Here is a 57,671-nt window from a genome sequence, read left to right as displayed (position 1 = left end):
AAACTTCCGGGCTAATCCGTTCTAGCCCACGAAGAAATTTAGGAGTTTGCTCAATGCCTACACCCTCAGAATTGTGAGAGAAGAATTCCTGATATTCCTGACGGTTGAAAGTAGCGCGATGGATTGTAGCTAGAGTAGCTCCGATTGAAGTTGCGATCGCAGATGGAAAAATATTCTCCTTTATGTGGAATTCAGCTAAATCACAATAGTCATTGAGGTAGTTGAAAACAATGATTGAATGCTGTGTATCAAAATGGAGTGCTTCCGAAAGCATTGGACGAATGTAGTTAAGCTGTGAGAAACGTTGTAAAAACTCTTGAATTCGCCATTCGTTCAAAAACTCGCCAGCCGTTTGTCCTTCTTGAGCGTGACGCTCTTGTTTAACGAGGAATTTATGACCATCCGATAAACTCACCAATAAGTTAAAGTTTTTAGCAACCTTTTGCTCGATCTGGCTCAAGTCTGGCTCTTTATGAGAACATACCTCCTGTCTAAATAAGTAATCGAAAACATTTTGAGAGCTTAATAAAAATGTCATAGTCAAATTTTCCTTAAACTTTGCTTGATAATGCTCATTGCTTAGGTTCGCTTTTTTCGGAGGCTTTTTTAGTTTCTGCTTGCTTATACCGTTTCTTTGTGAAGCTGCATATATATTACCCCCCGGCTACGCCGTCCCCCCAAGGCATCGGGGGGACTACAGGGGGGTGTTTTTATGTGTATCTTCATACAGAATTGGTATTAGGTAAATAATAGTTAATCAAAAAAATCATCAAAGCTTTGCTGGAAAAGGTTTTAAAAACCTAAGTAATTTAGATATTTAAACCTTTTCCAAAAGACTTTAACCTGATTTTTTCAGTTTACAAAAAGGATGTAAAACCCTCTCTGCGATCGTGAAATTTCTTAACCTCTTTAGAAACTGCAATAGATACACCCACTGCCCCAGATACGGCAAGGATACTAGCAGCAATTGCAGGGGTTGCTCCCCCATGAGTTAAATCAAACTCATCGTTATTTATCTCATTGAGATAACTTTCTTCATCTGAAAGCAGATCAAACCCTGGCACACTGAGATTGCTAATACGAATAGTTGACATGGTACACTCCTTTGAATATTTACATGGATTCATTGATTCAATTGTTGATTAGCTCTATTACTACAGTTGTAGATAGCATTCAAAAGCCAACAAACTGCTTGCAATTTGCTTATTTAGCAGATACAAATGGTTGCTTTAAAGCACTACAAGCATTAGTTAGTTTAATAACTACAGCTGTCTTACTAGTTTTTAGGCATTGGTATAGCCAATAACACCACCTACGACAAGTCCTGCGGCCGCAGCACACGCACCTGATGATTCGAGAGCTAAAACACCTGCATAGATCAAAGGCGAAAAGCCACCAGAAAGGTGGTCAAATTCGCTATCAGTCAAATCTCTCATGTAGCCTTCAGAATCATAAAATAGATCGGAACCAACAGGATGCAAATCGGAAATATTGATCGTAGCCATTGTTTTTCCTCTTAAATGAAATTGCTTTAAATGGAATTGCTGTAACCTGCTTTGTTACAGGTTAGTAAGCTTCTCCTGCACCAAAATATAAAGTTGCAAGAACGATGGTTCCCACAACAATCAAACCCACTAAACCACCCTTAATAGCGCCAATCTCGCTATCAACTAAATCATCCATATAGCCTTCAGAATCAGAAAATAGATCGGAGCCAGTAGGACGCAAATCAGAAATGTTGATAGTAGCCATTGAATTTTTCCTCTTAGATGAAGTTGTTTTTAATTGGATTAGCTGTGTATTGCTTAATCACATTTAAATTTTCGGAGATTCAATCAATAATTTCAAGACTTAAAAAGTCATTGTTTATGCATAAATCAATGACTTATGTTTTAAGTATTAAAATATTTAATATTCAAAAATCAAAGTACTTTTCTCTGAAAAATTACAGTGCAGTAACGCGTCACTACTCTGAATTAGGCAATTTGAAACTAAAGCGATGTTTTTTGTTCTATATAGTGGTGTTTTTACCCTGTCACACCACCAAAGCCTGAAAAACCACACTTGTGACTGTTTCACAGATTATTGTAAAACTTTGTAACGAGTTGTGGAATTCCCGGAGTTTTGATTCAGAGAAGTAACAGAGGTTCTCAAGGATTATCCAGATTAATTTCTATCTAGGCATTGCAAGTTATACCAGGAGGAATTGCTGTGGACAAGCAAGGTCTATATTTAACAGCGTTTCAGCGCAAGCTTTTATTGAAAAATCTAGAAGCAGATTTACGCCCAGAGTACCGCCGTCGCATTGAAATTATGTTGTTGGCAGATGCAGGCCAATCTCAGACTCAAATCTGTGAAGCGTTAGGATGCTCTCAGGAGACGGCACGGCACTGGATTACGATCGCCCAAACAGGTCAAGCTCATCATTGGAGCGATCGCCCAATGGGTCGTCCCAAAGCTGTGAATGAGCAATATCTGGCTCGTTTGCAAGAACTAGCAAGCCATAGTCCGCGTGAGTATGGCTATTCATTTGAGCGGTGGACAGGCCAATGGTTAAGCAAGCATCTGGCAAAAGAACTGGGAATTAAGGTTAGCAGTTGCCACATTAACCGCTTGCTCAAAGAGATGGGACTTTCAACTCGACAGACACGCAAAACTGCCGAGAAAGAAATTAATAACACAAAAAATCCTCGGATTACTATAAACAACCTGCTACCAAATGCAGAGCCTGATTTTCGGTGGTCATTGAATTTCGCTACAACAAGTAACTAATTCTGCCATTAAACTCCCAACAAATCATGGTTCAGAACAAAACAGAATTTTCCACTCAACAGCTTGCCCAAACTCTGGGTCAGACTCTTTCAGAACAGGAATTTTCAGACTGCATCAAACAAATTGAAATTCTCCAGCCTAGTGCAGGCAAACTGTTCTGGCAAACAGCAGATGCAAACGTAGGTATTTATCTAATTTTGGCAGGTAAAGTCAGATTGCTCGATCGCACCGATAATTTAATCGCTTCTGTAGGTGCGGGAACATCATTTGCTCAACTAACGCTATTTCCAGAGGAGGAATTTCAACCTTACACTGCTAGGGCTTCGGTAAATCTCAAAGTTTGCTATATTTCAGGAAATTGTTTGCGATCGCTCATCCGCAAGTATCCCTCTATTGGGCAGCATCTTCACCGTCAAGCTGTACTTTGGGATTTACTGCTGTTATGTCGCCAAAATGCGGCGCTGAATAATGCTGCTTACGAAGGTGTAGTGCAAATACAACCATTGCTAGAGCAGCACAATCTCCAAATTAACAAACTTCCATCTTCTTTACTCAAAGACCAACAACTTTGGATACTGCGTCGCGGCGAACTACTGCACACATCAGGACTCAAACTCACTGCTGGCAATATTTACACCTTATCTCAGTTACCCAAAGAACGTGGTTGGCAAGTAACTCAACCAACGCAACTATACAGCCTCAGCTGTTCGCATTGGGAAACAGCACAGCAATATGTGCCACAACTGGCTGAACTCGATGCTAACCCATCAGCCAATAACCACCCAGTAGCAGCGTCTGAGCCTGTTATATTTCCTCAATTTACTGTTGAGCCAAAAAACCAGTTTCAGAAAAAAATTAATAAAGCCTACTTCCCTAGCCCAACTGTAAAAATCGGTCATTTATGGCAACGCATTACTCGACGCTATCCTTTTTTTGAACAACAAAGTGCATCTGATTGCGGTGCGGCTTGCTTAGTGATGGTTGGTCTTTACTGGGGTAAGCGTTTTAGCGTCAATCGGCTGCGAGACATTGCCAACGTCGATCGGGATGGATCATCGCTGCGAGGTTTAGCAGCAGCAGCAGAAAGCATCGGGTTTTCGACTCGACCTGTAAAAGCCAGCCTTGATAAACTTGCCCAGCAAAGTTTGCCTGCGATTGTGCATTGGGAAGGCAAACATTATATTGTCGTCTACGAAGTCAGAGGCGATCGCGTTATCGTTGGAGATCCTGCTATTGGTCAGCGTACCCTCACTTATGCAGAATTTAAAGCAGGTTGGACTGGCTATACTTTATTACTCCAACCCACAGCCTTACTCAAAGAGACAAAAGAAGCTAGTACTGCTTTCTGGCAGTTTTTTGAATTAACTAAACCTCACTGGCTGGTGTTGTTGGAAGTATTTATTGCTTCCATCCTCATTCAAATTTTTGGCCTGATTACACCCCTATTTACGCAATTATTGTTAGACCGAGTAGTTGTGCAGCGCAGTGACCTAACATTAACGGCTGTAGGCATCGGCTTGGTAATCTTTAGCCTTTTTAGAGTTGCCATAACTGGACTGCGGCAATACCTTCTAGACCACACAGCTAACCGAGTCGATCTAGCCTTGATTGTGGGTTTTATTAGTCATACCTTCCGTTTACCTCTGAACTATTTCGAGTCCCGTTACGTTGGTGATATTATTTCCCGCGTGCAGGAAAATCGCAAAATTCAACGTTTTTTAACTGGTGAAGCCCTATCTATCTTCCTCGATTTACTAACAGTATTTGTCTATGTAGGATTGATGTTTTGGTATAGTTGGAAGATGGCATTAATGACCTTAGTAATTGTGCCACCATTCGTATTATTGGCGCTGATTGCTACACCTTTCTTACAGCGTGTTTCCCGCGAGATTTTTGGGGCACATAATGAAGAAACTGGGTATTTGATTCAGTCTCTCACTGGTATCCGCACGATTAAGTCTATGGCTGTTGAGCAAACAGTCCGCTGGCATTGGGAAGAACTTTTTGGTAAATCAGTGAAAAAAACTTTTTCTGGGCAGGTAATTGGCAATACACTGCAAATATTTAGCTCCGGTATTGAAGCTGTAGTCACCACAGTTTTACTGTGGTTTGGGGCATGGCAAGTGATTCAGAATGAACTCACAATTGGGCAACTGATTGCTTTTAATATGTTGCTGGGTAATGTTATTAATCCCTTCCAAAGGCTGATTTTGCTATGGAATGAATTGCAAGAGGTGCTAATTGCCGTTGAACGCATCAATGATGTGATTGACGCTGAACCAGAAGAAGATTTACAACACCAGTCTCATCAATCTTTACCGCCAATTCGCGGTTATATTTGCTTTGACAAAGTTACTTTTCGTTATCATCCAGAAAGTGATAGAAACACCTTAGAAAACATCAGTTTTGAGGTGCAACCAGGGCAAACGATCGCACTTGTAGGGCGCAGTGGTTCGGGAAAAACGACCATTTCCAAGTTAGTATTGGGGCTGTATCCTCCCACAGAAGGGAAAATTTTGATTGACGGCTATGATATTACTAGTTTGTCATTGCGATCGCTCCGTTCTCAAATTGGTGTCGTTGACCAAGATACTTTTCTCTTTGGTGGTACGATTCGGGAAAATATTAGTTTAGGTTATCCCGAAGCAACTTTAGAAGAGGTCATAGAAGCAGCGCAACAAGCGGGAGCGCATGAATTTATTAAAGAATTACCGATGGGCTATGAAACACAAATCGGTGAGGGAGGAGGAACCCTGTCTGGTGGACAAAGACAACGGCTAGCGATCGCTCGCGCCCTTGTCGGAAATCCCCAACTGCTGATTTTAGATGAAGCCACCAGCAGTCTTGACGCTGAATCTGAACGTATCATCCAGACTAACCTCAACAAAATTCTTCAAGATAGAACAACACTAGTAATTGCTCATCGCCTTTCAACAGTACGCAATGCTGACAAAATTTTGGTGCTAGATAGAGGTCTTTTGGTTGAATGTGGAACTCACGATCAATTAATGGCTAAACGCGGTCACTACTTTTACCTGAATCAACAGCAACTTACCATAGCAGTTTGAACTAAAAGCCTCTTCATTTTTCGTTCTTTAGCTTTGCTAGAAACCAGAAAAATCCAATATTTGAAATCCAAAACTGTATTACCAATTATGCCAAATGAATTTACTACCCAAGAGCAGTTCAGTCAGAACGGTCACTACCCTAATAATCAACTAGACTTGAAAGAATCCAAAAAAACACTATCATCACAAGAGCGAAAATCCTATGCACCTTTGGGTGAAGACTGGTCTTCTTTAACAAAAGAACTGATTGATACCTTACCACGGATTTGGACACGCGGCTTGTTGTATTGGCTAGTAATATTTGCTGCGATCGTCTTACCTTGGGCAATGCTATCCAAAGTAGACGAAACAGGTAGCGCCAGAGGACGACTTGAACCCCAAGGGAGAACTGTGAGATTAGATGCACCTGTTACCGGAAAAGTTACAGCCATTAAGGTAAAAGAAGGCCAAACTGTACTTTTAGGGCAAACTTTACTGGAATTAGAATCAGAATTAACTCGTACTGAACTGCAACAAACTCAGGCAAAACTTGAGGGTCAACAAAATCGAGTTAATCAGCTTCAGCTATTAAAAAATCAACTGGAAATGTCTTTACGCACTCAGCAATTGCAAAATCAAGCTCAAGAATCTGAGCAAGTTGCTCAACTTGACCAAATACATCAAAAATTTAATTCCAGCAAACAAGTATATGCTCTAGAAGTTGGTCGCATTAAGCTAGCTAAAAATGAGGTACAACGTTATCGATATCTTTTACAAAAGGGCGCTATTTCCAAAAGTAAATTAGAAGAAATAGAAGGTACAATGTTTGAACGCCAAAGACTTTTAGAACAAGCTCAATCAGATATTCAACAGGCTAATACCGAGATTGCTAAACAGCAAAGCACCAATCAACGTATTAGACGCACAGGTGAACTTGCCGTTTTGGATAGTCAGAAACAACTTAAAGAACTCCAAGCTCAAGTTGTAGATTTACAATCAGAAATTTCTCAAACTAAAAAGCAAATTCATTCTTTACAATTTCAATTACAACAGCAAACACTCCGCGCTCCGATTGCTGGCACGATTTTTCAGTTGTCTATCAATAACGCCGGGACAGTCGTACAACCAGGGCAGATGATTACTCAGATTGCACCTAATGGAGTACCTCTAATATTCAGAGCACAGATGCCTAGTCAAGAAAGTGGCTTTCTGCGTGTAGGAATGCCAGTTAAACTTAAATTTGATGCTTATCCTTTCCAAGATTATGGAGTGATAGAAGGCAAACTCCACTGGATTTCACCAGACTCCAAAGTTGTGGAAACTGCTCAAGGTAACATAGAAAATTTTGAATTAGAAATTGCAGTGCCGCAGACTTATATTCAAAGTGGAAACAAACGTATTGCTTTAACGCCTGGTCAAACAGCAACTGCTGAGGTAATTGTTCGGCAGCGCCGTATTGTTGATTTTGTGTTAGACCCGTTTAAAAAGTTGCAAAAAGGTGGTTTGAAACTCTAAAAATCAAGAACTATCAAAAAGTTTATCTTTTCTATTTCATTTCCATCGCTAAGAAGTTTTACTATGTTAGAAGTGGCAACTGTTTCTCTCGAAGAAATTATCAACCAAGTCAAGATTTCATGTCAAATTCCTTCTGTGATTGAAGGTATTCTTACTCGCAAGATTATTTCATATACGGCACAAGAAGTTAATATTAAAGTGGAGCCAGAAGAACTACAGCAAGCGGCAGATAACTTGCGTTTGATGAACAATTTGACTGGTGCTGATGCTACTTGGTCATGGCTACAGAGACACAGTTTATCTCTAGACGAGTTTGAAGAATTAGTTTATTACACAGTAATTTCCTCAAAATTAGCTCAATATCTGTTTGTAGATAAAGTTGAATCTTTTTTTGTAGAACATCAGATTGATTATGCCCAGATAGTTATGTATGAAGTCGTTTTAGATGATTTTGATTTGGCTATGGAACTGTTTTACGCATTGGGTGAAGGTGAGATAAGTTTTCATGAAATTGCTCATCAATATATTCAAGATACAGAACTACGCAGAAAAGGAGGATATCGAGGGATATTAAGCCGTGCAGATTTGAAACCAGAAATTTCTGCTGCTGTCTTTGCGGCAACTCCACCGCAAGTTGTCAAACCAATATTGACATCCATTGGGGCACATCTAATTTTGGTTGAGGAAATTATTGAGCCACAATTGGACGAGATGTTGCGCTTAAAAATTCTCTCAAACTTGTTTTCTGAATGGCTAAAGCGTAAAATTTTGGATCTAAATTTTACCCTATAATTGGTAAGCTTGCAGTATTTTATCCTAAAAAGCTTATAATAGCTGTATTACAAAAGTTCTGGATTAGCACAGTAGAATATGACATTGAAAAACACTTTTGGTGAATATAGTTTTGTCACCAAACTAGACGTTACTAATCTCGAAGCTAGTGCCGAGTGGTACAAATCCAAGCTTGGGTTAGTTCCTGAAGAAAAATATGACACACCTAGCTGGAGACAGTTTAGTTTTCCTGATATTCCACGCTTTGCAATCGGATTGAACTTGAGTAACTCAGTTGAACCAGGTAATACTGTCAGTACCTTTGTTGTCAATGATATAGTTACTGCTCGTCAAAGCCTGACTGAAAAAGGAGTCTCAGTTGGGCCAATTACAGATGTTGGTCATGGAGTGCAATTATCCACTTTCAAGGATATTGACGGAAATTTGTTAGGGCTTAGGCAAAATCCGCAGTCTTAACCTGGATTTACACCTAAATCGGGGAATTAGGCAGGGATATGATTTCATTTGCAATTTAACCTAACTGTCTTAGTGGGGATCAGCCTAAAAAAGCTTGTAAAACGAATCTTGACCCAAGATTTCCTACCAACTCCCCACTTATGACTCCAATAGTCCACATCAGCAGAACTTTTGGCAGTAAGAGAGAAAATCGATTGGCTACGCTTTGCTTTAAGAGCGATCGCTTCGCTACTTTCTCCATCCCCAGATTTCCTTTTTCTCCTACTTGCCAATTCATTGGAATTATTTAGCAGAGCATTAAGTTAACGTGAGTTCGACACTGTCTCCCTAAAAGGGCGATTGGCTTCAAATGTTTTATGTGTAGAACGATACAGCCGTCTGTCCCTCAATTTTGCCAGTGCCTTCCCCGCTTCAAAAATGCCCGTTCCACTTTCCTCTCTAGGAGTAGGCGATCGCCATTATATACCCGATCCAATACTGCTCTCGTCCGGGAATATAATAGGCATCACTCGATTTTCAAGACAAGAGGAATGCGATCGACGCCAGGGGCGATCGCTAGTCTTGAACCTGGGGGAAGTGCTTTCACCGTTGCACCTGCGGGGTAGGACTCGCACCTACATGGTCATTCAGTTGTCAAGGTGAGCAGTCCGTTGCGGAGGTTCTCTTTGTTGTAGGAACTGCGAACCCGGAGGGTTGAGAATCTTGCGGATAATCCTTTAACACCTTGCGGGGTATAGTTTCTAGCCAACGAATCCCACTTCTACATAGCCTTCCGTTCCATTAACCCGAATTCTCTGTCCGTCTTCGATCAGCTTGGTAGCATTTTCTACTCCAACAACTGCACTTATACCATATTCACGTGCGATAACTGCTCCATGTGTCATCAGTCCACCAACTTCGGTGACTAGGCCTTTTATGGATACAAACAATGGTGTCCAGCTAGGGTCAGTAAAGGAGGTGACTAATATATCTCCATCTTCTAGCTCGGCATCTTCCATGTTTAAGATGACACGCGCTCGTCCCTCTATAACTCCGGAGGAAACAGGTAGACCTACAATAGCTTCGGCAGGGAGATTTTCTCGTTTGTACCGACCTGCAATAATTTCACCATCAGACGTGATAACACGGGGGGGAGTTAGTTTTTCATATAATTTGTACTCATCTTTTCGTTTGCCGATCATCTGGTAATCAAGTTTATTTGTGCGTATGACTGAGCGAAGTTCTTCAAAAGTGAGATAGTATATATCTTCTTTTTCATGAATAACGCCCGCTTGTATGAGTTGTTCGGCTTCTTTGAGTAAAGCTTTCTTATAAACGAAGTAGCGATTAATCATGCCGTATTTTGGATATTCACGATAACCGATGAAATTCCGAATTAGACCGATCGTTCGTTTTGTCTCTTCGGCCTTTTGTTCGCCATCCGGTAATTGCTTCAATCGATCTAATAACTCTTGTTCTTTTTTCAAAGCTGACTGTCGTCCTTGCTCAAATTTCCGCTTGCTAGCATTAGGCTCAAAGTTTTTGATATTACTGAGAATCATGGGGATAAGTGTAGTTGGTTTTTCACTCCAACGAGTTTTAGTAATATCGATTTCTCCGGCACATCGCATTCCGTATTTGTTGAGATAAGCATAGATAGCGTCTTGGGTTTCCTTTCCCCCATTAAACTTAACCAGTTCATCCAAAAAGCTATCATCTTTTATATGTTGTAAATAATCAATTACTTCAGGATAAGGACGAATTACATCTGCGACATCCAATAGTTCCAGACCCATAGATGAAGTAATATTGTTGGGTACAGATTGAGAAAGCGTGTCTGCTACGTTTTTTTCATCTAACCACTCCTGCATTTTTTCATTGATCCATGATGAAGCATTCATAGCAGTCATAATCACACCAAAACTTTGTGGATCGGATAAACTCTTCTTTAATTTCTGGGTGTCTTCTTGAATAAAATCAATTAGATCCAATCCTGATTTCCTTTGGATGTGATGTTTTAAATCGTCTATCGATACTTGATTACTCTTAATTAAATCAGAAACGATTGTCGGATCGTATTCGTTTAGTGTTTTAAAATCCGCAGGCGATGGAGATTTATTGCTTTTACCGGGACTTAGTTCTTTTTGATCGTCTGGTAATGATTCAATGAAATCTCCTCGCTCTATGATAGTCATCAGTGCGTCTTTTATGAGCGGTTCGGATTTTCCCAACACATCTACTACAATTTTTCTTCTAACAGGTGAAGCCAGATCGGGTGTGATATCAACAAACAACCTTCCACCAGCTTTATACATGGGTCGAGCAGCTATTAATTGAAATAAAGACAATCCCAATGGTTTAATGGGGTCGGTCATCATTTGTTGATGACCAACAGATACATAAACGTGATTTTCGCGATCGCTCGCTTCCGGGATCGGATATAAAGTCGTGATGGGGCGACTTTGGACAATATAAAATGTATCATCAACCAAACACCATTCGATGTCCTGGGGGCGGCCGAAATGTTCTTCAATCTTCCTACCGATGCGCTCAAGCTGCAAAATCTGCTCATCCGTCAGCGCTTGCCTATTCTGTTTGTGTTGTTCAATTTCCTGTAATTTCGTACCGCCATCTTTTAAGGCATAAATAGCCAGTTTCTTGGTGGATATCTTCTTATCAATAACCTGACCGTTACAAACTTTATAGATATCAGCATTCACCAGACCTCTGACCAAAGCTTCACCAAGTCCGAAGCTGGCATCAATGGATAACACCTTCCGATTAGAAGTGACGGGATCGGCAGTAAACAAAATTCCTGCCACCTGCGGTAATACCATCTTCTGAACAACCACAGACAGGTAAACTTTACGGTGGTCGAAGCCGTTTTGAAGGCGGTAAATTACTGCTCTCTCGGTAAATAGCGATGCCCAGCACTTGCTGATATGCTGATAGATTGCCTCCTTTGAGACAATGTTCAAATACGTATCCTGCTGGCCTGCAAAAGAGGCTGTCGGTAAATCCTCAGCAGTTGCGCTGGATCGTACTGCATAGGCATTTTTTTCATCAAACCTGGAGAGGAGGCGGGCGATCTCTTCATTAATATCTTGAGGAATGGTTATACCTTCAATGAAAGAGCGAATCTCACCGCTAAGTTCACCAATTTTATGCCGGTCTTCCATCAATAGATGCGATAACTGTTCGAGTAATTCATTAATCGATGGCATTTCCCCAATGATTCTTTTAAAAGCTTCAGTAGAAATACAAAAGCCATCCGGTACGTGGATTCCCTCAATCCTGGATAGTTCCCCCAGGTTAGCAGCTTTGCCCCCAACAACCTTGAGTTTTGTTTTATCAATATCTTGAAAACAAAGCACAAATGAACTCATCAGTTTCTTTCCTTTGGCAATTCATACTTTGGTAATTTTAACTGCATCACAACCGATCGACTCTCGACGGTCGGTGTACATGGGCGTCGGCAAAAGTCACAATCCTATTCTTACTTCAGAGATACGCATCTCAGTTATAGTTTTCATACCCTAAAGGGGTAATTTGGCTAAGACAATGGCAAAGTTTACTGTTGGCGACTATTTATTGCTTCGTCTGGAGCAAATTGGCATCAAGCATATCTTTGGGGTTGCTGGAGACTACAATATGGAATTTCTCGACTATATTGTTAACCACAATGGCATCGAGTTAATTTCTACTTGCAACGAACTTAACGCATCCTATGCTGCCGATGGTTATGGTCGGCTTAATGGTGTTGCGGCATTAGTAACTACGTTTGGTGTTGGTGAACTCAGTGCTATTAATGGTATCGCTGGCGCTTATGCTGAACACGTTCCTGTTGTAGCAATTACCGGTGCTCCTGCAACTAAAATTCAAGCTCTTGGTTCACTTGTCCATCATACGCTTGGTACTGGTGATTTTTCAATATTTGCCCGAATGTATCAACAGGTAACGGTGGCTCAAGCATATTTAACAAATGAAAATGCAACAACGGAAATTGACAGAGTTTTAGGTATCTGTTTGCTGAAGAAATTACCTGTTTATATTTCCATACCGATGGATGTTGCTCTAGCTGAGGTGTCTGCACCGTCTGATTTCTTTATACCCCCTGTATTTCAGAGCGATGGCGCTACAATAGCAGAAATAATTGATGTCTGTGTAAACATACTGGAAAAAGCTTCCCAACCGGTGATTCTTGCTGATATTGGTGTAGCTCGCTATCATTTGCATGAACAATTGCGAGAATTGCTAACAGCTACTGGATACCCTTATGCGACGATGAACATGGGAAAAGGATTGCTAGAAGAAACCCACCCCCAATTCATCGGCATATATAATGGTGCTGCCAGTGAGGAATCTGTCAGAAAACGTATTGAGCAGGCAGATTGTGTTTTAACTATCGGTGCTTTGATGACTGATTTCAACACAGGTAAGTTTTCTGCCAAACTCGATCCCAGCCAAACTATTGAAGTGCATGGGGAGTATGTAAAAGTTAAACATGCTTTATACAACAATGTCGCTATGGCAGATGTGCTTTCTGCTTTAAGCCAACGGTTGCAGCACCGCGATCCTCAAACGCTGAATTTCAAATCAGCAAGAGAAAATTTAGATGCTGGTTTTATAGAGCCTATCGTTGGCGGCTCTTCGGCACCGATTACGCAGCAGCATTTTTGGCATAGATTTGCTCATTTTCTCCAAGAAGATGACATTATCGTTGCTGAGACTGGAACTTGTTTGTTTGGCGCTTCTATCGTTCCTTTGCCAAAAGGAGCTACTTTTGTTGGGCAAGTACTTTGGGGATCGATTGGTTACTCTGTTGGTTCATTACTTGGTTGTGCCATCGCCGCACCACAACGTCGCTCTATCCTACTGGTTGGTGACGGGTCTTTCCAAATGACTGCACAAGAACTTTCAACCATCTTACGCTATAATCTAAAACCGATTATTTTTTTGATTAACAATGATGGATATACTATAGAGCGTGATATTCACGGTGAACGTATGCCATATAACGACATTCAACCTTGGAATTATCATCAGCTCCCTAAGGTTTTCGCTGGCAATGCCTGGGCAATTAAAGTTAGTACCGAATCGCAGTTAGACAAAGCATTAGAAACAGCTCAACAAAACCGTGACCAACTTGCTTTTATTGAGGTTGTAATGGATAAAATGGACAGCCCAGAGGTTCTGTTGAAGATGTTGCAGCAATAAAGCAACATACTGCCTCATCAATTACTCAGTACCTTAACGATCGATCGGCGTTGCGGTGTGATGTTGGAGTTTGAAGACGCTTGCCAAAACTTGTTTGCTCAACTGGTGACAGATGCGCCCCAGTGGACTGAATGGATGGCATGAAAAAGTTGGGTACAGAAAGCGATCGCTAAAAGGTCAGTTCCTCCCAAGCAAAAAGAACTAACTCTTATCCAGCATCAAGGGATTATTAACTATGGGGGCGGGGCTGTCTTTGAGCCTTACCAAAATTCTAGTCGCACACCAACGTCAGATAGCATATCGAGAACTCGTATTGGTACATTGTTTGAGTTAGTAAAAAATAGACTTCTTGACTTCTTGGCATTGTGGGGAAAAGTTTTTTCTTGTTCAACGAGAAAGCTTTGGTAAAGAGTTGGGTAATTCATGCTTCAGAATGCTGACTATTCTTGCTGCTTGTTTATCCCAACATAAGGATACCTCTAAACCCGCTTGTCAATAGCGTTTGAGATGCGCTTACCCTGCTATGTTAGTCTACTAAAAGTTGGCAAGCATTTGTTCGATTTCTGTATCCATTAACTCATTAACTTCAGCTAAAATTTGTTCTAGAGCATCACTTTCTACTTGTTCAAGTTTGTGAGTCTGTACCAATTCGCTTATTTGAGCGATTGTCGAGCATTCAAATAAACTACGCAACGGTAACTCTATCAAGAAGGCTTCGTTGATCTGATTTACAAGTTGCATAGCTAAGAGCGAATTGCCTCCCAATTCAAAGAAATTATCGTGGATACCGACTTGTTTTAAGTTTAGAACTTCAGCCCAGATAGAAGCTAGTAACTCCTCGATAGGGTTGCGGGGTGAAACCATATTCACTTCAATATTGTTGATTAACACACCCAAGCGATTTAGAGTAAGACGATCGATTTTACCATTAGGGGTAAGCGGTATGGTTTCTATTTGGAAGAAAGTAGAGGGTAACATGTACTCAGGCAATTTTTGCTTGAGGAAGCGATGCAGTTCCCTACTATCTACATTTTGCTCTTGATGAAAAACAATATATGCTTGCAATCGCTGATTATTTAATTGGTCATCGCTGGCTATAACTACACACTCTCTGACTTGTGGATGTTGACTCAGCGCTGCTTCGATTTCTCCCAACTCAATACGGAAACCGTGAATTTTCAGTTGGTTATCAATTCGACCGATAAATTCAATAGTACCATCGCTTCTGTGTCGAGCTAAATCTCCTGTTTTGTACAAACGGGCTGTCGGTTCATTACTAAAGGGGTTGAAAATAAACTTTTCGACTGTTAATTCTGGACGGTTAAGATAACCTCGTGCCAAACCATTACCACCAATATGCAATTCACCTGCAACACCGATAGGCACTGGTTGCAAATGATGGTCGAGAATATAAATTTGAGTATTAGCTATGGGATGACCAATAAACAGTGAAGAAGCTGTTTGATGTTCTAAACTCACTTGGGAATCATAGACTGTAGCTGTAATTGTAGCTTCAGTAGGGCCGTAAGCGTTTCGCCAACTAACGTTGCTACCTACTTGCTGTTGCCAAGTAATAAACCGCTCTAATGGGACTCTTTCGCTACCAAGAACCAATAAACGTACATTTTCTGCCCAGCTGATATGGGGCATTTGGGAAACCCACTCTTGCCAGTATACTACTGGCAGGTTTAGGACAGTCAATTCTTGTTTTTTGACAAATTGCACAAAATCTGCGATCGCAAACATTTTCTTTGGTCGTAGTACCAAAGTTGCTCCACTCAACCAAGTAGGAAATATTTCCTCGGCAGCTACATCAAAGCTAAAGCTTGCAAATTGTAGGACGCGATCGCTCACTTTTAGTTCATAATTTTTAGCTATAGCGTAGTTATGGTTTACTAAGGCTTGGTGCGGAATTAGTACCCCTTTCGATTTGCCAGTAGAACCAGAAGTATAAATCACATAGGCTAAATTTGTCGGCTCAACAACACTAACAGGATTCGTGATTGATTGACGAGAAATCGCTTGCCAATCCGTATCCAATAGTACTAGTTTTGCAGAGTGTGGAGGCAGTTGACTCTCTAATTCAGCACTTGTCAGTAGCACTGAGGCTTGAGAATCACCTAGCATATGAGCCAAGCGTTCTTGAGGATAAGCCGGGTCTAGGGGTACGTAAGCACCACCAGCTTTGAGAACACCCAGCATCGCTACTAACATTTCTACAGAATGTTCAACGCAAATGCCTACAAGCACTTCTGGTTTTACACCTAAACTTTGTAGGAAATGCGCTAACTGGTTAGCACGCTGATTTAGCTCTCGGTAGGTCAGTTTTTCTTCAGCAAATTCTACTGCTACAGCATTCGGAGTTAATTGTGCTTGTTGTGCAAATATTTGATGAATACATTTATCTTGGGGATAGTCGGTTTGAGTGTTATTCCACTCAACCAGTATTTGATGGCGTTCGGTTGCTGTTAATAAGGATAATTGCAAGAGCGATGTTTGGGGGCTGGCAATAATCGCCATCAATAAGGTTTGGTAATGTCCAAGTATGCGGTCGATAGTGGCAGCATCAAACAAGTCTGCATTATAATCACATTCCAACAGTAACTCGTTTTCAATCTCAGTCACATTCAAGCCTAGATCGTAGTCAGCAAAACTTATAGATTGAGGTAACAAGCTACTTGACAAATTATACATTTGGGGAATGTCTACGGGGCGCTCCAGGTTAAAGGTGGCGTTCACCAAAGGAGATATGCTGCTACTAGCCTTTACTCCCAGTTTGTCAATTAATTTAGCGAAAGGATAATCTTGATGCTCATAGGCATCCAACAACAAACTTTTGCAAGTTTTGAGATGTTCGACGAATGTCACATCGCCGACAATTTGACCGCGTATCGGTAGCAGATGGCTGCAATAACCAACTAGTCGCTCACTACCTTCAAGAGAGCGTCCAGCAGCAGCAATACCAATGGTAATGTCGTCTTGGTTGGTTAAGCGATAGAGTAAGACAGTATATGCAGACAGCAGCATCATAAATAAGGTACAACCGTTTTGCTTGCTGAATTGTTTGATGGCACCACTTAAGCTACTGTCAAGCTGTAACTGTTGTCTGCCACCTTGATAAGTTTTGATTAGTGGGCGAGGACGGTCAGTGGGCAAGTCTAAAACTGGAACTGGGCTGGCAAACTTCTGTAACCAATAAGATTCATGAGCTTTCATCTCGTCTGTTTCACAGTATTGACGATGCCAGTCAAGATATGAACTATATTGCATCGGTGGTTCTAGCCGGCAAACATCACCCTGACAAGTTGCTGAATACAATGCAATCATTTCTTGCAAGATAACGCTGATTGACCAGCCATCAGTAATAATGTGATGGGCGCTAACAACTAATATATGCAATTGGTCTTTTAATTTCAAAATCCGAACGCGGAATAAAGGCCCGTTGGTGAGGTCAAAAGATTCGCGGTTTTCATTTTGCAACCACTGGGCTAGTTGAAAGTTGCCATCTTCTACATTTGAAAAGTCAATTACAGGAACGTCTATTTGCAGTGATGGTAATATTTCTTGAAAATCGCCTTGACTGCTGATAGTTGTACGTAGAGCCTCATTACGTTGTATCACTTGCTGCACTGCTTGACGCATGGCTGCTAGATGAAGTGTACCCCGTAATTGAATATTGAGGGAAATGTTGTAAGCTAAAGACCCATTGTCACCAATTTGAGCTAAAAACCAAAGCTGCTTTTGGGCATCACTCAGGGGAATTTTGAATGCTGGTTTTAGTTCTAATTCACTTTTAATTTGGGTTTCCAAATCTACAGAATTTCTCAATTTGTCTGATGTGTTATGTGTCTGCTTTTGGACTATCGATAATTTTAGCTTTTTGGGAAAAAAACCTGCTGTGCGTAATTCTTGTACACTATCTTGGACTGATTTAATTACATAATTTACATCTTCATCTGTGTGTGCAGTAGATAGAAAACAGGTGCGTCCTTCCCAAATATAAACGCCTTTTGCAATTAAAGAGTAATACAGCAAATCCATTTCTAAAGGCTGATATAGATAGCTAGAATTGCCCGATAAAGTAAAGCGAAAAAGCGAGCTAAAATGCACTATTTGGACAGGGATATTTTCTTGTTCAAAGTAAGTATTGAGTGTTGCGGCTAACTGTGATGTGCGTTGATTCAATCGCTCTTGGAGGATAGCTCCTTCAGCTTTGAGGTGTAGGAGTGTGGCTCGTGTTGCTGCCATCGTCAAAGGATGTTTGGAGAAAGTACCAGCAAAAAATGTCGTTTCCACTTCTGGATAAGATTCATCTCCATAGTTCCACATACCACCGTCAATTTTGTCCATATAAGCTGCTTTTCCAGCTATTACCCCGATTGGCATTCCCCCACCAATTAACTTGCCATAGATGACAATATCTGCATCAACACCAGACCATGCTTGCGCTCCACGGGGATGAACGCGGAAACCTGTGATTACTTCATCGAAAATCAAGGTGATATCTAGTTGTTGTGTTACCTCTCGCAACTGTTGCAGAAATTCTTTAGGTTGTAAATCGGGTTTGCGGCTTTGTACAGGCTCAACTAAAACTGCTGCTAATTCATGAGCATTGGCTTTGATAATATCAAGCGATTCAGAAGCCCCATAAGTCAGAAGCAAAACATCATCAACCATATTTTGCAGCACCCCTGGAACCATTGGGTGTGCTGGTAATTTTCCATCCTCAGATGTTTGTGGTATGGCTAAGGTGCCATCAAAATGACCGTGATAAGCGCCTTTAAAAATAGCAATTTTGGCACGACCTGTAGCTGCACGGGCTATACGCATCGCTGTCATCGCCGCTTCTGTACCTGAATTACAGAAAGTGACTCGTTCCATTCCTGTCATTTCGCAGATTAAAGTTGCTACCTCACCAGCAAGTTTAGATTGGGGGCCGATTTGCGTCCCTTGCTTGAGTTGATTTTCTAGAGCTTCTGTAATAAAGGGAACATCATGACCAAAAAGATGTACGCCAAAACCCATAGAAATATCTATGTATTTATTGCCATCAATATCCCAAATTTTTGAACCTTGAGAACGATCGCCAACAATAGGATAGAGGATTTCTTTAGTTTCGGGACGAAATCCGACAGAAGCCCTTCTGTCGGCGAGGACAGGGCGATAGGTTTGCGATCGCTGTTTGGATTTCGCTGTACGTTTGGTATAACGGGCGATCAGAGAATCTAAATATTGTTGTTGTTGTGGGGTGAGGATTTTGGCTGACGATTGTTCAACTCGCCAAAAAGAAGAGGGAAAATCTTTTTTTGCGGTTGATTTGTGTAATTCTACTGGGTTATGAACAAATTTCGCTTCTTTATGTGGGCTAGAGGAAGAATTTAAATTTGTTGATGAGCTTGAATTACGCAAGATTTCCAACTGTTGGGACATCAATTCAAACTGCTGCCGAAGAACGATTTCTACTAATGTTTCGGATGTCGTTTCTGAGGCTTGAGAGAGTGATATTTCGGGTTGTTCTTGAATTTGAGATTTCATAGGTTCTTGTTGTATACTCTCATCAATATAATTTGCTAACGCATTCAGGTTTGTTAGTTCTTCAAATAACTGACGAATCGTAATTTTAATTCCAAAAGTATTTTCAATTTGACGAATGGCATCAATTAGCACTATTGAATCAGCACCCATGTCTAAAAAATGAGCATGAACATCAATATCTTCTGGATCGGATTTGAGTAAATTTGCAATAATTGTACGTAGTTCTGTTAATAATTTTTGGCATTTATGGGGTTGACTGGTAACTTGAAAATAAGAATTATCACTGTTAAGAGTATATGTGTTCATGAGTTTTTATCAATTGCTTGGTTGGAATTTCATCTGATTAGTTTTTTCAGGGGCTATATATAAAAGGAAGAAGAGAAGAAATAAATGTGTACCTAGCTTCGCAAAAATAAAATGAGTCCTATATATCGCCTATGTTTTCATAGGGGTAAGTCAATTAATTTATGCAATCACTGACTTACCGTTCTATTTTTCGCTAAATTTGGGCTTATCTTGACCGTATTCCATTCTGGAATGGCAAGAATTTGTCTGTAGACAAATTATGACTACGCAAAACTTCTAATTGCTCAGACATAATCTGTAGTTGTTGTTTGAGCATTTTTTCTACCAATGCTTGAGATGGTATTCTTCTAGCATCACCATTAAAAGCAACAGGTTTAGAACCATTGCTATTGAGATTTCCTGCTGTACTGTCAACCGAATTTTGCGATTGAACCCAGTAACGTTTTCTTTGAAACGCATAAGTAGGAACTGGAAGTACCTGATGCGAATAATCGCTTTCAAATCCCGTCCAGTCAATATCTACTCCTCGCAGATACAATACTGATACACTTTCCAATAATGTTTGCCAATTATCTCGCTTTGCAGTCAAAGAAGGCAACCAAACCGAATCTTCGCTTTGCTGACAACGTTTACCCAGACTAGAAAGAACTGGTTTAGCACCAATTTCTATGAATAATTCGTAACCTTCTGCCAATAAAGTATTCAACCCTGCCATAAATCTTACAGCTTGGCGCGTATGGCATCGCCAGTATTTGGCATCAGGTACTTGTCCTGCTGGTAGAAAATTCCCGGTGACATTGGAAACTAAAGGAATCAGTGGTGCTTGAAATTTGACTTGGCTTGTTACTTGTTCAAAAGCATCAAGCATTTCATCCATTAAAGGAGAATGGAAAGCATGAGATACATTCAAGCGTCGAGTCTCAATTCCTTGGGCTGTGAATTGGGCGATCGCTGCCTCAACTTTGGCGATCGCACCAGAGATGGTGATATTATTAGGAGCATTAACCGCAGATATGGTAAGTTCTGTGTAAGATTCAATCACAGCTTGCACTTGCGCTTCATTGGCAAACACCGCAGCCATCGCACCGATTGACTTGATTTCTTGCATCAAGCGCGATCGTTCGGTAACTAGCTTCAGTCCTACTTCCAAACTAAATACTCCAGCAATGCAAGCAGCCACATATTCACCGAAACTGTGACCAATTACTGCTGTTGGTTCCACACCCCAAGACTTCCATAATTGCGCCAAAGCGTACTCTACAGCAAATATAGCTGGTTGGGTATAGGCAGTTTCATCGATGCAGCTACTTTCATCAGAATACAAAACCGACAGCAGAGGTTTATCTAAATGTAACCGCAAAATTTGATCGCATTGGTCGATACAAGCGCGGAAGGTCGGTTGAGTTTCGTAAAGTTGGCGACCCATATTTAGATATTGGGAACCCTGACCTGTGAATAAAAAAGCGATTTTGGGATGCTTTTTGCCGCTAATTTTACCGTTTTCTAACTGAGATGTTTTTTTACCAGCCGTGTAAGCACCAAGTCCCGTTTGTAATTGGATATTAGATTGAGCGATCGCAACTAGGCGATGCTCGAAATGAGAACGTCCGGTATTAGCCGTAAAACAAATATCTGCTAATGACGCATCAGGGTTATTACCAAGATAATTTTCATAATCTCGTGCTAAATCGTGCAAAGCATTTTCACTTTTAGCAGAGAGTGTGAAAAGATGCATCTGCCGTTCATCGCGGTCTGTTTGTTTTTGAAGAGGTGCTTCTTCTAAAATTACATGGGCATTAGTACCACCAAAACCAAAAGAAGATACACCAGCCAAGCGCCGTTTATCGTCTCGATGCCAAGGTACACATACAGTGGGGATGGATAACGTTCCAGCCAAAGAAATGTGGGGGTTAACTTGTTTGAGGTGCAGATGGGGTGGAATTTCCTCGCGATCTAGCGATAGTACAGTTTTAATTAAACCAGCGATTCCCGCTGCTGCTTCTAAATGTCCAATGTTGGTTTTGACCGAACCAATCACACAGGGATTTTCCGGCGATCGCCCTGGCGTCAGTACAGCTTTTAGAGAATTGATTTCGATAGGATCGCCTAAAAAGGTTCCAGTACCGTGGGCTTCAATGTAACCGATTTCATCAGGTGAAACACCTGCATTTTGCATCGCTTGCCGAATCACTGCTTGTTGGGCTAGGCCGTTGGGTGCTGTCAGTCCGTTGCTGCGTCCGTCTTGATTAATTGCCGAACCTTTAATCACTGCCAGGATATTATCACCATCCCGGCGCGCATCGCTAAGACGCTTGAGAACTACTACACCACAACCTTCTCCCCGGACATAACCATCAGCATCGGCATCAAAAGTTTTACAACGACCATCACTAGCCATCATCCCGGCTTGGGAAAATGTAATCGTCAATTGTGGGGTGAGAATTAAGTTTACACCAGCAGCTAAGGCCAGTTCGCATTCTCCCTGACGCAGACTTTGACAAGCTTGGTGAACTGCAACTAAAGATGAAGAACAAGCTGTATCTACTGCCAAACTCGGCCCGCGCAAATCTAACAAATAGGAAATACGGTTAGCGGCGATGCTAAAAGCGTTACCTGTACCCGTGTAAGCATCTAATCCAGTAATTTGTTTGGATTGCAACTGAGAGTAATCAAAATTACTAATCCCGACAAAGACACCTGTATTGGTTCCTGCTAATTTATCTGGTGGATAAGCTGCATTTTCCAGCGCTTCCCAGCTAACTTCTAGTAATAATCTCTGTTGTGGGTCGAGAGATTCTGCTTCGCGTGGGGAAATGCCAAAAAATTGCGCGTCAAATTGGTCTACTTGCTCTAAAAAGCCACCCCAACGAGTATTCATTTTGCCTGGTGTTGCACGGTTTGGATCGTAGAAAGTATCGATATTCCATCGCTGTTTAGGTACTTCACTAATGGCATCAACACCATTACGGAGTAATTGCCAAAAAGCTTCTGGGTTATTAGCACCAGGGTAACGGCAACCAATACCAACGATCGCGATGGCTCCGCCTGCCGTTGGCGTTCGCGTTAGCGTCTCTGAAAGAGAAGCCTCTCGTAGAGAAGGCATCGCATTATTTTCTGTTTGCTGCTGCGCTATGATCTTCGGTTGTGACACTCCATCACCTAAATATTGTGCCAAAACAGCGATAGAAGGGTAATCATATAACAGCGTCGGTGAAAGTTCCCGTCCTAACCATTCTTGTAATTCTCCAGAAATTCTCACGGCTGCCAAGGAACCCAGACCGTATTGTGCCAGCGGTTCGTCAATATTAATTTCCTGGGGAGATTGCAATTGTTCAGTAACTTTTGCAACTAACCAAGCTGCGATCGCTTCGGTGTTTACTGTTTGTTCTACTTGTGGTGCAATTGCTTCTTGCGTCTTGTTGGGAGCATCAGCACTCCACTGGGCGACTACATCAAGAGTACCAGCTTCTAACTCAGTTCGGCAGGTACTGCGTCGCACTTTGCCGGAAGAAGTTTTGGGCAAACTGTTTGTTTTAATTAAGACAATGGCATGAATTGGCAAGTCATGGTGTTCGGCTACAGCTTTACGAATTGCTGCTATGACTTCATCAGCGTTGAGTTTGCGGAGATGAGAGCGTTCGACTTCTTGGACTATGACCAACCTTTCTGAGTTATTGATTTCGACTGCAAAAGCTGCACCACTAGCAGGACGTAGTGCCGGATGACAATTTTCCACGGTGAATTCAATATCTTGCGGATAATGGTTGCGACCCATGATAATAATTAAATCTTTGAGACGGCCAGTGATAAACAACTCACCATCCTGTAAACAGCCTAAATCTCCAGTCCGCAAAAAAGGGCCAGTTGTATTGTCTGCAAGATACGCATGAAAAGTATTTTTTGTTTGTTCGGGATTATTCCAGTAACCTTGAGCAACGCTAGGCCCTGATACCCAAACTTCTCCCACCTGTCCATCTGCACAAGGCATAAATGATTCGGGATTTACAACCAATACTTTTTGGTCTGGGCTACTTTTACCGCAACCAACAATCGCTTTGCCGCCAGCTTCAGCAGTAGTATCTATGACTTGGTTTTGTGACAAAGCTGTGGTTTGAATATGACGAACAATTGGAACTTCAGATGTTAAACCCCCAGATACAATTAAAGTCGTTTCCGCCATCCCATAACAAGGATAGAAAGCTTCTTGACGGAAACCGCAAGGAGCAAAAGTTTCGGCAAAACGTTCCAGTGTTTCGGCCCGTATCGGTTCAGCACCTGTAAACGCAACTTTCCAACTACTCAAATCAAGACTTGCTAGTTGTTCGGGGGTAATTTGGCGACAGGCGAGGTCATAAGCAAAATCTGGGCCGCCACTGGTAGTTGCTTTGTAATTAGAAATCGCCTGCAACCAACGGAAAGGCTTTTGCAAAAAAGCAACTGGTGCCATCAGCGTTACTGGAAAACCACCATATATCGGTTGCAAAACCCCGCCAATTAATCCCATATCATGATATGGTGGCAGCCAAATTACACCTTGGCTTTGGGGTGTGTGTTGATAAAAGTTATAGATTAGTTGGGAATTATGTAATAAATTACCGTGGGTAATCATTACTCCTTTCGGTGTGCCAGTAGAACCCGAAGTGTATTGCAGAAAAGCCAAAGTATCACTATTGACATTTGGATGCTGCCAATTTTCAACTATATCGATGTTAATACTATCAGTTGCGATCCAGGGTATCACCGCTAATGTAATATTTTCAGCTAATTGAGGCGAGATGCTTGTCAATATAGATTCTGTAGTCAATGCTACTACCGCTTCAGCATCAGATACAATCGCCTGTAGCCTAGACATTTTTTGATTGTGTCGGGGTGGATAAGCTGGAACTGCGACAAAACCAGCATATAAACAACCAAAAAAGGCGGCGATAAATTCTAGTCCAGGTGGATACAGTAACAAAGCCCGCGAACCTGGTACTCCCTGTTGCAGAAGTTGAGTAGCGATCGCGCGTGCTTTTCGATCTAATTCTTGATAAGTTAAGTTAACGCTTTCTGTTTCTCCATCAACAAGAAAAGTATAAGCTGTTTGCTCAGGTTGATTATGCGCTCTATAAGTTAAAAGGTCTATTAAAGTAGAAAAGTTAACATTATTTTTATTGGCAAAATTGTTGAGGCTAGTAATCATTTGCTTTTTCCTTATAAGAAATCTAGTAATGGACGGAGTTTGTAATTAATAGTGAAGTTAAGAGACTTTGAACTGTGCCTGTTGAGACATTTGTATGTTTTCTAACAAAGCATCTACATCTGCCTGTAGTTGCTGCAAATCTTGTTGAGGGTTTACTGTCCAAGTATGGATTGCATCCAAACTTGCATTCAGAAAAATTTTCTGACAAGTTTGACGGTCAATCTTTCCATCAGAGTCTTTTGGGAGACTAGTTGCCTTTAGAAGTACTACAGCATATATTTGCAATCCATGTTCTTCCAACACAGCAAAACGGATAGCTTGAATTACTTCATCCACGTTCAGAATACGTGAATAGGTTCTCTTGACTTCTTGAATAACTACTAGTCGTTCTTGATAATTAATTTCGACGGTAAATGCCACTCCTGCATTTTGTCTTAAGGAAGGATGGCTTTGATCTACGGTTTTTTCAATAGCTTGAGTGGAATAATTAGCACCTCGAATACTAATTATGTTCCTGACAGAATGTTTATTTAGGTTGAGGTTACTTTCATCAACATTTTGTATTTCTTCATGCTGCTGATTAACCAATACTAAAAAGTTCATTTTTTTACTCTAATATATAACTAAGATGAGTAAATTCATTCAAAAAATTAGGAGAGTTGCTTACAATGTATATTACCGATCTAATCTATAAAATTATGCAAGTAAAAAGCAGTTTTTAGAAAAGATAGCCGTAAATAGCAAATATTAAGAAATATATAAAGCCCTAAATAATTTGTCGAACGCCTCCGCCATCGCCTTTCATATAGCGTCTTTGAAGGAAAAGAGTAAAAAATAAAATATTAAGTAATTTATAAAGGATTTATAAGCGATATAGTTAACTTATAAATATTGATGTGGCGAAAAACCGTAGATTTAAAGCGCTTTGGGAGCTGCGATCGCCTACAAAAGTTATTTTGACATACAGTTGATGACAGCTACTTATTCAGTAGTTTGTAAAATATACAATTTTGATTCAATTATCTTATACATGTGCTTTTGAAACTGTTCTGCCATTAATTTTTCAGGAATTTCTGCTGTTAATATTTCAATAATTTGTTTGATAGAACAATCTGGAAAACTTACTAGTACTTGATTAATAATTAGCTGTGCAATTGGCCCAACAAAGTTAGTATATTCTTTCTTGAGAAGTTCAAAAAGCTGTAAATTACTAGTTACCGAACAATTATCCAGAAAATTATGTATGTTAAGTTGAATATAAATTTTGTTATTACACTCATTATTTTCTGCTACTTCCTTAGTAGTTATTTTCGTTAAAAAATTATTAATTTTTGTGAGTATTGTCGAGTTTTTAATCAAGGCATGAGTAGAAGACTCAGAATTAACACTCGATTTTTGCTTTATATACTCTGATAAATTTAAGTTGAGATAAATAGGTTTTTGCAGACTAATATTTTCATTTATATTATTAGATTGTCTCAGATTACGTTCTAAATTTTGTAAAATTAATAGTTCTTCTAATGCCTTATTAGTTTCTTTTTTTTGTCTACGAATCTTAATAGCCTTTATTGGAGATGTAATTTTGAAGTCAAAACGAGGTAAAACAGATGAACTACTGTCTAGATTATTCAAGACAAGGAGAATTTCTTTAGCTGACTGAAAGCGGGCATTTGGTTCTTCTACTAACATTTTTTCGATAATTTTGGCAAAATCATCGCTTATATTGACTTGAGAACGCCATTGCCAATTTAGTGATTCATCTAAGAGAGCATGTGGCATTTTTCCAGTTAAAAGAATCACTGTACAAACACCAAGTGCATAGATATCACTAGAAGGATAGGAATATCCTAAACGTAACTGCTCAGGTGGAGAATAACCAAACTTTCCAACTACTGAAATACGAATTGAGTTATAAAAGTTTAGAGAATCAGCAGACATAATCTGCGTATAATTTTCTTTAACTGTGCCAAAATCAATCAACACAGGTTTAGATTGATTATGAGGTAGCATGATATTCTCTAGTGAAATATCTCTGTGAATTATTTTACGTTCGTGGAGATAGTCTAAAACTGGCAATACATCTGTCAGCCATGTTCTCACTTCTATTTCAGAAAAAGGCTGACCTGTCTGCACCAAGCGTTCTGAGAAAATTTCAGAATAAGTTTTGCCGTTAATATATTCCTGAACAATAAAGATTCGTTGGTTATCTGTAAACCAAGCTAAAAATTTGGGGACTTGAGGATGCTGAATCTGGTATAAAACTTTTGCTTCACGCTCGAATAAATCCTGGGATTTCCGTAGATTTTCTGCTTTTGACGCTGTTGGTACAAACTCTTTCAAAACACAAGGTTCATCAAATCGCTGATTGTCTAATGCTAGGTAAGTTCGTCCAAATCCTCCCTTACCAAGAAATTTCTGAATCTGATAACGGTTATTTATTAAAGTTCCTGACTCAATTTTTGTAATCATTTCTAATACCCGATTAATTTGGAGCAAACATTATTTTTTTATTTAATAGTGTTGCATCCTCAAGAATTATGCAGCAAACAGACATTTAGCGAATAAATAAAACTTTCCTCCTTCATGGGAAAACAAACGCTAAAGAACATATGTATCAAAAATATACTGCTAGTATGGCCATGCCAAGCAGTTAAATTGTCATAGATAATTTAGCTTTACTTTAGTTAGATGTAAATAGAAACCTTACGGTTAACGTCTCTAGAAATCAAGTTTTATTTGACCTTATGAATTTTTGTCTACAACTTATTAGGCAGCGCGTACATCATTTTTTAACTGACCATCTTCCATGTGAATGATGCGGTCAGCCATATCAAGGATGCGATTATCATGAGTAATTAAAAGAATGGAACAACCTTGATATCTGGCACATTCTTTTAAAATTTCAACGACTGTATGAGTACTATTTTTATCTAGCGATGCTGTTGGTTCGTCAGCAAGAATTAATTTAGGTTGAGTAACTAGCGCTCGTGCAAACGCCACACGTTGTTTTTGTCCTTCTGAAAGTTGCTCAGGATAATAATGAATGCGGTGATTCAAACCTACTATTTCCAACATTGCTTCTGCTCGGTTACACATTTCTTTACGAGACATATTTCGAGCCAATTCCATAGTCATTTGTACATTTTGACTAGCAGTTAGAAAAGGTACTAAATTATGTTTTTGAAAAATATATCCAGTTTGACGGCGTAGTTGTAATAGCTTCTGATTGCTAGCTCGATATATTTCCCTTCCCAAAACTTTCACGCTACCTTCTTGCACACTCCGTAAACCAGCCATTAGACTTAATAAAGTTGTTTTACCTGAGCCAGAAGGGCCAGTCAAAATTACAATTTCACCAGATTGAATTGACAAGCTAACATCAAATAAAACCTGTTTTCGTAACGAGCCTTTGCCAAAGTAGTGGTTGAGATGCTGAACAGATATGATAGAACCTTGTGACATAGTGATTACCTCAAAATTAGAGGATAGATAAATTTGTGGTGTAAATATTCCGAAAAGGCTAAGGTTATTAATGATGGTATGACTTTACCCAAAAAGTTCGGCAGGGTCAGCAGAACGAAGTTTATTCATCGCTAACATTCCTGCAAGAGAACACATAACAATTGTGAGCAACATAACTGTTACACCCCTAGTAATAGTCATAATCATTGGTAAACGGGTAGCCTCTTGAACAAAGTTATAAAGATACATGCAAACAGCAAATCCAGGGATATATCCAATCAAGGACATTAAAATTGCTTGTTGTAAAACCACCTTTACCAAGTAAGAATTTGCGTATCCAATAGCTTTAAATGTTGCATAAATAAATAAGCTATCAGAAATTTGTGTGTATAGAATTTGATAAACAATAATACCACCGAATACACAGCCAATCACAGTACCCATATTAAAAATAAATCCTATAGGTGTAGATTGTGCTAAAACGTCTTTCTCTAGTTTGATATAATTTTCTAGAGTCATTAATTTCACGTCTTGAGGTAAGTCTTTTGAGATTTTTTTGATTATACTTTCAGGGTCAACACCAGGTTTAACTTGAATGACTCCCATCTGAACTTTTTCTAATGGGTGGTTTAAAATCTCAGAGTAGTTTAAATCACTGGTGATGATTACACCATCAGCTGTCATCACCCCACCTCCTAGAGAAAATAATCCTCTCACTTTTATTTGGCGATTAGATACTTCTGTTGTTACTTCTCCATGCTTTTCTAATTCTGCAACGATTGGGCCAAATTCAGGTCGAGAAAGTCTATCAAATAGTATAGTGTTAGCAGCTTTTATCAGTTCTTTCTGTTGATTTACTTCTGGCAAATTAAAAACAGGTTGATCGGGTGTAAAACCAGCAATAGCGATTGGTCTATTGACAAAAGTTTCAGGATTTTTGAAATTTGTAACGGAAAAATAGAAAGGATTAACTGATGCGATGCCATCAACCGCTGAGATGTTATACAAATAGCGTCGTGGAAAGACTTTCATATCAAAAAAGCGCTCGGTATCGCGATGTAACAGTACTAAATCTGCTTGTATTTTTTTATGGAATACAACAGCATCTTCAAAAAGACCGTCTCGAAAACCCAATTGAATAAACATCAACATCACAGCAAAAGTAACGCCAGTAATTGTTACTACTAGTCGGGATTTGCGATGAATTAATTGTAACCAAGCAACTGGTGTTGTAGCGCTCATATTTTAGTATTTATCTATTAATTTAACTTAACTATTGATATCAGTTTCTAATTTGACATTGACTTGCAGATTAATAAACTTAGCGGCTTCGTCAGTATCATTGGGATTTAAGCGAACTTTTACTTCTGCAACTCTTGAATCTATATTGATGGCTGGGTCATTGTTGACAACATTTCTCTTACCTATTTGGACACCTATTGTTTCAACAGTTCCAGAAAATTTTCTAGGTAATGCAATACTCGATATCAAAGCTTTTTGACCTACTTTAATTTTGTTAATGTCAGTCTCGTAAATTTCTGCAACTACATACATAGTTTGAGTTTGAGCTAGATCGACTATTCCCTTTTCACTAATAGTTTCTCCCGGAAAAGTATTAACTTTTAAAATTTTTCCACCCATCGGGGTTTTCACGTAAGCTAAATCTAAGTTAGCTTTGGCTTCCATAACAGCTGCTTTTGCTTTTTCCAACTCGCTTTGAGCAACCTGCACATCTACTGGACGAACTTCTTTTAACTCTTCCAAGCTAGCTTTAGCTTGTCTAATCTGATTGGGAAACGACGATAAAGTTTGGTTGAGAGAACTTTTACCTTCTTTGAATTGTGCTTGCAAAGTTTCTACTGCTAAAACTTTAGTATCTTTAGTGACCGCAGATATGGCTCCTTGGTCGTATAAAGATTGAAAGCGTGCATATTCCGTCTGGGCATTTCTCAACTGCGCTTGCAATCCAGCAATCTTAGCTTTTTGAATGTTAATATCTCCTTGAAACTGCGCTTCTAAATCTGCAATGCGTGCTTGTTGAGCGGCAATTTCTCCTTGTTTTGTAGTCCCCGCTTTAGCTTGCATCAGTTGCGCTTGAGCAACTCGAACACCTATTTGTGCTTTATTTAGGCTTGTTTGCAGTTGACTGACGTTATCAAGAACAGCAATTAATTGTCCGCGACGAACATTATCGCCTTCTTTTACCACAACCCGATCTAACCTAGCAGTTTGCAAAGCTGATGGACCAGATAAGTTAATGATTTTATCCTTTGTTTGGATACGTCCCAAAGCTGCAACTGTTGGATTTACAGGTTGTTGAACTGGAACTACTGGGGCAATATTACTCTGCTTCGTAGATTGCAAATTAAAATTTGAGCTAGTGGAAAAAATATAGGTTGGTACACCAACAGCCGCTAGTCCTACAGGAACTATTAAAGCTAGCCTCCACTTTTTAGATTTTGTATCAAAGTTTATTGGTTTGCGAAAAATGTCCATTGGAGGTCAACCTCATTTAATATTCGTGCAATTTTAGATGTTGAGATTTGTAATTCGTAAATATTCTTCAATTCCGAATCATCTCGCTCTGTATCTTGATAGGGGGTAAGCCAATTCTTTTATGCATTTGCTTGGGAACTGATAAATCAAAAAATATCCCAAATTGTCTTGTGGTATGGCTTTCCCCACCCAATATGGTTCAGTTAATAAAGTTAAGCTGGGGGAGCAAGAGTGTTAAGTGCTAAGTATAGATGGCATTATTTCGTTGAGCATAAACCCCTCGTATTTCTCATCTGGAGGGGATTTTATGACTTAAGGAAGTACAATTAAGTAGGTGGACATAATTAAATGTAAAATGTCAACCTGTGAAACCCTGTCAGTAATTGGGTTTTACCTTCTGCCCTCTGCCTCCTGCCTCCTGGCTTCTATTTAGCAACTTGGGTTAATAGCGTCGGGCACAATCTTTTCTACCAGTCTCAACGATTTATACTGATAAGCAATAATTGTTACCAATACAGTTAGTATTCCCATGACAATAAACATCAAACCAATACCACGTCCTTGACCGACACCAATAATTTTTCCTATACTTCCTGCTAAAAGTCCGTTCGGAGTCATTAATGGCTCAAAGATTTTATCTGCCATTGGCCCTGCAACTGTGTAAGCAAAAGGCTGTGACGCGTTAGCGATCGCTCCGATTGTTGCAAAAACTCGACCTTGGAGACTGGAGGGTACTTTCTTTTGGAAAATAACTTGGGCTGAACTGTTAATAATTGGTAGACCAAAGAAAAATAGAAAAGCTATCAGTGCTAAGACTAAAACAGATTGATAAAATCCTGCACAGGTAATGCAGATTCCACCTAGCAGCATAAAAGTAAATATACTGAGAATTAAATGCTGCGGCGATTTTACTGTACTGACGAGAACGCTACTGACCAGCATTCCCACACCACCAGCGGTCATAATTGTACCTAAGTCTGTAGCTGAAGCAAAAGACAAGACTAGAGGTGTAATTAGCATCTGCACAATGCCGACAAGAAAATTGTTAACGGCAAAGAAAAGTAGCAGTGCAAACAGTCCTCTTCTTTTCACTAAATATACCAAGCCGTAGGATGCTTCCTTAAACCAAAGAGTTTTTTCGGCGCGATGTCTATCAATGTACTGTTTGGGAAACGGAACTAGTAACAGAGTACTCAGAGCAAAAACAAAGGTGGCAAAATCAATGAAGATAATGCCATCAATTTCGAGAAACAGCAGCAGTACACCTCCTAGCATTGGTGCAACCAACCGACCAGCTGCTTCCCCGATTTGCAGCATACCGTTGGCGCGTGCCAGTTTTTGTGGCGGGACAAGGAGAGTGGTAGCAGCTGTATAAGCTGGCCATTGAAAGGCACTAAAGCAGGAACTAATGGCAGCGCCTACGTATATGTGCCAAATGGCTAAATCATCTGCCGCTAACAAAATTGCAATTACCCCCGTAGAAATACCTGCTCCTAAGTCACTAAATACCATCATCCAACGGCGGGGAAATTGGTCTACCAGCGTGCCAGCTACAGGGGAAATCAGAATCATGGGCAAGCTGGTAAATAGTGAAATCAGGGCGAACTGTGTTACCGAACCAGTTCGCTGGTATACCCATACACCCAAGGCAAAGTTAGTTAACTGAGAGCCGATGAGGGAAATCATCTGTCCAAACCAGATGAGGGTAAAAATTTGCATTCCTGTATTTTTTGGATGTTGGCTCATTTCAATACTCCTTATTTACCTACATTTGCTTGCTCAATGCAGATTCCTAGCTGTTCTGCAACAGTTAGAATATGAGGTTGAGCCATCATCGTAATATGGTCGCCTGGAACAACGTGAATATCGATGTTTTGAGCGGAAAACTGTCCCCATCCCCAAGCGGGATCTTCGCGTAAATCAGTTAAAAGTGCAGCATCCTCCGCATTCACTTCGCTAGCTCGCAACAGAGTCAGGCGATTGGGATAAGCTTCTTGTGGTAGATATTTGATACTAGCTTGCAGATTTGCCTCGAAAACTTGCACCAAACCACGCACTTGCTTTGTATCAGTACCAGCAGGCAGTAAATCAACGGTGATTAATCGCTCTTTGAGATAATCCAATTGTTCGTCGAGTTCTAGCGGCTGGAGCATCTCATAGGATATATCTAGGTTTTTGCCTGCCCAGCGTTCGATGAGACGAGCAGTTTCGGTCAGTCTAGTTGCATCATCGACATCAATATATAAGGGTTTGTCGCTAGCAACCGGGGCCGGAGCGTCTAAAATCGCAACCAGAGCAACCTCATTTCCTGATTTGATTAACTGTTGAGCCATTTCATAGGCAACAATACCTCCAAAGGAGTGACCTCCAAGAAAATATGGCCCTTCAGGCTGAACGGTTTTTATCGCCTGGATATAATAAGCTGCCATATCCTCAACACAAATCAATGGTTCTGATTCCCCATTTAAACCAGGTGCTTGCAACCCATAAAATGTTTGGTTTTCCCCTAAATAACGAGCCAAATTATGTAGATAGAGGACATTGCCGCCACCTCCAGGTAAGCAGAAAAAAGGATACTTGGAATTACCTTTTTGAATTTCTACCAAGGCAGACCAAGATAATATTTCTGTTTCTAGGCGAAGAATATTAGCCAGTTTTTCAATTGTAGGATTTTGGAAAAGTGTCGCTAAAGACAAGTTTTTACCAAACTCTTGGTTAAGATGAGCCATTAAGCGTACAGCTAACAGCGAGTGACCGCCCAAATCGAAGAAATTATCCTTTACTCCTACAGGATGGACGTTGAGCAGATTTTCCCAAATATTGGCTAATTTATGTTCTAAATCATCTTGTGGTGCTAAAAATTCGGTTTTGAGTGTACCGAGACGAGATGTATCGGGTTGCGGTAAAGCTTGCCGGTCTACCTTGCCATGAGCGGTTAGAGGTATTACCTCTAACATTAAAAAGGCAGAAGGTATCATGTATTCGGGTAACTTTTTCTGTAAAAATTGGCGCAGTTCGCTACTTGTTGGGGCTTGCTCTTGAGGAACAATATAACTTACTAAACGTTTGTCTCCAGGTTGGTCTTCCCTGGCAATCACGGTGACAGAATTGACTAAGGGATGTTGCGCTAGTAAAGACTCAATTTCTTCTAGTTCAATGCGGAAGCCGCGAATTTTAACTTGATGGTCAATGCGTCCGAGGTACTCTATATTACCATCAGGTAAATATCGCGCTAAATCCCCTGTTTTATATAGGCGAGAATTAGGTTCATCGCTGAAAGGGTTGGGAATAAATCGCTGTTGTGTTAATTCTGGACGGTTGAGATAACCTCTAGCTACTCCCGCACCACCAATGTATAGTTCGCCGGGAACACCAATTGGTACAAGTTTTTGATTTTTATCAAGCAAGTAAAGTTGAGTATTTGCAATAGGACGACCTATTAAAATTGCACCTGATAAAGAAGTTTGTTCGCTAACTTCATAAACACAACAACCAACAACAGTTTCGGTTGGGCCGTATTCGTTAATTATTCTGGTATTTGGAGCATTATCGCGCCAAAATTTCAAGTTTTTACCCAATAATGCTTCACCACCGATGATTAATGCTCTCGTTTTCGTTACACCTTCGTGGTTAGGTAACATCTGATTGAGCATTTCTAGGTGAGCTGGAGTAATTTTAACCAAGCTATAGTTTTTATCAGACTGCAAAAGTGCTGACAATGCTTCAATTTCTTCCTTCTCAGGCAATAGTACTACTCTTTGTCCAACCAATAACGGTGAGAATAAGCTGGTAATCGTCGCGTCAAACCCTATGGAAGATTGTACTGGAGCGCCGTAACCTTGGGCGATCGCATAAGCGTTTGTAGACCAGCTCAGGTAATTAACTAAACCTCTGTGAGGAATCATAGTTCCCTTGGGTTTTCCTGTAGAACCAGAGGTATAGATTATATAAGCTAAATTTTCCGGCGTGACTTCGCTTACAGGATTTTCAATGCTGAGTGTGACATTTTCCGGGAAATCTCGATCGAGACAAATTAAACGGGTGTTATGTTCAACAAACTTATCTACAAGTCTTTGTTGAGTTAACAGTATGGGAATTTGAGCATCTTCTAACATAAATCCCAGGCGTTCTTGGGGATATGTGGGATCGAATGGTATATATGCACCACCTGCTTTGAGGATACCAAGGATACCAATTAGCATATCTAAGGAACGTTCTACACAAATTCCTACCAATACTTCTGGTTTTACTTCCAACTTTTGTAGTTGATGCGCTAGCTGGTTGGACTTGGCGTTTAATTGTGCATAAGTGAGATGCTCGTTATTAAATTCAACTGCGATGTTATCGGGTGTGCGTTTTACTTGTTCTGCAAATAGTTGATGGATGCATTTATCTTGTGAAAATTCTGTTTTTGTATTGTTAAAATCAATCAATGATTTTTGGCGATCGCTTTCACCAATCATATTTAAATCAATGATTGCTGCTTCTGGATTATGAGTGACACTTTCTATTAATGTCAGATATTGTCCAGCAATAGTTTTGATACTAGCCTCTGAAAATAAACTAGAATCATAATCAAAATTCAAAAATAAATTGTTTTGGCTGTAGCCACTGGAGAGCTTAATTTGATATTTCTCTATGTTAGCTGATTTTTTATATTCCGAAAAGGAAATATCAGCATGTACATAGCTCTGTGATTGTTTTGTAAAATCAAAACAGAAAGGAAAAAATGCACGAGAAGCAAATTTATCATTTGTAGCGGTCAGATGTTCCCAGTCAAAATACTCTTGCCATTGTTTGGCAAAACGAAAAGACTCAGAAACTTTTTCTATAAGTTCTGAGAATTTTAAAGTATTCTCTAAGTGCGAATGAACAGGTAAATATTTAGTTAAAAGTCCTAAAACTTCTTTTAATTCATCATATTCGCGTCCATCGCCAGCAGTCCCAATCACAATATCAGACTGACCGCTTAACCGCCAAAGTAGTACTTGCCAACAAGCTAATAAAATTGCTTCAGTTGAAGTATGATAATTTTCTTGCAATATTTCCAGTTTTTCTACCGTATCTCGATTAACCTTCAAAAAGAGCGATTGAGGTACAAATACAATTTCTCCAGATGACTGATTGACATTTTTACTTTCAAAGGGAATTCGCAAATTTAATACAGAAGAAATATCTTGCTGATGCCAATAAGTTCTTGCTGTCTCTGTCTCCTCAGACTCTAATAATTCATTTAGCCATTCAGAAATATCTGCATATTGCATCGCTTCATCTGATAGTTCTTCGCCGTGTAAACATGCTGTATAAGAACGACCGATTTCATATATAAGATTATTGAGTGTTGTTATATCTGCATATAAAGCAGGCAAGCTGATAAACAGTATATGCTTGTCTGAAGCTAATTTACTTAAGATAAAATGTAAACTTGCGGCTTGTTCAAAATCAAAAACTCGGAGGCTTTGATCTTGGAAAAGCGCATCAATTTTAGCTTGTTGTACTTGAGAAGTTAAACTACTCCAGTCGTCTTCTCCAAGTGAAATTGTGCTGCGATCGCCCTTGGCAGCTCTCTTCGGAGCATCGCTAATTGATTGTAATGGAATATTCATACCTGGTAAGGAATGAAAAGCAGTGCGAAATATTTCGTGGCGATCGCTGATATTTACTAAAGCTAATTTAAGAATATCAGGGTTAAGATTACCGCCGATATTTATCGCAATTTGGGAACAGTAAGCTTGATAATTATCCTTTTGCTGCAACCATAAATGTTTTTGCTGAGGAGAAATACGAATCAGATTGGTCATTTCAGCGTGCATAAAATTGAAATCCTTTTCAATTAATCAATACTGGCGATACAAGTTATGTAAATTGAACGAAGTCGCACCTGCATCAATGTTTTAATAGGGGTAGTCAAATCAATTTATGCTGTAAGTTGCCAGATTTTAAACAAAAACTCCCAAATACTTACCTAATAAGCATTTGGGAGGATAACATTAAAAACCCTCTGCGTACCTTTGCGCTAACCTCCGCGTACCTTTGCGTTGAAAAAAAGCAAAATAAAACTGCTTTAACAAGATTCTGCCATCGCAACTACAATTTTTCTTTTGCCGACGAATGGCATCCGTCCATGTGCTGCCAACATATTGTCCAGCATCAACACATCTCCTTCCTGCCAAGGATAAATAACTGCTTCTTGGCGATATATTTCCCGGATTTCATCTAAAACAGAGACTTCAATCGGAGAACCATCACCATAATAGGCATTGCGAGGAAATTCATCTTCTTTGAGTAATGCCGACAATGAGTCGCGTACTTCTGCTTTCAAGCTGGAAATATGAAACAAATGAGCTTGGTTAAACCATACCATTTCACCTGTTTTAGGATGTCTGGCAACAGCTTGACAAACTTGGCTTGTTCTGAGGGTATTGTTACCTGTCCATTCAAAAGAGATACCCAACTTGCGGCAATGACTTTCTACCTCAGATTTACTTGTGGTTTGAAAAACTTCTTGCCAAGGCAAATCTAAATCGCCATAATTTCGCACATACATAACTTTCTTTTCGATAAACCGTTCTTTGATAGACGGGTTGATGCGTTCAAAGATTTTACGGCTATCAGCGATTGGTGTTTCTCCGCCAATTTCAGATGCTTTAACGCAGAAAAACCATATCTTCATGGGATAAATGGGAGAGTAAGCATTTTCGTTATGTAGGGGAATTGCTTCATCTGCGGGATATTCAGTTGAAGTGTAGATTTTATCGCTTACTTCTGTGCGTGGCGTTGAACGATAGGTGTAATCTAAGAGTTCTCCGGTTGAAGCTACCTTCACAAACCTTTGGAAATCTTCAACTGTATTGACGTGGAAATTTCGGAAGAGTATACCACCATTTTTCAGTAAATTAGTTTCAATCAGATCGCGGTTTTGCTGTGTCCAATTAATTAAATTGACGCCATCTACAGCAGGAAAAATGACTAACGGTAGAGGATTAGCTGAGTTGAGCGGTTCTATGTTGACTAATTTTTCAACTACTTTGCGTTTGCCGATTTGTAGCTTTTTGATGCTGTTTATTGTTAGTTCTAAGTCGTTCATTTTGATTCGTGTTGGTTAATATATTTTTTTGTTTCACGCAGAGACGCAGAGGATAAAAGACTATGCTTTGCTTCTCTGCGTGAGGAACATTTACACTTGATTAGCAACGCCAGAAACTTAAGCTGATTTACGCTTGAATTTGTTCAACTTATTAATTGCTGTTGCTGCCATTTTTTGGTCTTTGATGAGTTGTTTTTGTTTGTCTACTTGAACAAGTATTTCTGCTAATGTTTTCAAGTTAGCATCAGGCTGTTCAGTAATTTTGTTAGCAATAGTTGCAAAGTTGTCTAGAATATCAGCAATAGTATCGTGAGTAAAGCGGTTGCCTTCATAGCTCAGTCCCACAGATAAATTTTCACCAGGCATAATTACTAACATCAAAGGATATTTTGTGCGCTCATAATTACTGATGTTGTCAATTTTTAAGCCGCTACTGGAATTTTGCAAAGCAGGATCTACTGGGTAATTATAAAATGCGACGTTAGTCTCAAACATTGGTGTGCCGCTAGCTATTTCACTTACCCGTTGAATTTCCACTAAGGGAGTATAAGAGTATTGCTCCCGTTCTACCTGCTGTATGTATAAATTTTTCAACCAAGGTAATATTTGAGAATCTTCTAATACTTGTACCCGTACTGGTAACGCATTGATAAACATGCCTACCATAGTTTCTACACCCACAAGAGATGGAGGTCGACCGGATACAGTTGTGCCAAATACTACATCTTTTTGACTGCTGTAATGGCTGAGTAACAGTGCCCAAATTCCTTGTACTACAGTGTTAAGAGTCAGTTGATGTTGTCTAGCTAGAGATTCCAGCGTAGTTGTTAATGCTTGTGGTAATTGAATATGCTGCTCGTGATAAGTTTGCTTTTGCTGGGAATTGTGAACAACAGACTTATCTGCAATTAGTAAAGTTGGGGCTGTAAAACCTTGAAGCGATCGCTTCCAAAATTCTTTGGCTTGGGAAAGGTCTTGTTGTTGCAACCAAGTTATATAATCTCGGAAGGGACGGGGAGTTTTTAGATATAAATCATTACCCCGATTCGCAGCTTCATAGAAAGCAAAAGCTTCTTGAACCACGATAGGTAAAGACCATCCATCTATCAATAAATGATGGAAAGTCCAGACAAATTCGTAAGTATCATCTGCTGTTTGGATGAGACTACAACGCATCAAGGGAGCTTGGTTAAGTTCAAAACCCTTGTTTCTATCTGCTTCCTGAAAAGCTATAAGTTGTTCTTGTTGCTGGGTAGGCGATAGAGAACGCCAGTCATCAGCAGCAAAAGGTAGATTTACAGTTTTGCAAACGACTTGGTGCGGCTTGTCAAGATTATCCCAGACAAAGAAGGTACGCAAAGCCGGATGACGCTCAACTACTCGTTGCCAAGCTTGGGCAAAGGCTGTTGGATTAATATATCCGTGGAGAGTGCAGCTTAACTGTTCGCAATACACCCCAGACTCTGGGTCATACAGGCTATGAAAGAGAATACCTTGCTGCATTGGGGAAAGGGGATAAATCGACTCAATATTTTTCTTTTTGCTGGCTGTGTCACGGATTGCCATTTCTGCAATCAAATTGTCCAGATATTTCTGAGTTAACTCAGCTTCGGGAAAATCTGAAGGTGTATAACCACCAACATTAGCAGACTGACAGTGATTGATAATATCTGTTAGTGCATTAATGAAACCAGCAGCTAAAGCCTCAATAGTCGATTGTTGGTGAATGTTTTGGCTATAAGTCCAATTAAGTTGCAGCTTACCTGATGCTACTAAGGCGTTAACTTCTAGTAAGTGAGTGCGATCGCCTAATTTGCTTTGCTCTGCACCAGCAGATTCTTGGGTCAATTTCCACGATCCAGATTCCGATAATTGGTCAAATTGTCCCAAGTAGTTGAAACTAACTTGTGCTTGGGGTACAGTTGCGAGTTGATGGCGAATTGCTGAATTGGGACTGAGATAGCTGAGAATCCCGTAGTTAATACCCCGTTTTTGGCAAGGGCGTAGTTGTTCTTTAATTGATTTTAAAGTTTTACCAGCATCGGCGATCGCTGCCAATTCTAATTTAATGGGGAAAAGGCAAGTAAACCACCCGACAGTGCGCGACAAATCGATGTCTGCAAACAGTTCTTCTCGTCCGTGACCTTCAACATCAACGAGTAGGGAAGATTCACCAGTCCATTGAGCAAAACTTTGTACCAAAGCAGTTAACAACACATCGTTAATTTGGGTGTTGTAAACAGCAGGAACTTCTTGCAGCAAAGCACGGGTTTGTTCTTCGTCGAGAGATACCGAAACTTGTGCGGATGAAACAACGGTATTAACTGCTTGAGTATAGTCTACAGGCAAAGAAGTAGAGCCGGATGACTGAGCCAACCAAAAGTCTATTTCGGCTGCAAGTGCTTCTGAGTTGCTATATTCAACTAAACGATGCGACCATTCTTTGAAGGAAGATGTTTTGGCTGGAAGTTGAATTGTTTCTCCCCGATTTAGTTGTTGATAAGCATTAAATAAGTCTTCTACCAAAATTCGCCACGAAACACCATCCACAGCTAAGTGATGCACAACGATCAGCAATCTAGCGGGTTGTTCGGCACCAAAGTTGAACAGGGCAGCTTGCATTAACTGTTGTGACAGATTTAAGCTAGCCTGTAGCCTGTTAGCAGTAGTTTCTAGGGCTGCTTGTTTTTCTTGTGAGGCGATCGCGCTTCGCCCTGTCGCAGACATGGCTGATAAATCTACACAAGTTAAAGTTACTGTACCATCAGCATCAGCATTAGTTTGTAACCAGCTTTCCCCTTCTTGGATAAATCTCAAACGTAAAGCATCGTGGTGCAATAATAATTGCTGCAAGGCTTGTTCTAATATTTCTGGTTTCAGGTCTGCTGGTACTTCCAACAACACTGACTGATTAAAATGGGCTGGTTGAGGTAGATTTTGTGCAAAAAACCAATGCTGGATAGGTGTTAATGGTAAGGAACCTGTAACTAAACCTTGTTCTGCTTTGATGCTCTGTGTTGTGTTTGCCATAGCAGCCAACTCAGCTATTGTCTGATGTTGAAATAACTGCTTGATATTTAATTGAATTCCGGCTTGGTTGGCTCTGGCAATAATTTGCAAGCTCAGGATAGAATCGCCACCAATTTCAAAGAAGTTATCGTGAATCCCAACTTGCTGCAATCTCAACACATCCGCCCATATCGCCGCTAACTTTTCTTCTTGTGGGGTGCGTGGAGCCACAAAGTTGACTTCTAACTCAGGACGGGATTCTGGTGCAGGTAATGCCCGACGGTCTACTTTGCCGTTTGGTGTTAAAGGCAGAGTATCTAACATCACAAAAGCCGACGGTACCATGTACTCAGGTAGCCGTTCCTTTAGGAATCGTCGCAGGTCACTAATTGTTGGTACTTGGTCTGAATTAGGAACTGTGTAAGCAACTAAACGTTGACTGCCAGGGATATCTTCACGGACGATGATTGTATTTTGAATTACGCCTGGGTGTTGGCTGAGTAAAGCTTCAATTTCTCCTAATTCAATGCGAAAGCCGCGTAATTTAACTTGATGGTCGATACGTCCTAAGTACTCAATATTACCATCAGGTAAATAACGTGCCAAATCCCCAGTTTTATAGAGGCGTTTGGAATTAAAGGATTGGTCTTCTGTTTCCCCCCTGCTCCCCTGCTCCCCTGCTCCCCTGCCTCTTTGAAAGGGGTGAAGAATGAATTTTTGTTGTGTCAACTCAGGACGGTTGAGATAACCTCTGGCTAATCCAATGCCACCAATATGCAGTTCCCCAGAAACACCAACGGGTACAGGTTGCAAATTTCCATCGAGCAAATATATTTGTGTATTAGCAATTGGACGACCAATAGGGGGTTTGTTAGTGATGTTACCGCTGCATTCTGCAACTGTTGACCAGACAGTCGCTTCTGTTGGGCCGTAGGCATTGAAGAAACGCCGACCACAAGACCAACGTTCAACCAAGTCGGGAGGACAAGCTTCTCCGGCTACAGTAATATTCTGCAAAGCTGGGAGTTCTTCGGCAGGTAAGACCGCTAAAGCTGATGGTGGTAAAGTGATGTGGGTAATGCCGTAGTTTTGTAATAGTTCAATTAACGATGAACCGGGCAATAAAGATTCTTTTGTTCCCAGGTAAAGTCTAGCTCCCGTTCCCAGAGCCATCACAACTTCAAAAATAGAAGCGTCAAAACTAAAGGAGGCAAACTGGAGAATGCGACTATCAGTTTGGACGTTATAAATCTGAATTTGCGCTATTACTAAGTTACATAACCCAGTATGTGCCACCATCACACCTTTTGGTTTACCCGTTGACCCAGAGGTATAAATTACATACGCTAAATCGGAAGCGGTAACTGCACTAACAGGATTAGAGCTGCTATTGTTGGCAATTTCTTTCCAGTCTGCATCCAGGCAAATTGTGACTGCTTGATGCTGTGGTAACTTCTCAACCAATCGCTGTTGTGTCAATAGCACTGGTAATTGAGCATCATCGAGCATAAAAGCCAAGCGATCGCTCGGATAATTAGGATCTAAAGGTACATAAGCACCACCTGCTTTGAGAATCCCTAATAACCCAACGATCATCTCTAGGGAACGTTCAACACAGATACCCACCAGGACATCTGGTTTTACACCTAAGTTTTGCAACTGGTGTGCTAATTGGTTGGCGCGATGATTTAACTCTCGGTAAGTAAGTTGCTGATTCTCAAAGACTACCGCCACTGCATCTGGTGTTTGTTCTACCCACTCTTCAAACAACTGATGAATACATTTACCTTGGGGATAAGCAGTTTGGGTATCGTTCCACTCTACAAGTAGCTGGTGCTGCTCGCTAGCACTTAATAATGATAATTCCGCAATTTTTTGCTGAGGGTTAGCCACAACATTTTCCAGCAAAGTCTGAAAATGCCCTGCCATGCGGCTAATAGTCGTAGCATCAAATAAATCGCTATTGAATTCCCATTCTCCTAAAAGTCCTGACTCGGTTTCTTGCATTGATAACGTCAGATCGAATTTCGCTGTACGATTTTCGATTTTTAAAAGATTTAAGCTCAAGTTGGGTAATTCTAATTTACCCATTGGTGCATTCTGCATGGCAAATGCTACTTGGAATAAAGGCATGTGAGAAAGCGATCGCTCTGGTTGCAAAGCTTCAACTAATCTCTCTAAAGGCATATCTTGATGAGCATAGGCATCTAAAGCAACTTGTCGCACCCTTTGTAGTAATTCTGCAAAACTCGGATTTCCTTCTAAATTAGTCCGCAGTACTAAGGTATTGACAAATAAACCAATTAGTGAGTGTGTTTCCTGGCGATCGCGGTTAGCAATCGGGGAACCGATAACAATATCTGACTGGTTACTATAGCGGAACAGTAAAGTTACAAAAGCTGCCATCAGGGCCATAAACATAGTTGCCCCTGACTTTTGACACAGGATATTTAATTGTTTTGTAAGATTTTGGTTGAGTTCAAAATGTAAAGTTTGACCTTGAAAGGTTTGAACTGGAGGACGCGGACGATCTGTAGGTAATTCTAATATTGGTGGGATACCAGCTAACTGCTGCCGCCAGTAGTTGAGTTGATTTTCTAATACCTCACCTTGCAACCATTGCCTCTGCCAATGAGCAAAATCAGCATATTGGATGGCTAATTCTGGTAGTGGAGAAGGTTGATTTTGAGAAAAAGCTGCGTATAAACTGGAAAACTCTTGAATAAATACCCCCATCGACCAGCCATCAGAAACAATATGGTGCATCGTTACTAGCAATACATAAGATTCTGATGCCAAATGTAGTAATGTCACTCGCAACAAACAATCTTTTGTCAGGTCAAAAGGTTGTAGTTGCTCCTCAATTGCCAAACGTTCTACCTCGGCAAACTGTTCTTCTGCTGGCAATGTTTGTAAGTCAATTACTGGAACAGCTATTGTTAAACAAGGTGTAATTATCTGGACAGCATTTCCATCAATTGTTTTAAAGTTAGTGCGAAGTATTGCATGACGTTGAATGATTTCTGCGATGATTTTTTCGAGGAGATATACTTGCAAATTACCAGTAATTTCTACCGCAGCAGCCATATTATATGCAGCGCTATTACCCTCCATTTGGTCGAGAAACCAAAGTCTTTGTTGAGGAAAAGATAAAGGAATTAGTTTATCAGTGCTAACAGATTCAATTCGTGGAACTTTAGGTTTATTGTTGATTGGAGAAGATTGCTGTGCCAACAATTTTTGCAGCACAAGTTCGCGTTTTTGAGGCGATAGATGTTCTAAACGCTTTAGTAAATCACTCATAAATTTATTGCTTTTATTTAAAAAGATAACTTTAGTAAAGTTACACAAGTAAGTGGCTAGTGTAGGTCAAAACTTCTATAGGGCAAGCTCAATAAATTTATGCAGTCACTTCTTTACATATCTTGTTTTGGCATTGCCGATCTTGGGCGTATGAGCGATAAGTTAAGCTCGTATGCTAGTTGTAAAGCGGCTTTGAGAAGATGTCTGGCAGAAAAACTGAACCCTCGCTGCTTTATTGAAAAGTCGGGGTTGCATAATAGAGGGAGGAATTGAGGTGCCCTACTGTGAGTTTTCCATACTGCGGCTGTACTGAGATTAGGAAAAATGGCTGGCGGCGAGGTAAACAGAATCACATATGTACTAATTGCGACGTGCGTTCCGCCCCGCTTCTCTACGAGACGCTACGCGAACGCTAACGCCAATTCATTGATGTCTACAGCCCACCAAAAGGATACTCAGATGAGAAAAAAATAGAATGCTTAAAAGCATACATTAATGGTGCTAGCTTTAGAGCAATTGAACGTCAGATAGGGGTTGATCGCACGACTATAATTAACTGGGTAAAACAAATTAGCGAAAACTTACCGGAGGCACCGCCAACGGATAAAATACCATCCGTTAGGGAATTAGATAAACTGGAAACTTTTGTGCGGTCAAAAAAACAAAATTTGCATATGGACGGCGTTATACTTAAACTCGCATTCATAATTTGATTTAAAATATTTCTACAAAAGAAAAACTGATAAAAACTAAAGCTTTAGAAAACTTAGAGTAGCGATTGCAAATGTACCTGTTTCAGTGTCAAATTAGCGATCGCCCCTCAATTAAAATAAAACTATGAAAATCCCTGAATTATTACTTGATTCCATGCTCCCCTGCACAAAGATGGCCTGCACCAACGAACTGACACGGCTCAAAGCAGTGTATCAATTTCAGGGTTTGGATGCTGTACCCAATCGGGCATTAGATGACTTAACAGCACTGGCAGCCGATCTGTGCCAAACTCCAATGGCACTGGTGAGTTTTATCGGAGCCGATCGCCAGTTGGTTAAGTCTAAGGTGGGAATCACATTAACAGAAATTCGCCGAGACCTCGCATTTTGTAACTACACCATTCGCCAGTCAGATATATTTGTAATTCCAGATACTCTGGCCGATCCCCGCTTTGCCACCAATCCCTTCGTTATAAATGCTCCCAATATCCGGTTTTATGCCGGAGTGCCCCTGGTAATAACTGGCGGTTGTGTCTTGGGTACACTCTGCGTCATGGACATTGAACCGCGCGATCTGAGTCAGAAACAACAAAAAGGATTGCAGACACTCAGCCACCAAGTGGTAGCGCAATTGGAGCTAAAGCGCAACACCACGAAGCTGCGTCAAACGATCCCGGAAATCAAACAACTAAAACAGCAATTGATTACTCAGGAATTAGTTGGTCAACAAGATTCAATTCTGTTTAATCTGGCAAATCAAATCCGTAATTCTCTGGATCTGGACACGATTTTACAAACGGCAGTAAATGAGATTCATAGTCTGTTGCAAGTCGATCGCTGTGACTTTGTGTGGTGTCTGCCCAACAAAGATCGGTTCAACTTTATGGTGACTCACGAAGCGACTAACCCAGAGATTCAGATGGCGTTGGGGGAACTTTCTCTTGGGCCAGGCTCCGTTCTGGCAGAAACTATCTTAAATCTAGATATGCTAAGGATTGAGGATGTTTCTACTACCTCAGAGGCACTCACCCCGGAGGATCGCGCCCTGCTGCATCAACTGGCAGTAACCTCGGTGCTGTTGCTGCCACTGAGAACCCATTCTAGTCAATTGGGTGCTATTGTTTGCCATCACTGTCGCGGTTCGCGCCAATGGACTGATAGCGAAGTCCGGTTACTCAAAGCTGTCACCGATCAAGTAGCGATCGCTCTCGATCAGGCAGAACTGCTTGCCCAAACACGAGCAACCGCCTTTGCCGCTCAAACTCAAGCCAATTATCTAGGAAACGCCCTGAGCCAGTTACAGCAAACCCAAATGCAACTGGTACAGCAAGAGAAGATGTCGAGCCTGGGACAATTGGTGGCCGGAGTTGCCCACGAAATCAACAACCCGGTTAACTTTATTAACGGTAATATTACTTATGCAACCAACTATGTTCGGGATTTACTGGAACTATTGCATCTTTATCAAGCAACCTATGCCAATGGAACTGATGCTATTCAGGAAAAGATAGAGTCCATCGATCTTGATTTCTTGATGCAAGATTTGCCTAATCTATTGTCGTCGATGCAAATGGGTGGAGAACGAATTCGGCAAATTGTCCTATCTCTGCGGAACTTCTCGCGCCTGGATGAAGCCGAGATGAAACCTGTGGATATCCATGAAGGGATTGACAACACGTTGTTAATTTTGAAGAGTCGGTTGAAATTAACTAGTGCCAAGTTTGAGATTCAAGTGATTAAAGCATACGACAATTTACCGCCTGTTGATTGTTATGCGGGGCAATTGAATCAAGTATTTATGAATCTTTTGGGTAACGCGATCGATGCCTTAGATGAAACGCCTAATCCGATCGTTACCATTCAAACAGAACTCATTAGTAGAGAATCGGGTAGTTCCGATCTATCCCAATTCTCCCACGCAGATAGTGTAGTGATTCGGATTCGAGATAACGGTTCTGGGATGACAGAAACAACCCAGCAAAAACTGTTCAATCCATTCTTCACCACCAAACCCATCGGCAAGGGAACCGGGCTGGGACTGTCCATCAGCTATCAAATTGTGGTTGAAAAACATGGCGGCATTTTGAAATGTTCATCAGAACTGGGGAAAGGCAGCGAGTTCTTGATTCAAATTCCGGTTGAGCCTCTGGTTAAAAGTACTTAAAGTATGTATAAAATTATCAAAATATCAATTGTTCAAGTCTTACTTTGGGAATGCTAGAGTAAACGCCAACGATGATTGACTCATCGACTTGTAAAGTATGTCAAATGGTACGACAAGCTCACCGATTGTTCTTGCGCTTGATGACAGCCCTGTGATTCATCAAATGATTAAACGAGCGTTAGAACCGGGCTATCAAGTAATAACAGCTGCTAACGCGGTTGATGCCCTGTCGATCATTTATCATCAACGAATTTCAGTCTTGCTATTGGATGTGCAAATGCCGGATGTAAACGGGTTGGAGTTTTGCCGCACGGTGCGGAGCCTGCCCCAGTTTCAGCATTTGCCCGTGATTATGGTGACTTCTCAAGATTCCCCCTTCGACCGGGTGAAGGGTCATCTGGCGGGTGCAACAGAATATCTGATCAAACCTTTTGATGCTGAACAATTGCGCGAAGCTGTACGAAAATTTATTGGCTCCTGATCTGCTGCTTGTTCATCAGACTTCGGCGCGATCGCGGTAACTGAGCAGTTCGACAGGCTCACTGTAACACTTGTCGAAGTTCAGTCGAACGCTGCCCACCCCACAATAGTTATATCAATCTTAGATATGCAAACTAGATGTGGTTTAGCTTAACAGTGTGCGATGGGTAAAACATTAGCGCAGAATGAGGATTTGCTAAGATTGGCACAGCCAGTTTTCTATCCTGACAGCTTTGCGGCGGCGATCGCGGAGATTTCTACCCATGACTCAAACTGCACCCAACGTCCCCAAGTTGATGACAATGGAGGAATACCTTGCCTATGACAATGGTACTGACACGCGCTATGAGCTTGTAGATGGAGAATTAGTAGAAGTGCCGACTGAATCCCCAGAAAACTGCAAGCTTGCCAAACTTCTGATGTTGGAATTAGCAAAATACATTTCGATTGTGCCGATCAACCTCAAAGATATGGAAATTGTGGTGAGTGGCAAACGAGCAAAGGTGCGCTTACCCGATCTGACCATACTGAGTGAAGAAGGATACGCAACGCTGGCAGGACAACGCAGCAACACAATTACCCAAGATATGCCACCGCCAATCTTGGTGGTTGAGGTGGTTTCACCCGGACAAGACAACCGCGACCGAGACTATCGTTACAAACGCACAGAATATGCGGCGCGAGGGATTGCGGAATACTGGATTATTGACCCGGAAAGGCAACAAATGACGCTGTGCTTATGGGTGAACGGGCAATATGAAGACACGATTTATACGGGTGACACTCCCCTAGTATCGGCGATCGTTCCTGATTTTAAGTTGAGTGCTGCTCAGATTCTGGCATTTGGACAAAATTAGCCTTTTGGATTAAGATGCGTTGCACGTTATATAGCAAGGGACTGGGGACTAGGGACACTTCGACAAGCTCAGTGCATCGCTGGGGACTGGGTGAAAAGTCTTTTTGTGTCTAAGTTTCATCAACAGATGATGTCCTAACCACCAAGGCTTGTGCTATAGCTACGCCTAACCTAGCCTATAACTGAAAATTCGATTCAATAGCATGGGAGCAATTTCGCCGATCGCTAAAATATGTTGGGCGGCTCCCAGAGCGATCGCTTCTTTGGGCATCCCGAAGACAACGCAGGTTTGTTCATCCTGGGCAATGGTAGTGCCTCCGGCTTGGGCGATCGCTTGTAATCCATCTGCACCATCCCGTCCCATGCCAGTCAGCAAAATACCAACCGCCGATCGCGGGTAGCAGGTGGCAACGGCTTGAAACAAAGCTGTAACGGAGGGACGATGCCCGGAAACGGCAGGGGTGCTGATGGTGATAAATCGCCCTTGAGTGTCGAGTTGCAGGTGTTGTCGTTCGGGAGCGAAGTAGACAGTACCCGGTTTGGGAAATTCTCCCGGTTGGGCGATCGTCACGCGCAGGAAACATTCTGCTGCTAGCCAATCTACCAGTCCTTGCAGAAATCCTTCGCTGATATGTTGGACGCACAGAATGGGTACGGGAAAGTTGGCAGGCAGTTGTTTTAGGATCGCGTACAATGCCTGGGGGCCGCCTGTAGAGGCTCCGATCGCCACGACTTTGGGCAGGGAAAACGGGGAATTACGAATGGGGAACTGCGAGTTACTGACAGGTTTTGGGCTGAATAATTCTGGCTTACTTTTGGGGCTAACAGAATGCATTCTGGGTTCTACCGCCGCACGGGAAGTGTGGCGAGTAAAGACTGTAACCCCTGCCAGAACTTTGATCCGGTTGATTAATTCGTGCTTGATGTGTTCATAGTCTGAAAGTGAGTCAATGTTGGGTTTGGGAAAAACATCCAAAGCACCCGCTTGCAGCAGTTTAAAAACATTGCGAGAATCTTCTTGAGTGTTGACGGAGGTGCTGATCACCAGAATGGGACGGGGATAGTCTGCCATAATCCGGCGGGTTAGTTCCAGTCCATCCATTTTGGGCATGTGTAAATCGGTGCAGATTACCTGCGGCTGTGCGGCTGGAATTCGCTCCAATGCTTCCACGCCATTGGGAGCAGTTCCCACCACATCCACTTCCGGGGAACTCGCCAGAATTCGCTTGAGGATGGTTAAGGCGACGAGCGAATCCTCCACCAGAAAGACGCGAATCGGGGCAGAGTTTTTCATGAATTGACATTAAGTTGAGATTTTATAGCAGGAGGCAGAAGGCAGTTCTTGCTGGAGGCAGAAGGTAAAACTATTACTATTCCTAGCATTCACATTTTCAAAATGTCCTAACTTATGTGACTACGGCTATACGAGAAAATTATTCTTCATTCATCCGCAAACCTCTACACTAACCGTTTGAGGGCTGACAGCAAGGCTTCTTGATTAAAGCTGCCTTTGATAATGTAGGCATTGGCTCCGGCTTCCGCACCCCGACGTTTATCTTCATCGCTGGCAAGCGAAGTAACCAAGATAATTGGAAGTTCGCTATATTCCTGATATTGGCGGATTTTAGCAGTTAACCCCAAGCCATCGAGATTTGGCATTTGCACATCGCTAACAACAGCATCAACGGTGTGCGATCGCAGTTTGTTCAATCCATCCAAACCATCCACAGCAGTAATCACTTGATAACCTGCGGTTTCTAAAATTCGCTTTTCTTGCGTGCGTGTGGCAATAGAATCTTCCACTAATAAAACGGTTGGTTTTGTAGGCGCAAGTTGACGAGTTTGGGTAGAAGAAATGGACTGCGATCGCGATCGGGCTGACTTCACCAAATCCTGGGGATTCAGCACCATACACACATCTCCAGTGCCTAAAATTGTTGCCCCGGAAACATTGCGGACTCGTTTAAGTAAATGACTTTGGGGTTTAATCAATACATCTTGCTCATCCACTAAGGCATCCACCACTACACCCAGTTGTGCTTGCCCAACCTGAAGAATAATACAGGAAAGCGCTGTTTCTTGAGTTAATCCAGATGGCATCGGGGGCAGTTCTAATAGATCGGCCAACTGCACAATCGAAATGGGTTGACTATCCCGAATTATTGTGTCCCGTCCCTCCAAGGGAAAAATCTCTTCTGACTTGATTAAGCAAGCGGTTTGGACAAACTCCACTGGAATGGCATAGGGCATTTGGTTCACTTGCACAATCAAGACATGGGCGGTTGCTAAGGTGATACCGAGATTGACGCGCAGCGTACATCCCAGTCCGGGAACCGATTCTACCTGAATTGTACCTTTCAATTTCTCGACATTGGTTTGCACCACATCCAGCCCCACACCCCGCCCTGATACTTCTGTCACTAGGGGGGCTGTTGAAAATCCCGGTGCGAAGATCAACGCCTGGATCTGGCTGGGAGTCATTGCTGCTGATTCTTCCTCACCGCAAATGCCCCGTTTCACCGCTATTTGTTTGATTCTATCCAGGTCAAGCCCCCGCCCATCATCACTGATTTCCAGCACAATGTTAGTGGGAGTTTGGTAAGCTTTGAGCCGAATCGTTGCCGTTGTTGGTTTTCCTAGCCGTTCCCGTTCCTGTGGTGGCTCAATTCCGTGATCGATCGCATTTCGCAGAATGTGCATTAGCGGATCTTTCATTTCTTCCAACAGGCGTTTGTCGGCAAGGGTGTCTTTGCCTTCTGCGATCAACTGCACCAATTTTCCCTGCTGCTGCGCCAGATCGCGCACCATCCGAGGAAAGAGGTTGAAAATCGTTGCAAAGGGCAGCAATCGCAGGGTACGAATACCTTCTTCTAAATCGCTACTGAGTTGTTCCAGTCGGGTTGTGTCTTCCGAAAGGGAACTCTGCAAGGTTTTCACCAAATGACCCAATTGCTCTAATCGTTTTTCCGAGTGATGATGAAAAGTTTCTAGACGTTGCAGGGCGACATCACCTTGTTGCTCTCGGCTGAACGCAAACCGATTAGTGAATAAATCTCGATTCCATTCTTCCCACAAATTAGCGATCGCCTCAATTTCTCCCAGCCGATGAGCAATCCGAATTTTGGTTACAGTTAACTCCCCTGCTTGCGTCATCAACGTATCCAGGTGGCGAGTACCAACGCGGATGGTTTCGATGCGGTAGCTATTGGTGGGGGATTTTGGATTTTGGACTTCGGCTTGGCTCAGTCGAACGATTTTGGATACTTCGACTTCACTCAGTACAAGTTTTGGATTTTGGATTGCTCCGTTTTCCTTTGACTCTCGCTCTTTATCAAAAGTATTGTTTTTTACTGTATTTATTACTTCACTACTGTTGACTTCTAGCTCTTGAGTCGGATTATCTTCCCTTTTTACTGGCTGCGCTCCCATCAATTCGGCCAGAACAGAAAAGGTATCAACCTTGGCAGGTTCTCCGGTGACGGCTTCATGAACGAGTTTGCGGATAGCAGCGATCGCATGAGCGAGACGTTCATAGGGTGATTCTGTTGTATCATTGCCCAACGAGGACGCAGGGTTTTCTTGTTGCTTGAGTTGAGTCAAAATATGCTCAATTTGATGTGCTAGAGTGCCTACATCTTTGACTCCCAGCATATTGGCATCGCCTTTGAGGGAATGCGCCTCTCGCATCAAGGCTTCCAGGACAGCCAGATCGTTGGGATGGTTTTCCAGATGCAGTAATCCATCATCCAGGTTTTGCAGATGTTCTTCGCTGGCTACTTTGAAAACGTCTCTCAGTTCTTCATCATCGATCATCATAGTTTTAAGTAATTAGGGGTTGAGCGAGGGAATTTTAGATTTTGGATTTTGGATTTTGGATTGAAGATTTAAAAGCGGTTCGACTGAGCTTGTTTAAGTCCAAAATCTCAAATTAAGTGACAAGCGCCTGACTTGATTGCTGGTTTCAATCTAAAATCTAAAATCTAAAATCCAAAATTGAGCGACTAAATGGTTGCCTTAAGTGCTTGCGCTGACTCGTTTAGTTGTTGAGTACCAGAGCGGCTCTGGCTAATGCCACTGGCAGTTTCACGCGCAGCAATATTCAAGTCATTCATGGCAGAGACAATTTGCTGAATGGCGATCGCTTGCTGGTTGATATTGAGTGAAATCTGTTGACTGTTGATGACAATATTATTCACTGCAACTTCTACACCAGCAAAGGATTCTGACGTTTCCTGGGCAATTCGCGTCCCTTCTTCCACAGTTTTAGTGCCTTCATGGGTGACAATGACAGTGATGCTGATAGCAGATTGAATGTCGCCTACCAAGGTGTTAATCTTTTCGGTTGATTTTTTGCTCTGGTCTGCTAGTTTGCGAATTTCAGCAGCGACAACAGCAAAGCCTTTACCATGCTCCCCTGCCCGGACTGCTTCTACAGCCGCATTTAACGCCAGCATATTAGTCTGACTTGCCAACTCGCCCACCAGACCAGAGATACTGCCAATCTGCTTGGTTTGTTCATTTAAGCGTGCGATATGGTCGGCGATCGCTGCGACTTTCTGCTGTAGGGTTTCCATGCCCTTGAGGGTGCGTTTTACAGCATCAGCACCGTTACCTGCAAGGATCAACGCCTGCCGTGCGCCTGCTACCGCCGATTCTGCTTGTTCGGCTGACTGCTGCGATGAGGCTCCCAATTCATCGATGGTGATAGTGGTTTGATTGACAGAACTTGCCTGCCGAGTCGCAGTCCGTTCTTGTTGCTCAACCGCAGCGGCGATTTCATTGGTGGAAGCAGCCATTGTTTGAACAATTTGAGCAATTTTGCCTGTCAACGGTTTAGCAATTTTGTTGCTCAGAAAAAATCCTAGTAAGATTGCCCCTAGAGGCCCAGCAATAATCCCAGTAACCACCCAACCTGTGGTCAAGTGGGTATCGTCACTGGCGGCTTTATTTGCATCTTCAGCAGTATCTTGATTAATTTTGATCAGTTGCAACAATGAATTAGTTGCAGCCGCAAAGGAAACATCATTTTTGACAACAGCGTTTTGTCTGAGTTTTGTCAGTCGTTCGGCAGCAGCGATCGCCACCTTCATTTCTGGAGAATTTTCTCGCTTCTGGCTGGTCAATTCCAGCTGTCTGGCAGTGGGGTTTACAACACCTAACCGGGCAAAATCCTGGTAAGCCTGAAGGTAGGCAGCATGATCTTGCTTCCACGCCTGCCACTGTTGCTTAAACGTCTGATAGAGTTTGTCCTCGTCGGGGCTGCGGGGTGTGGTTTCATATTCCTCAAGACCTGCGTCAATCTGCTTCCAGGCTGCCTGCATTCGATTTAACTCAGACTGTTTGGCTGCTGCGGGGAGTTCGGGGTTGATAATCGCTCGCTCTGCCGACTGGATCTGGGTCTGCCCTTCATTAACTCTCCACAATCCGTCGATGCTGGGGAGACTGTTATTACTGAGGGTGTCGATATGGCTGCTTAATTGATGAGTACCCCGCCAGCCGAAAAACCCTACGACCAAAACGACACCGCCCATCAGCAAAAATGAACCCATCAATCGTCCATGCAGAGACATATTTTTTAACATACTTGTAACTCAAATACATTTTTAGACAACGGCTTTTAGTTCTTGGGCGGCATCATTCAGTCGTTGGGTACCGACTTTAATTTGACTAATACCAGAGGCGGTTTCTCTGGCGGAAATATTCAGCGAGTTCATGGCTTCTACCACCTGTTGCACCGCGATCGCCTGTTGATTGGAAGTAAGGGAAATTTGTTGACCATTTAGCGCGATCGTTTTGATGGCATCCACAATCTTTTCTACGGTTTTCGTGCCTTCATCTGTCACCATCACGGTGGAATTGGTCGATTTTTGAATGTCTAAAACCAGTAGATTAATTTTTTCAGCCGATCGCTTACTCTGGTCTGCCAGTTTGCGAATTTCGGCAGCAACTACTGCAAAGCCTTTGCCATGTTCCCCGGCTCGCACGGCTTCTACTGCTGCGTTGAGCGCCAGCATATTAGTTTGACTTGCTAAATCACTAACCAGGGTGGAGATCGTGCCGATTTGATTGGTTTGTTCGCTTAAATGGAGAATTTGGGCGGCAATATCGCCTACTTTCTCGCGTAGACTCGATTGGCTGAACTGACCCTCTTGAGTGCGACCGTCTACCAGCAACAACACCTGCCGCGCCCCTGCGGCTGAGGCTTCTGCTTGTTCGGCAGACTGGCGCGAGGAAGCCGCCAATTCATCCATTGTCGTGGTAGTTTGGTTGACAGAAGTGGCTTGTTGGATGGTGGCGCGTTCTTGCTGCTCGATCGTCGTAGCAATTTCGGTTGTAGAAGTTGCGATCGCGCCAGCAGAGGCGTTCATCTGGCGGGAAGTGCGGCTAATGACCCAGATGCCAATTAAAATAGATAGCACCAAAGAGAGTCCACTAGCTAACATCACCGTGAACCTAAGCGCATTGAGCGCCTCTTGCTGCTCTTTTGCGGCAATTGCAAAAGTCTGATCTTCTCGCTGCTGCATTTCTCCAATCATGTCTACGACATCCTGCCCTTGATTGCGGGAATTTCCTTGACTCCAGCTTGCAACGGCTTCTTTGACTTTGCCCCGATCCACTCTTGCCATCAGGTTATCGTCAAAAGCAATCTGTTTATTCAGCAGTTCCTCTAGTTTGGTTAAAGACTGTCGTTCCTCTTGCGATCGGGCAAGTGTCATCAGTTTTGCTAGAAATTCCTTGGAATCCTTTTGAGCCTTTTGGTAGCTCTCAAACGATTGCTGATTTTTTTCTAACAAATAGCTTCGATTTGCCTTAGAACTACTTTGCACACTAACAGAAAGATCGTCGAGTATTGAGTTAATGTCATAAGAAGACAATAAATTTTCTGACCGTTGGTTCACCGTGTTGATATTGACGATCGTTGCTCCGGCAGAAATTAACAATGCCAGCACGGGAACTGCATACCCGCCAATAATCCAGTATCTTAGTCTCCAGTTTCGTTTGCTTTCCATCTTGCGATCTCCTGTAAGTGAATAAGTTCGAGAATTTCCAGATATTGCTATTACACAATTTTGGATTTTAGACTTCGGCTACGCTCAGTCGAACGATTTTAGATTTTAGATTGACCCATCAAGCTACGGTATACATCAATACCTTTTGGTTAAAGGGGGAAGGGGAAGGCAGCAGGGAGCAGGGGGCAGGGAGCAGGGGGAAGGGGGAAAGAAAAGCTTTTAACCTAAACCCAGTAACTTCTCCCAAAGCCCAATTTCAAGTTAAAAATCCTTAACCGAACAGTATTGCGGTATACACACAAATCTCTTAATCTGCACCTTTGTTACATCGACCTGCATCTTTGTTGCATTGACCTGCATCTTTGTTACATCGACCTGCATCTTTGTTACATCGACCTGCATCTTTGTTACATCGACCTGCATCTTTGTTACATCAACCTGCATCTTTGTTACATTAACCTGCGCCTTTGTTGCATTGACCTGCACCTTTGTTACATTGCCCCTGCCCCTGATTACACAACACTCTGTAGCTTATAAGCTGCATCATTGAGTTGGTGAGTGCTAACGCGAGTCTGACTGATGCCGATCGCTGTCTCTCTAGCAGAGTTATTGAGTGCATTCATTGCCTGTAAAATTTGCTGAACCGCAATGGATTGCTGGCTAGCGTTTAGCGAGATTTGCTGAATATTCAACACCATCCGGTTGACGGCATCGGTGACACTGATAAAGACTTCCACCGTCTGCTTAGTTATTGCCGCCCCCTGTTGAGCAGTTTTTGTACTTTCATCTGTCATCACAACGGTTGAGTTAATGGCGGATTGAATATCATTCACCAGCACATTAATTTTTTCAGCCGATCGCTTACTTCGATCTGCCAGTTTGCGAATTTCGGCGGCGACGATTGCAAAGCCTTTGCCTTGTTCCCCTGCCCGGACTGCCTCTACTGCCGCATTTAGCGCTAGCATATTGGTTTGATTTGCTAAGTCGCTCACCAACCCGGAAATATTGCCAATTTGCTTAGTTTGTTCGTTCAAGCGCAGCATTTGGTCTGCTACCGCACTGACTCTGTGGCTCAAGGCTGCCATTCCTTCCAAGGTGCGGTTCAGTGATTGATTGCCTTGATCTGCCAAATTTAAGACTTGTTGAGCGCTGGTTGAGGCAGTGGATGCTTGCTGGGCAGACTGTTGAGCAGAGGCGCTGAGTTCGTCCATTGTAGTGGTGGTTTCGCTGACCGAGGCTGCCTGTTGGTTGGCAGTGCGCTCTTGTTGCTCGATTGTGGCGGCAATTTCAGCCGTTGAGGTAGCGATCGCACTGGCTGATTCATTTATCCGTCGAGCAGTGCGGCTAATTACCCAGATGCCAGTCAAAACCGACAACAGCAAGGAAAGTCCAGTTGCAGACAGAATTGTGAGCTTGAGCGTATCGAGCGCTGCTTGTTGTTGCTTGGCAGCCAAAATTACATTCTGGTCTTCTCGGCGCTGAACTTCATCGATCGCACTTGTCAGGCGATCGACCATACTGCGAGCATTTTCGTGACTCCAGGTTTCAACAGCTTCCTGAACCTTACCTTGATTCACTTTGCCAATCAAATCATCCTCGACAAGCATTAAATTATTCAGCAGTCCCTCTAGCCTGGTTAATGACTGTTGCTCTTGCTCTGTTCTGGCAAGCGACATTAGCTTTGACAAAAGCTCGTTGAAGCTTCTTTGAGATTTTTGGTATTCGTCAAAGGATGTTTGATTTTTTTCTAACAAATAGCCCCGAACTGACTTAGAACCGCTCTGCACATTCGTGGCAAGGGCATTAATCGCTGAATTAACGTTATAGGAAGAAACTAAATCTTGCGATCGCTGACTCACCAGGTTGATATTAATAAATATCAGCCCCGCAGAAATTATCAACGCCAGAATGGGAACTCCATAGCTGCCCATAATCCAGTATCTCAGTTTCCAATTTCGCTTACTTTGCATTTTGTTATCTGTTGTGAATGAATGAGTTCAAGGATTTCCCAATATTTCTATCATTTGTAATCTTTGCGATCGGACTTTTGAATCAACGGAAGATTGCACAACATTCTGTATATCGACTGCGTTATCTCTGCGAGTTTGCTGCGAATCTCATTGATAATCTGTGGAACAAAACCTAACCCTAGATTTATAAGCGTTAGAGGTTGTTTGAAAAGTGTTTTGCTGTGATTTTAAGCACGTTTAGATCCCCCCTAACCCCCCTTAAAAAGGCTACGGTGTACACACAAGTCGAATTACCCCCCTTAGTCCCCCCTTGTAAAGGG

The 57,671-nt window shown here is 41.7% G+C and carries 33 protein-coding genes and 1 pseudogene (1 of these 34 running past the window's edge); 12 read left to right on the top strand and 22 right to left on the bottom strand.

The window, feature by feature from the left end; genetic code table 11:
* The 4 genes from RM049_RS05780 to RM049_RS05765 form a co-directional block, all read right to left on the bottom strand.
* Positions 1 to 538: the 5' end (the start) of an aminoglycoside phosphotransferase family protein gene (locus RM049_RS05780; protein ID WP_322703499.1), read on the bottom strand. Its footprint begins 635 nt before the window's first position; 538 of the gene's 1,173 nt are visible here — the first part of the coding sequence; the start codon lies at positions 536 to 538; the stop codon falls past the left edge of the window.
* 319 nt (positions 539 to 857) lie between these two features.
* Positions 858 to 1,094, bottom strand: coding sequence for a hypothetical protein (locus tag RM049_RS05775; protein WP_322703498.1), 237 nt, complete (start codon positions 1,092 to 1,094; stop codon positions 858 to 860).
* Between the two features lie 189 nt (positions 1,095 to 1,283).
* Positions 1,284 to 1,505 carry a hypothetical protein gene (locus RM049_RS05770; RefSeq protein WP_322703497.1) on the bottom strand — a complete coding sequence of 74 codons (222 nt, stop codon included), beginning with the start codon at positions 1,503 to 1,505 and terminating at the stop codon, positions 1,284 to 1,286.
* Positions 1,506 to 1,566: 61 nt separating this feature from the next.
* Entirely contained in the window at positions 1,567 to 1,752 is a 186-nt protein-coding gene (locus RM049_RS05765) for a hypothetical protein (RefSeq protein WP_322703496.1), read from the bottom strand.
* A gap of 459 nt (positions 1,753 to 2,211) precedes the next feature.
* Here RM049_RS05765 and RM049_RS05760 point away from each other — a divergent pair, with 459 nt between their 5' ends.
* The 5 genes from RM049_RS05760 (at position 2,212) to RM049_RS05740 (ending at position 8,582) form a co-directional block, all read left to right on the top strand.
* Positions 2,212 to 2,772, top strand: a complete 561-nt coding sequence (locus tag RM049_RS05760) for a helix-turn-helix domain-containing protein (protein ID WP_322703495.1) — start codon at positions 2,212 to 2,214, stop codon at positions 2,770 to 2,772.
* Positions 2,773 to 2,798: 26 nt separating this feature from the next.
* On the top strand, positions 2,799 to 5,840 hold the full coding sequence (locus RM049_RS05755) for a peptidase domain-containing ABC transporter (RefSeq protein WP_322703494.1): 3,042 nt from the start codon (positions 2,799 to 2,801) through the stop codon (positions 5,838 to 5,840).
* Between the two features lie 87 nt (positions 5,841 to 5,927).
* Complete coding sequence (locus tag RM049_RS05750; protein WP_322703493.1) at positions 5,928 to 7,334, top strand: HlyD family efflux transporter periplasmic adaptor subunit; 1,407 nt, start codon at positions 5,928 to 5,930, stop codon at positions 7,332 to 7,334.
* 63 nt (positions 7,335 to 7,397) lie between these two features.
* On the top strand, positions 7,398 to 8,126 hold the full coding sequence (locus tag RM049_RS05745; protein WP_322703492.1) for a peptidylprolyl isomerase: 729 nt from the start codon (positions 7,398 to 7,400) through the stop codon (positions 8,124 to 8,126).
* 78 nt (positions 8,127 to 8,204) lie between these two features.
* Positions 8,205 to 8,582, top strand: coding sequence for a VOC family protein (locus RM049_RS05740; RefSeq protein WP_099099723.1), 378 nt, complete (start codon positions 8,205 to 8,207; stop codon positions 8,580 to 8,582).
* A 79-nt stretch (positions 8,583 to 8,661) separates the two neighbouring features.
* Here RM049_RS05740 and RM049_RS05735 read toward each other — a convergent pair whose 3' ends face one another.
* Entirely contained in the window at positions 8,662 to 8,859 is a 198-nt protein-coding gene (locus RM049_RS05735; protein WP_322691087.1) for a hypothetical protein, read from the bottom strand.
* Positions 8,860 to 8,921: 62 nt separating this feature from the next.
* Between RM049_RS05735 and RM049_RS05730 the strand changes: the two genes are divergently transcribed.
* On the top strand, positions 8,922 to 9,224 hold the full coding sequence (locus tag RM049_RS05730; RefSeq protein WP_322703585.1) for a hypothetical protein: 303 nt from the start codon (positions 8,922 to 8,924) through the stop codon (positions 9,222 to 9,224).
* 98 nt (positions 9,225 to 9,322) lie between these two features.
* Here RM049_RS05730 and ppsA read toward each other — a convergent pair whose 3' ends face one another.
* Positions 9,323 to 11,947 carry a phosphoenolpyruvate synthase gene (gene ppsA / locus RM049_RS05725; protein ID WP_322703491.1) on the bottom strand — a complete coding sequence of 875 codons (2,625 nt, stop codon included), beginning with the start codon at positions 11,945 to 11,947 and terminating at the stop codon, positions 9,323 to 9,325.
* Between the two features lie 175 nt (positions 11,948 to 12,122).
* Between ppsA and RM049_RS05720 the strand changes: the two genes are divergently transcribed.
* Positions 12,123 to 13,778, top strand: a complete 1,656-nt coding sequence (locus RM049_RS05720) for an alpha-keto acid decarboxylase family protein (RefSeq protein ID WP_322703490.1) — start codon at positions 12,123 to 12,125, stop codon at positions 13,776 to 13,778.
* A gap of 534 nt (positions 13,779 to 14,312) precedes the next feature.
* On the opposite strand, the gene RM049_RS05715 is transcribed toward RM049_RS05720, so the two are convergent.
* From RM049_RS05715 to RM049_RS05665, 11 genes are all read right to left on the bottom strand, one after another.
* Positions 14,313 to 19,619, bottom strand: coding sequence for a non-ribosomal peptide synthetase (locus tag RM049_RS05715; protein ID WP_322703489.1), 5,307 nt, complete (start codon positions 19,617 to 19,619; stop codon positions 14,313 to 14,315).
* 205 nt (positions 19,620 to 19,824) lie between these two features.
* Positions 19,825 to 24,801, bottom strand: coding sequence for a polyketide synthase (locus RM049_RS05710; RefSeq protein WP_322703488.1), 4,977 nt, complete (start codon positions 24,799 to 24,801; stop codon positions 19,825 to 19,827).
* A gap of 57 nt (positions 24,802 to 24,858) precedes the next feature.
* Positions 24,859 to 25,404: a hypothetical protein gene (locus RM049_RS05705; RefSeq protein WP_322703487.1), complete on the bottom strand. Its 546-nt coding sequence runs from the start codon at positions 25,402 to 25,404 to the stop codon at positions 24,859 to 24,861.
* Between the two features lie 378 nt (positions 25,405 to 25,782).
* Entirely contained in the window at positions 25,783 to 27,270 is a 1,488-nt protein-coding gene (locus RM049_RS05700) for a serine/threonine-protein kinase (RefSeq protein ID WP_322703486.1), read from the bottom strand.
* Positions 27,271 to 27,567: 297 nt separating this feature from the next.
* Positions 27,568 to 28,263, bottom strand: a complete 696-nt coding sequence (locus RM049_RS05695) for a DevA family ABC transporter ATP-binding protein (RefSeq protein WP_322685034.1) — start codon at positions 28,261 to 28,263, stop codon at positions 27,568 to 27,570.
* Between the two features lie 84 nt (positions 28,264 to 28,347).
* Positions 28,348 to 29,505 carry an ABC transporter permease DevC gene (gene devC, locus RM049_RS05690; protein WP_322703485.1) on the bottom strand — a complete coding sequence of 386 codons (1,158 nt, stop codon included), beginning with the start codon at positions 29,503 to 29,505 and terminating at the stop codon, positions 28,348 to 28,350.
* A 27-nt stretch (positions 29,506 to 29,532) separates the two neighbouring features.
* Complete coding sequence (locus tag RM049_RS05685; RefSeq protein WP_322699572.1) at positions 29,533 to 30,759, bottom strand: ABC exporter membrane fusion protein; 1,227 nt, start codon at positions 30,757 to 30,759, stop codon at positions 29,533 to 29,535.
* Positions 30,760 to 31,188: 429 nt separating this feature from the next.
* Positions 31,189 to 32,505, bottom strand: coding sequence for an MFS transporter (locus tag RM049_RS05680; RefSeq protein ID WP_322703484.1), 1,317 nt, complete (start codon positions 32,503 to 32,505; stop codon positions 31,189 to 31,191).
* Between the two features lie 11 nt (positions 32,506 to 32,516).
* Entirely contained in the window at positions 32,517 to 36,572 is a 4,056-nt protein-coding gene (locus tag RM049_RS05675; protein ID WP_322703483.1) for an amino acid adenylation domain-containing protein, read from the bottom strand.
* Positions 36,573 to 36,823: 251 nt separating this feature from the next.
* Positions 36,824 to 37,846 (bottom strand): TauD/TfdA family dioxygenase, encoded by a 1,023-nt coding sequence (locus RM049_RS05670; RefSeq protein ID WP_322703482.1) that lies wholly within the window; start codon positions 37,844 to 37,846, stop codon positions 36,824 to 36,826.
* 117 nt (positions 37,847 to 37,963) lie between these two features.
* Complete coding sequence (locus RM049_RS05665) at positions 37,964 to 44,158, bottom strand: non-ribosomal peptide synthetase (RefSeq protein ID WP_322703481.1); 6,195 nt, start codon at positions 44,156 to 44,158, stop codon at positions 37,964 to 37,966.
* A gap of 284 nt (positions 44,159 to 44,442) precedes the next feature.
* Between RM049_RS05665 and RM049_RS05660 the strand changes: the two are divergent.
* The 5 genes and pseudogenes from RM049_RS05660 to RM049_RS05640 form a co-directional block, all read left to right on the top strand.
* Positions 44,443 to 44,845: pseudogene (locus RM049_RS05660) on the top strand (transposase-like zinc-binding domain-containing protein); the annotation flags it as partial.
* A gap of 150 nt (positions 44,846 to 44,995) precedes the next feature.
* The gene (locus RM049_RS05655; RefSeq protein WP_322703480.1) at positions 44,996 to 47,035 is read left to right on the top strand and encodes a GAF domain-containing protein; all 2,040 of its coding nucleotides are present in this window, start codon (positions 44,996 to 44,998) and stop codon (positions 47,033 to 47,035) included.
* Between the two features lie 97 nt (positions 47,036 to 47,132).
* Positions 47,133 to 47,516, top strand: coding sequence for a response regulator (locus tag RM049_RS05650; protein ID WP_193948593.1), 384 nt, complete (start codon positions 47,133 to 47,135; stop codon positions 47,514 to 47,516).
* Between the two features lie 162 nt (positions 47,517 to 47,678).
* Positions 47,679 to 47,840 (top strand): hypothetical protein, encoded by a 162-nt coding sequence (locus RM049_RS05645; protein ID WP_322703479.1) that lies wholly within the window; start codon positions 47,679 to 47,681, stop codon positions 47,838 to 47,840.
* The gene (locus RM049_RS05640; protein WP_322703478.1) at positions 47,779 to 48,372 is read left to right on the top strand and encodes a Uma2 family endonuclease; all 594 of its coding nucleotides are present in this window, start codon (positions 47,779 to 47,781) and stop codon (positions 48,370 to 48,372) included. Before RM049_RS05645 ends, RM049_RS05640 begins: the two co-directional genes overlap by 62 nt.
* A gap of 165 nt (positions 48,373 to 48,537) precedes the next feature.
* On the opposite strand, the gene cheB is transcribed toward RM049_RS05640, so the two are convergent.
* From cheB to RM049_RS05615, 5 genes are all read right to left on the bottom strand, one after another.
* On the bottom strand, positions 48,538 to 49,665 hold the full coding sequence (cheB, locus tag RM049_RS05635; RefSeq protein ID WP_322703477.1) for a chemotaxis-specific protein-glutamate methyltransferase CheB: 1,128 nt from the start codon (positions 49,663 to 49,665) through the stop codon (positions 48,538 to 48,540).
* Positions 49,666 to 49,829: 164 nt separating this feature from the next.
* Positions 49,830 to 52,187: a hybrid sensor histidine kinase/response regulator gene (locus RM049_RS05630; RefSeq protein WP_322703476.1), complete on the bottom strand. Its 2,358-nt coding sequence runs from the start codon at positions 52,185 to 52,187 to the stop codon at positions 49,830 to 49,832.
* A 185-nt stretch (positions 52,188 to 52,372) separates the two neighbouring features.
* Entirely contained in the window at positions 52,373 to 53,953 is a 1,581-nt protein-coding gene (locus tag RM049_RS05625; RefSeq protein ID WP_322703475.1) for a methyl-accepting chemotaxis protein, read from the bottom strand.
* Between the two features lie 21 nt (positions 53,954 to 53,974).
* Complete coding sequence (locus tag RM049_RS05620) at positions 53,975 to 55,381, bottom strand: HAMP domain-containing methyl-accepting chemotaxis protein (RefSeq protein WP_322670071.1); 1,407 nt, start codon at positions 55,379 to 55,381, stop codon at positions 53,975 to 53,977.
* A gap of 512 nt (positions 55,382 to 55,893) precedes the next feature.
* The gene (locus RM049_RS05615) at positions 55,894 to 57,351 is read right to left on the bottom strand and encodes a methyl-accepting chemotaxis protein (RefSeq protein WP_322685020.1); all 1,458 of its coding nucleotides are present in this window, start codon (positions 57,349 to 57,351) and stop codon (positions 55,894 to 55,896) included.
* Positions 57,352 to 57,671 lie beyond the last annotated feature (320 nt).

The sequence above is a fragment of the Nostoc sp. DedQUE04 genome (genome assembly GCF_034530995.1).
In the GTDB taxonomy this organism is placed as follows: Bacteria; Cyanobacteriota; Cyanobacteriia; order Cyanobacteriales; family Nostocaceae; genus Nostoc.
The sequence above is the reverse complement of the archived record's forward strand: the minus strand, read 5'-3'. Positions and strand labels throughout refer to the sequence as shown.

Bases quoted from the DNA above. Each gene is read 5' to 3' on its own strand.
- RM049_RS05775 (WP_322703498.1), bottom strand. From the start codon at position 1,094: ATGTCAACTATTCGTATTAGCAATCTCAGTGTGCCAGGGTTTGATCTG.
- RM049_RS05770 (WP_322703497.1), bottom strand. From the start codon at position 1,505: ATGGCTACGATCAATATTTCCGATTTGCATCCTGTTGGTTCCGATCTA.
- RM049_RS05765 (WP_322703496.1), bottom strand. From the start codon at position 1,752: ATGGCTACTATCAACATTTCTGATTTGCGTCCTACTGGCTCCGATCTA.
- RM049_RS05755 (WP_322703494.1), top strand. From the start codon at position 2,799: ATGGTTCAGAACAAAACAGAATTTTCCACTCAACAGCTTGCCCAAACT.
- RM049_RS05750 (WP_322703493.1), top strand. From the start codon at position 5,928: ATGCCAAATGAATTTACTACCCAAGAGCAGTTCAGTCAGAACGGTCAC.
- RM049_RS05745 (WP_322703492.1), top strand. From the start codon at position 7,398: ATGTTAGAAGTGGCAACTGTTTCTCTCGAAGAAATTATCAACCAAGTC.
- RM049_RS05740 (WP_099099723.1), top strand. From the start codon at position 8,205: ATGACATTGAAAAACACTTTTGGTGAATATAGTTTTGTCACCAAACTA.
- RM049_RS05735 (WP_322691087.1), bottom strand. From the start codon at position 8,859: ATGAATTGGCAAGTAGGAGAAAAAGGAAATCTGGGGATGGAGAAAGTA.
- ppsA (WP_322703491.1), bottom strand. From the start codon at position 11,947: ATGAGTTCATTTGTGCTTTGTTTTCAAGATATTGATAAAACAAAACTC.
- RM049_RS05720 (WP_322703490.1), top strand. From the start codon at position 12,123: ATGGCAAAGTTTACTGTTGGCGACTATTTATTGCTTCGTCTGGAGCAA.
- RM049_RS05715 (WP_322703489.1), bottom strand. From the start codon at position 19,619: ATGAACACATATACTCTTAACAGTGATAATTCTTATTTTCAAGTTACC.
- RM049_RS05710 (WP_322703488.1), bottom strand. From the start codon at position 24,801: ATGATTACTAGCCTCAACAATTTTGCCAATAAAAATAATGTTAACTTT.
- RM049_RS05705 (WP_322703487.1), bottom strand. From the start codon at position 25,404: ATGAACTTTTTAGTATTGGTTAATCAGCAGCATGAAGAAATACAAAAT.
- RM049_RS05700 (WP_322703486.1), bottom strand. From the start codon at position 27,270: ATGATTACAAAAATTGAGTCAGGAACTTTAATAAATAACCGTTATCAG.
- RM049_RS05695 (WP_322685034.1), bottom strand. From the start codon at position 28,263: ATGTCACAAGGTTCTATCATATCTGTTCAGCATCTCAACCACTACTTT.
- devC (WP_322703485.1), bottom strand. From the start codon at position 29,505: ATGAGCGCTACAACACCAGTTGCTTGGTTACAATTAATTCATCGCAAA.
- RM049_RS05685 (WP_322699572.1), bottom strand. From the start codon at position 30,759: ATGGACATTTTTCGCAAACCAATAAACTTTGATACAAAATCTAAAAAG.
- RM049_RS05680 (WP_322703484.1), bottom strand. From the start codon at position 32,505: ATGAGCCAACATCCAAAAAATACAGGAATGCAAATTTTTACCCTCATC.
- RM049_RS05675 (WP_322703483.1), bottom strand. From the start codon at position 36,572: ATGCACGCTGAAATGACCAATCTGATTCGTATTTCTCCTCAGCAAAAA.
- RM049_RS05670 (WP_322703482.1), bottom strand. From the start codon at position 37,846: ATGAACGACTTAGAACTAACAATAAACAGCATCAAAAAGCTACAAATC.
- RM049_RS05665 (WP_322703481.1), bottom strand. From the start codon at position 44,158: ATGAGTGATTTACTAAAGCGTTTAGAACATCTATCGCCTCAAAAACGC.
- RM049_RS05655 (WP_322703480.1), top strand. From the start codon at position 44,996: ATGAAAATCCCTGAATTATTACTTGATTCCATGCTCCCCTGCACAAAG.
- RM049_RS05650 (WP_193948593.1), top strand. From the start codon at position 47,133: ATGTCAAATGGTACGACAAGCTCACCGATTGTTCTTGCGCTTGATGAC.
- RM049_RS05645 (WP_322703479.1), top strand. From the start codon at position 47,679: ATGGGTAAAACATTAGCGCAGAATGAGGATTTGCTAAGATTGGCACAG.
- RM049_RS05640 (WP_322703478.1), top strand. From the start codon at position 47,779: ATGACTCAAACTGCACCCAACGTCCCCAAGTTGATGACAATGGAGGAA.
- cheB (WP_322703477.1), bottom strand. From the start codon at position 49,665: ATGAAAAACTCTGCCCCGATTCGCGTCTTTCTGGTGGAGGATTCGCTC.
- RM049_RS05630 (WP_322703476.1), bottom strand. From the start codon at position 52,187: ATGATGATCGATGATGAAGAACTGAGAGACGTTTTCAAAGTAGCCAGC.
- RM049_RS05625 (WP_322703475.1), bottom strand. From the start codon at position 53,953: ATGTTAAAAAATATGTCTCTGCATGGACGATTGATGGGTTCATTTTTG.
- RM049_RS05620 (WP_322670071.1), bottom strand. From the start codon at position 55,381: ATGGAAAGCAAACGAAACTGGAGACTAAGATACTGGATTATTGGCGGG.
- RM049_RS05615 (WP_322685020.1), bottom strand. From the start codon at position 57,351: ATGCAAAGTAAGCGAAATTGGAAACTGAGATACTGGATTATGGGCAGC.